We start from the raw sequence: 57,671 nt of genomic DNA, 5'->3' as shown, positions 1-57,671 counted from the left end.
ACACAATAACCACCATAAAGATCATGACCATCACCACGCCAATGGTGATGCCAGAGCGTTGTACCGTCTCAGCAAGGGTTTTCCAGGTCAGACCTTTGTAGAAATAGATCGCCACCGGGATCGCATAGACCACCGCAATACCTGCCGCTTCTGTTGGCGTCATGATCCCGCCATAGATGCCACCTAGAATGATGATCGGCATCATCAGCGCGGGGCCCGCAACACGCCCCTGCGCTTTCAGCGCAGGCATAAACGGATCAGGGCGATCCTTCAACTCGATGTTGTCATATTTGCGCAGCATGAACTGGTTGGTGATGATCAAAAGCGTGATCAAAATCATCGCCGGGATCACAGTTGACAGGAAGCACTTCAACACGTGCTGCTGCGCCACCCAGCCATATAGAATGTGCGAAGAGCTTGGTGGAATCAGCAGGCCAAGCGGGCTCGCGCAAACCAACAGCGCTGCGGATTGACCCGCTGGATAATTGGCCCGCTTCAGATGCGGCATCATGATGCCGCCAATACAAGTCAGCGTCGCATTGGCCGCACCGGAAATCGAACCAAACACACCACACGCAAGAACAGCCGCCGCAGACAATCCACCTTTCAGATGCCCAATGAACAACTCAGCAAGCGCCACCAGAGGGGCAGCAATCCGCCCCTTTTCCATAACGCCACCGGCAATCATGAACAGCGGGATCGCCAGCAGCACCAATGACCGGATACCGGTCGATCCAGTCGGAAGATAACCAGAGATCGACTGATCCCCAACCACGGCAATGAAGGCCAAAACAGCCCCAAATGCAACGAATACACTGACGCCAAGCAGCAGCATGACGCAAACGATGACCAGACTTCCAACAATGATCATTGTACGGCCTCCTCAGAGCTTTCCGACTTCAGAGGCAAGCCAAGGCCTTTGCGGATATGGACGTAGAGATATGCGGCGGAGAACATCGACATAAAGCCGAAGGCGATCATGATCGCAATACGCCAGGAGACAAATGGGATGCGCAACGCAGGCGTGGAGCGGAACCTCGGGAAAGAGAAGTCATCAGCCAGCGAGACATAGCAGGCATAGACAACAAACAATGTCACCGCCAACTCGATCGTCAGGACAACAAACCCTCGCCACCATTGCAGACGGGGGTTGGTAATCACGATTCCCAGAATATCGGCGTTAATATGGAGTTTGCGCTCAGACGCCAGAACCGCCCCTGCAAAAAACCCCACAATACTGGCTGCCAGAAGCCACTCCTCATAAGCAAACAGGTCACCATTAAAACCGTAACGGATGATCACAACCAACCCAAATGTCACGGCCATCAACAGGCCAGAGATGGTAACAATTATCTTCATGAGAACCATGGCCCAACTCAGGGGCACCCCAATGGCCTTTGGCAGTTCCTCAGTAATGTTCATTCTGCGCGCCTCTTTTTCGTGACGGTCTGTAGTCGCTGAATACAGCATGGGCCGGTGATTTCCACCGGCCCACTAAGGCAATTACTTACCTGCAGCAAGCAGGCGATCCATCACGTCTTTGCCAACAGCGCTTTCCATGGTTGGCCAGATGTTGGTACGGACGTGCTCAACCATTGCCGCCTGCTCTTCAGCGTTGAGCTTCAGGATGGTGTAGCCGCTGTCGACCAGCTTCTGCTCAAACACAGAATCGTTCTCACGGTTGTAGGCGAAGAAGTCGTCAGACGCTTTCTTCATAGCAGTTTCGATGACCGCGCGCTGCTCGTCGCTCAGCTTCGCGAGGGAACGCTCAGACGCGTAGTAGAAGGTCTGCTCAGGAATGGTGTTGTACTCGATGAAGTGGCTGCCAACATCAGACTGCGCGAAGATGGAGTAAGTCGCGGTCTTGGTGCAGCAGATTGCGCCGTCCACAATGCCAGACTGCAGCGCTGGGAAGATATCACCCCAAGCCATGGTGGTCGCCTGGAAGCCAAAGCTCTCGATCATCTCTTTCAGAACAGCAGATGACCAAACACGAATGTTCATGCCCTTGTCTTCCAGAGTGTTCCAGTTGGTTGGCTCTTTGGTGGCCACGATGCCCACAAAACCCTCTGGGTTGCCAGCAATCACTTTCACGCCGTATTCGTCAGTGATTTCTTGCAGGATCTTGTTGAATTCGGACTCTGGATTGCGCATCACGCTGTCCATATCGTCCCAGCCGCTCACCAGGAAAGGCATGGACAGGAACTCAAGGCGAGGGTCGGTGTCAGAGTAGATGAATGCGGAGGCAAAATCGATGTTGCCACGCGCAACGTCTTCAAACAGTGCTTCGCCAGAACCCAGCTGGTTGGCCGGGAAAACAGTCATGTTCAGACCAACGCCAGCCGCGTTCACGTCTGCTGCCACCTGCTCCATCATTTTGGTGCCCTGGTGATCAATCGGGAACACACCCGCAAAACGCAGGTCAATATCTGCTGCGAAAGCTGCCGTGCTGCTCAACAGGGCCAGCGCGCCGGCTGCCGCGGTTTTCATCAGAAGTTTCATTATCAACGTCTCCAAGTTGTGAGATTTGTTTTGGCTGCCACCGGCATCCAGTGTTTAGCCGCAAAGGAATGCGCCCCTGCGAAGGCTCTTGGGATCTGAACAGGGAAGAGCGCCGATGCACCTGAGAGCGCGTGCACCCCCAACACCGAAATGTGCAATACCATACACCAGACGCATCCTCCCTACAGCATCTGAAGGGCCTTATAGGCTCATTGTATCCAAAATCCAATAAATATTTGCCGGGCGCTTTTTAGTGCGCATTTTCAGGCTACGTTAGAGTGGGTTTGGCGCGAAAATCTGAACCCATCTACGGCCTCTATCGGCAGAATCTTGGGTGGGCAAAGACGACCTAGCTGCGAATTCGCGGGTCTTTTGACTCGTTTGCCTGCAGAATTCAACCGTCCCGTTGCAGGTTAAAAACCAGCGTTCGCCTGAACTTTTTCAGTCCTGATATGCGAACGCAGCAAATACAAAACCTGCCAGACACCCCACAGCGCGCAGCCATGCCCTAAGTATTAGAAATGCTTAATAGTCTCCACACCAACTTCGCCTTGAACGGCATGCGTAAAACCGAAAGAACCTTCGATTTTACGTCCATGCCCTCCACTGGCGAGGCTCAATTCAAGACCACCTAAGCATGTGAGAAGTCCGGCACACCTCATAAAATAAGGCGCATCAGCCGCGAATCTGCCCACCCCCCATCAGCTTGCAGCCAACCTTCCCAAGAAAAGCAACAAAAACGTACTTTTGGGGCTTGTGCCCCAAATGCCGTACAAATATACGGGTCAGCGGAGACGTGGCCGAGTGGTCGAAGGCGCTCCCCTGCTAAGGGAGTATACCGGAAACGGTATCGAGGGTTCGAATCCCTTCGTCTCCGCCACCATAAATTTTTCCTCTTTGTTATCAGTGTGTTACCTGGGGTCGTGGCGAACCCAATTTGGGGGTTCGCCTCGTAGAGCTGCTGCTATACGTCCTTCTTTTTCCGAGTCATCTTCAGCATCGCAGTGTCTGCCATCTTAGACCGATTTGCGGCCTCTGTGTACTTTTGAACCTCACTCAGTGTTTTGTGACCGGTTACGGCCATGATCTGGTGGGGGGACGCACCAGCCTCCGCCAGGCGGCGAGCGATGGCTTTTCTTAGGCCGTGTGAAGTGCATCCTGGTAGCCCTGCATCGATGCACCATTTGCGCATATCTTTCCCCAACCCCTTTTCGGATCGCTGTTGGCCATCTTTGGTTTGAAGAAAGGTCTTTTGCTTTGCTGGGATTCCCTTGAGCACCGCAGCGAGAGATGGGTGAATAGGCATACTGATTACCATGCCGTTGCTGGAACGTGTTTTCTGCCGTACATACTCCAGCCTTCCGTCTGAAACATTCGACCATCCCAGCTTCACAACATCCACACGTGCGGCACCCGTATACAGCATCAGCATCATTGCGGTGTGAGGCATCGTTCCATGTTCGTGGAACGCCAAATACTTTTCGATCTCGCCTTCAGTCCAAGTATGGAATCCAGTCGTTTTGACCTTCATGGGCTTTACGACTTGCGCTGGATTGTTTTCTATCCATTCCATTTCAATCGCCAAGTCGAGCAGCACAATGAGGCGGTGACGTAGTTTGTTGGCGGCGACAGGCGTAGCTGCCTTATCCTCGAGGATTTTCTTGATGTGACGCCTTTGGAGGCTTTTGATACCAAAGCCTCCATACTTCTCACGAAGTCTCTCCAGGATATTGCGGTAGACCTGCTTTGTGCTGGGCTCCAACCCGATGAAGCCCGCCGTCCCATAGTACCGCATGATCAATGAGTTCAAAGTTCTGCTGGAGGCGCACTCTTTAACTGCTCTGGTTTTTTGGCCAGAGACTGCTGCCTTGTATCGTTCTTCGAACTCGGGTGAACCGTAGTCCGTGCCGAGTTGAGCGTCGTTTCCAAACTTATCACGGTAACGATATCGAGCTTTTCCATGTCGATCTATCTGACGAGAAACCCCAGGATACTTGTTTGCCTTTTTCATGTTCACTCGAGACCCAAGGCTGCATCCCATTCATTTTGCGGTTCCAGGGTATCTTGATCGCCTATGAAGATCTTCATCCCTGCCTTTGGCGTGAACTCGATTCTGGCGACCGAAAAACCTGCTTCCCGAGTCGCTTTTAGGGCGCGGGTAATTTCAGCTTGCGTAATTTGGGCTTTGCGATTGGCCATACAGCACTCCTTGTCGTGCTTTTCCAAGCGCCAAGCCGTTCCACGAAGGATGGCTGGAAGCGCCTGCAAAAGCAATTTCAGTTCTCGAACCGCTGAATTGCGGACGAGGGACAAGGGGCTGTTGCGTCAAAGGTTGAGCAGCAGCTCTGCGAATAGAATTAGTCACCAAGTTCCGAGCCGTAAAGGGCGCGTAGTCAGTTTTTTCGTTCTCTGTCAGTATATTGGCTGAAAGAAAAATTCCGAAGAGGCTTAGCGATCTTTTTTTGCAGTCGTCATCAAGTACGCCTATCAAAGATTGCTTTACGAGCTGGGGTAAAGCTTGGCGGTGCCTACTGTCAGAGGCATTTTGTAACGCCCTTGGTCAGAGTACGATGCCAGGAAAATCTTCTGCATCTGCAGACCACACAAGAAATAAATGAACGGGCTAAACCTCCCCTTGGATGTTCTGCCAGGGTTCGCCAATGAGCAAGAAACCGACGCGAAGTCAATGCGCTCAAAGGCAAGGTTAGCCAGAGCAAGTCTTTGAAAAAGCTTCCTGGTTCGACTTCCTCCGGATCCGCCAGAGGGTATTTTTTATAAATTACTTCAATCGCTTAAATGAAAAAATGGTGAACCAACCTGGAGGTTCGCCGAAGGTGTTTAGCAAGTTTCTTTGTGGCTCGAGCCCGTGATGCCTGTTGCTTCCGTCAAAACTGACTCCAAGCATATTGGAGTGCTGCCTGGATCTTCTTGCCCTGGGTCTTTCTGATGAAACCCAAGACCAAGAAGATGCACAAGCAACAAACCCATCAAACCGAGAGAAAGCAGCCTCTCAGAACGTCAACTCGCGCAAGCCGAAGGAGGAAATTCGACGCCCTTGTAACCCGAGCAATTATGCGAAGGTGCTGCATAGGAAAACGAACATGTTCGACCTAATTCATGATCCGCTCAAGGACCTCAGAGAATTCTTCCATGACCAATCAGAGGCGCTTCAAAATACTGCTGTGCTGCTGGGTGGCCAGCCCGCGCTTCGCTGCGTTCATGCGCTGATGGATGATCTGGCAACTCAACCGAGTATCACGCGCCGAATGAAGAGCAATTTCGTCAGACTGCAGGCCATGCTTACCCTGAACGAAGTTCATGACATGGACCGCATCGAGGCTGCGCTGTTTGCCGCGATCGATCCAGCTTCGCCCATCGTGGAAGAGATCTGCCTGTTGTCGGATCAACTCGACGAGTTACTCCAGCCAACTCTGTCAGAAGGTTATGAGGTAAACTCGGCTGTGCTGGTATGAATTTCCAAAGCTGGGGTGCTCCTGCCCGTCCCGGCTTCTTGAGAGGCATTGTGACCTCAAATTCCAGATACGCCAAAGCAAAGGAGATTTCGCATGGCGCAAGATATCAATGAGCAGCTCGAGCAGGCAGTACTGTCATCTATCAAACAGGGCCGATGGTTGGCGGAAGAGTGGGAAGAAGTCGGCATATATCCGGGCAAACAGTTGCAAGTCCTTTTGCCACAGTTGTTGCAGCGACTGAAGGATGGCGAACCGTTGGCCGTCAATGATGAGAATGCGCTGGGCCTCATGGCCGAGGAAATTGTCGACGCATTGAATGAGCTCAAACCAGAGTATGGAGATTTGGCGATGCGCATAGATACATCGGAGCACCTGATCTTCGATCAGCCAAGAGAGCAGCTAAGGCGACTGGCTGAACGGTGGAAGTCCTTCCAGGGGCTTCGCCGTCATGTTCGAGACCTTCAGGCAGCCATCCGCCAAATCAAGCTGGCCTTGCGCCGAGTATAGGTGGCCGTGAACAGAGCTGTTCATTTTCTCCCTGATTCAGGTGCTAATCTGGATCAGGGAGGAAATTTCCTTTGGGCGTGTGCACTCGTGGCGCGTCCAGGCTGGAGAGCCGGCTTTCAGTTGAAAGTGAATTCATAGACTTGGTGAAACCTCAAGGTTGTATGTCTGAGTGGGTTTGGTAGGCTGGTCATATACTTATGATGTGGTTGAAATGCAGAAACGTTCCCTCTCAGAGCGAGATATTTGCAGTAAATTCATTATGCCGGCGCTGCTTTCAGCCGGATGGGATTTGAACACTCAAATATCAGAAGAAAAGACAATTCTAACGCCAGGTCGAATAATCGTTCGGGGAAAGATGGTTGCACGCGGGCAAAAAAAGCGTGCGGACTACGTCTTGTACATGAAACCGAACTTACCGATTGCTGTAATCGAGGCGAAAGACAACAAGCACAGCATCGGTGATGGGATGCAACAGGCTTTGACCTACGCAGAAATGCTGCGTGTGCCCTTCGCATTTTCTTCGAACGGAGATGGCTTTCTGTTTCATGACCAAACGGGGCAATCAGCTTCAATGGAACGGCAGATTGGGCTTGATGATTTCCCCTCTCCGGATGAACTCGTGAAAAAGTACAAGGCTTGGAAGGGGCTGACGGACAGCCAGGCCGAAACTGCATTCCATCCATACTATGACGACGGGAAAACACCCCGATACTACCAGATGAACGCGATCAATGCGTCCTTGGAGGCCATTGCAAGGGAGCAGCAGCGCCTGCTGCTGGTCATGGCAACGGGCACAGGTAAGACCTTTACTGCATTCCAAATTATCTGGAGACTTTGGAAGTCAGGTGTCAAGAAGCGCGTTTTGTTTCTCGCTGATCGTAATGTCTTGATAGATCAGACCATGGTCAATGATTTTCGGCCCTTCATTGGGGATATGGCCAAGCTTTCAGCACGATCGAAAACCATCGAACGTGCTGACGGAAGCAAAGAAGAACTCACGCTGGCTGTTGACAAGAAGCGACGCATCAACACAGCCTACCAGATTTACCTTGGACTATACCAAGCTCTTACAGGTCCGAAGGAAAGCCAGAAAATCTACAAGGAGCTGTCGCCGGATTTTTTCGACCTCATCATCATCGACGAGTGCCATAGGGGCAGCGCGGCCGAGGATTCAGCGTGGCGTGAGATCCTGGAACATTTTTCCAGCGCTACTCACATAGGCCTGACTGCGACCCCGAAAGAAACTGAATACGCTTCGAACATCGAGTATTTTGGAGACCCTGTATATTCATACACTCTACGGGAAGGGATCTCAGATGGCTTCCTTGCGCCATACAAGGTCATAAAGTCCCATATCGATAGAGATGTGGAAGGGTATAGACCGGAGGCGGGTCAACTCGACCGCGATGGCGTTGAAGTCGAGGACAGGATCTACAACACGAAGGATTTTGATCGGGTTCTTGTGCTTGATGACCGCACCAAGCTGGTCGCAAAACGTGTTACTCAATTCCTGAAAGAGAGTGGAGATAGAATGCAGAAAACGATAGTTTTCTGCGTTGACGAAGAACACGCAGCCAGGATGCGACAAGCTCTCGTGAATGAGAACCAGGATCTGGTTGCAAAAGACCAAAGATATGTCATGCGGATCACCGGCAGTGACAAAGAGGGTATCAATCAACTTGCAAATTTTATCGACCCAGAGGCTCCTTATCCGGTCGTCGTCACAACATCACGCTTGCTGAGTACAGGGGTTGATGCCCAAACATGTCGCCTGATCGCACTTGACCGACAGATCGGATCAATGACCGAGTTCAAGCAGATTGTCGGCCGCGGAACACGCGTTCATGCTGATACTGGGAAGTACTATTTCACCCTGATGGACTTTCGCGGGGCTACCAACCATTTTGCTGATCCAGAGTTTGATGGGGATCCAGTTCAAATCTATCAACCTTCTGACGATGAACCCATGGTTCCGCCCGATAACCTGGATACGCATTCTACTGACGAGGAAGGAGAAGAAGATCAGGATAGTACTGACGTCGAAACAGTGATCGAAGCTGGTACGGACCACGACGCGATTGCCGTGGATGACAACTCAGACGAAGGCCCTAAGCGGAAAATCTATGTTGATGGCGTTGGTGCGACAATTCTAAAAGAGCGGGTCGAATACCTTGATGCGGACGGCAAGCTCATCACCGAGAGCCTGCGAGACTTCACTCGCAAGCATCTCATACGCCGCTATGTTTCGATTGATGACTTTCTTCGTCGCTGGAATTCTGAGGACCGTAAGAAAGCAATCATTGAGGAGCTTGCGGAAGAAGGCTTGGACCTCAATGTGATTGGGGCCGAATTGGGAAAAGACCTCGATCCATTTGACCTCGTCTGCCACATAGCTTTCGATGCGAAACCGCTCACCAGGAAAGAACGGGCGGAAAACGTCAAAAAGAAGGACGTGTTCAATCGATACGGTGAACAAGCGCGTGCTGTGCTGGAAGCTCTGCTCGAGAAGTATTCCGACGAAGGTGTTTTTGACCTTGATGACACCAAGATTCTGCAGATCACCCCATTCTCAAAAATGGGGACGCCGATTGAGCTCATGAAGGTGTTCGGCAAGAAGCCTGACTATCTGCGCGCAGTTCAAGACTTACAAAACGCTCTATACGATGAAACCGCCTAATGAAAACTATTGGAAGCTCGGAACTGTTTCAAATTCCTGAAGAAGGAGGCGTTCCTGTTTCAAGAACTTGCGGAGAAATTAGAAAATCGGAAGCAGTTCAAGTTAAGAACTATTTGGATCTCGCTGACAAGATTGCCGAGATTCAATACCTCAATCCCGAGTACGTTCTGGTTTTCCGCGGTCAATCCAAGGACTACAAGGATAGATCTGGCGCATCATCTATCCCGCCAGGTATTTTCCGGGGAGAAGAGTCACAAGTCAGACGGCACATTTTAGCACCTCGGTTTGACCGGCTTCGAAGGGCTGAACAGGCGCTGATCGAACATTGGCAGCAAGCTCCGATCGACGGAAATATCAAGATCAAAAAATATAGAATTCTGCGTTGGTCAATTCTTCAGCACTACGAGATCTGCGAAACGCCATTGCTCGATGTAACTTATTCCTTGCGTGTTGCGGCGTCTTTCGCCTCTTTGAGTAGGGAGCCTCAAGGGTTCGTTTTCGCCTTGGGGGTACCCCACATTTCTGGAACAATAACAACAGACATGGAGGCAGGTCTTCAAACGGTCCGTCTGTCCAGTGTTTGCCCTCCACAAGCTCGACGGCCTCATATCCAGGAAGGATACTTGTTGGGAGAATACCCTGACATTAGTGTTTACTCTGAGAAGCAGAACTACTCTTCCTTTGAAGTCGACTTCGGACGCAGACTTCTCGCTAAGTTTCAGTTTAATAAGGAAACTTTCTGGAGTCGCAATACATTTCCCCAGATTTCTCGAAAGGCGCTCTACCCTGACGCAGACGATCCCTTTATGGAGGTGGCTAAGCAAATAAAGGCCGAGCTGGGTAGTTAATCGATGTCCATGAGAAACCTCGTAAAATCCATTCAAGATGTTATGCGCAAAGATGTGGGCGTAGATGGTGACGCACAGAGGCTGTCGCAGCTCGTTTGGTTGTTCTTCCTCAAGATCATCGATGACCAGGATGAGGCAATGGAGTTCACGAGGGATGAATACTCGTCCCCAATCCCAGAACACCTCCAGTGGCGCACTTGGGCCGCCGACCCAGAAGGCATCACAGGAAATGAACTCCTCAGCTTCATCAATGACGACCTTTTCCCAACCTTGAAGGAATTGACTTCCAAAACGCCTCGTGCCCGGGTCGTCCGTTCAGTCTTTGAGGACGCATACAACTACATGAAGTCCGGTACACTTGTCCGGCAAGTGGTCAACAAGATCAACGAGGTCGACTTCAACTCGCTTACCGAACGACAGCACTTTGGTGATCTTTACGAACAACTCCTGAATGATCTCCAGAATGCAGGCAATGCCGGTGAGTACTACACACCTCGGGCGGTCACCTCATTTATGGTTCAACAGCTCGACCCGAGACCTGGCCAAGTCCTTCTCGATCCGGCATGCGGAACGGGTGGCTTCCTGACATGTGCGATGCGGCACATGCGTGATAAATACGTCAAACGGCCTGAAGATGAGGAGCTGATGCAGTCCTCCTTGCGAGCTGTAGAAAAAAAGCCGCTGCCGCATATGCTGTGTACGACCAATATGCTGCTCCACAACATTGAGGAGCCGTCTTGGGTCAAGCATGACAACACCCTGGCACGTCCACTCACCAGCTGGACCAAGGACGAACGCGTTGACATCATCCTTTCCAATCCGCCGTTCGGTGGGAAGGAAGAGGATGGGATCGAGAACAATTTTCCGCAGTTCAAAACCCGGGAAACCGCAGATCTTTTCCTGGCCCTTATCATCCGCTTGTTGAAGACGAACGGTCGTGCAGCAGTGGTTCTTCCGGATGGATCCCTTTTCGGCGAAGGTATCAAGACCAGGCTGAAAGAGCATCTGCTGACCGAGTGCAACCTGCACACAATTGTGCGGTTGCCGAATTCAGTTTTCAAACCCTACGCATCCATCGGCACCAATCTATTGTTCTTCGAGAAAGGCTCTCCGACGAACGAGGTCTGGTATTGGGAGCACCGGGTACCAGAAACGCAGAAGGCCTATTCCATGACCAAGCCAATCCGGCTGGAGCATTTGGATGATTGTGCGGCCTGGTGGGGCGGATCCGGGCGTGAAGGTCGCGTCGAAAGCGAACGCGCTTGGAAGGTCTCGATTGATGAGATCAAGGAGCGAGGGTTCAATCTCGACATCAAGAATCCTCACCAGGAAGAAGATGACCTTGGTGACCCGGAAGAGTTGTTGGTTGAACTAAAAGCCGCCGAAGCTTCGGTGGAAAGCTTGCGGGCCGAGCTGAAATCCATCCTCTCCGAGGCACTTCTGCGATGACCCGGATTTCGATTCCTGAAAGCGCCCTGGGTCAACTACGCGCAGCTAAGGCCGCGATGGTGGATGATGCGCAGATCAAAGACATCCTCGAAGCCAAGGATGAAGTCCTGGCGCGCTATAGTCCTGCATTCCAGCCCGGACGCGTAGAAGCCATCGAAGAGGACGTGATCAGATCCTTCCTGCGGTTTGAAAACAACCAGCACTGGACCGGTTTGCATCGCCAGGTGAACCGCATTTGCGCCGACATGGACAAAACGCGCTCAGCCCTCGGAGCCTTGGTGGATGAAACTCGCCCGGTTGCGAACCGGATGCAACCAGTCACCGATGTCAAGGGGATGGGAAAGGGGATTATCACTGCGATCCTGCACGTTGCGTACCCTGACCAATACGGGGTTTGGAACAACACGTCACATGATGGCTTGGCCGAGATTGGCTTGCTTCCCCATGCCCCGCGCGGTGCCAGTTTCGGCACACGCTATGCGGACGTGAATGACGTGCTTGTAGCACTTGCAAAGGCGCTTGATGTGGACCTTTGGACGCTCGATACCATTTGGTGGTACCTGGGTTCTGGCCAGCTCGACGAGGCTGCAGAGCAGCCAGCAACGTCATCCGATGAGGTTACCAGAGCCACAAGCCCAGCCAAGGCAACCCGCTTCGCGCTTGAACGCCATCTGCACGATTACATGTTCGACAACTGGGACGTGCTGGACCTTGCACACGATTGGGACATCTATACGCGAGATGGAGAGCCTGAGGCGGGCTACGAATTCCGCACTCCGATCGGGAGGATTGACCTCCTGGCTCGGCACAAGCGCGAGCCTCGTTGGATGGTCATCGAACTCAAGCGTGAGAAATCCTCGGACGCCGTGGTGGGCCAAGTGCTGCGCTACATGGGCTGGGTTCAGAAACACCTGGCCGAAGGCGAAGAGCAGGTCGAAGGGCTTGTCGTTGCCACGGAAGGTGACCCGCAGCTGCACTATGCACTCGAGGTTGTGCCATCCGTTTCATTCAAATCCTACGAGGTTGAGTTTCGGCTTAAGGATGGCCCTTCTTTCGAGGAGTTTGCCAAACCATGAATGTGGAACGCCTCTTAGAAGTTTATGGACAAATCAGTGAAGCTCCCGATGCCATTGCGCGGCTGCGGCGGTTTGTGCTGGACTTGGCAGTTCGTGGAAAGCTGGTGGAGCAGGATGCGGAGGATGAGCCAGCTTCAGAACTGCTGGTCCGGATCGATCGAGAGCGAAAACGCCTTCACTCGCTGAGTGAAATCAAGAAACCCAAAAAGCTTCCGCCGATTGATATCGCCCCCTTCGACTTACCATCTTCGTGGGTATGGGCGCGGATGCGAGATGTCACGAGTGATCGCGGGCAGGAAATTCCGTCCGCTCAGTTCACATACATCGACGTATCAGCCATAGACAAAGAAGCTGGTGTCGTTTCCGACCCAAAGGTTCTGGAACGTGACGAAGCTCCAAGCCGTGCCCGAAAAATCGCTCGAAAGGGCGATGTCATCTACTCCTGTGTGCGACCATATCTTCTGAACGTCGCCGTTATCACCGAAGACTTTGAACCTTCGCCCATCGCCAGTACTGCCTTCGCAATTCTAAATGGATACAACCTCGTGTTGCCTTGGTATCTCTGGATAGCGCTGCGCAGCCCCTTTATGGTCGAATGCGTTGAACGGGATCAGCGCGGACAAGCTTATCCAGCGATCAACGACAAGGATTTTTCTCTCCTGCCGCTGCCACTCCCCCCGCTGACCGAACAGCACCGTATTGTCGACAGGGTCAATGAGCTCATGGCGCTCTGCGATCGGCTGGAAGAGGCGCGCGTGGCACGGGAAGAGACGCGGAACAAGCTCACCGCCGCCAGCCTCACCCGCCTGACCGCGCCGGAGACCTCGACCGACGAATTCCCCGCCCACGCCCAATTCGCTCTGGATGCGCTACCATCCCTCACATCCCGTCCAGACCAGATCAAGTCTCTCCGCCAAACCATCCTCAACCTCGCCGTCCGCGGCAAGCTGGTGGAGCAAGATCCAAAGGATGAACCGGCTTCCGTGTCCTTGGCAAAGATTGCGGAGGCCAGAGATGCTGATGCGAGCCGAAAATCCAAACGTGCGCGCGGGCTGCCTCCAGCCTCCGATACAGAAGCGTCTGAGTTGCCGATTGGTTGGGCAGGTGTGCGGCTATCAGACATTGCCGTCTCCATGCGCTACGGCACCTCAACCAAGTGTGGGGCGGACACTTCTCTCGTCCCGGTTCTACGAATTCCAAACGTGTCTTTAGGTGAAGTGACTTTGGACGACATGAAGTTCGGCCCCCTGAACGAACGAGAGCAGGCAGACCTTGCTCTGGCAGCAGGCGATCTACTGATGATCCGCTCAAATGGCAGCCTCGATATCGTTGGACGATCGGCCGTGGTCCCAATCGAAGCGGACGGCATGGCTTTTGCCGGGTATCTGGTGAGGTTGCGCACCGACGTCAAGCACGTGAATACCAAGTACGTCTGGATGGCAATGAACTCGCAACTCATCAGGGATCAGATCGAAAAACCGATCAGATCCGCAGTCGGATTGAAGAATGTAAACCTGACTGAGTTCGGAAACCTGTCTTTCTGGTTGCCCCCCCTCGCCGAACAACACCGCATCGTGGCCAAGGTCGACGCTCTCATGACCCTCTGCGACCGGCTGGAGGTCGCCTTGACCACCGTCGGCGCCACCCGCACCCGTTTGCTTGAAGCCCTGCTCCACGAGGCACTGGAGCCGGCAACAGGAGCGCTGGAGGCGGCGGAGTGAACCCGATCCGAACTCGGACCAAGAGCCTGGTCATCTCCTACATCAGCGAGAAATTCCTTTCTTCGTACAGGTTGGGTTCTGGAACCCTCAGCGTCTCTTGGGACGACTTGCTGTGGGCAGCCATCACGATCGGCCGCCCAAATACCGCTTAGGTTTTTTTGACAGTGCGATGCTTCGGCTCACGAGGCGTTGTTCCGGCTCTCACTCGTCAGGATTGCGTTGGAGCAGGCGCCCCGCAATCATCGTCTCCATCGGACAGGTGCATTGAAGGCACTGGGTCCAACAGAAGGGGCAGTCAGCTAATTCCTTGGGATGGCTATCTGCAAACTGTTTGCAAAGGCCTGCAGAAAGCGCAGGATCTGGCGGTGCGGTCGGATGGGGTGATTGAAAGCTTTCGCCCTGCGGTAATGGAGCGTCTGGGTTTCGATCATGTCCAGAATTGTCCTGGTGGGATAGTCAGTCTGGGTCCAACGGAGAGATAAGTAATGGATGATAGAGCGCGGATTTACGAAATTAACAAGATTCTGAAGATGCACGGTATCGATCACGGCAAGCGGGAGGCAGCCTTTGACCTTCTCTGGATCGTATTGCATCCTGAATCAAAATCGACATTAACCAAGACCATGTGTGACGATGGAAACATCCTCAGATCTCAGCGCTGGACACTATCTAACAATGGAAGAGACAGCGAAATGAAGGTCGAGCTCTCGTGACCTGCTGCCCGCGAAATCCCTCACCATGATTTAGAGTCTGCCATCCCAGAAAACCTGATATGCTCAGGGTCGATGCCCTTGTAGCCCTATGCAGTCATCTGAAGACCAGCCTGCAACGCCTGCGCTCGCCTTCTCGAAGAGCTGGACCCAACCTCGCCGTGCTGGAAGCTATCGCATAATCTGACAATCCGTTTTTTGCTCTACCAGGGCTTCAAAAACGCGATACGCCAGGAAGGCTACGGAACGCCTTGCTCGCATCTTCAGCTTTCCCCCAGAAGAACTCGCCACCCAGGCTTTCGAGTTTACAGTTGTCCTTATAAAGTTTCTCTGCATTTTCTGCCGCTTTTCGGTCAGGAAAGCTTGCTTCCATCTCAGGAACCCAGCGAGCCTTTGCCGCCGGTGGAATGCCTGAATTCAACTGAGCCATACGCGCCTTCACATCATTTGAGACGCCAATTTTGAACGCCGCTGGCTGTGGCCCGAATGTTTTGGGTTTTCCTAAGAAAGCGTGGGCATTCCCATCGTATTTCGCCAAGTAGAGGAATGTCTCGCCATCCTGATAACTCGCTTCTCGCTTGCCGCTGGTTCCTGGAAAACCCCTGGTTGGTTTGAACTCTTCTCCAAAGGGACTGTTTGTGAGCGCATCCGATGTCACAGGCGGTTCACCGAAAACACTGGTCTCAGACACTTTGATCTTGAGTGCCTGTTTGATCTCTTCTTCCTGGAGTTCAGCGCCCCAGACGCCAATGGCCTGACCCGCCTCTGGTCTGTAGGTCTTGAAAGCAATGGTGCTGATCATGACCTTTTCATCGACACGCCAAGCGCGCCTGACCGGGATCCCATAGGTCCATTTTTCCTGCCAGCCTCTGCTCTTCTTCCAAGCCAAAGAATCTTCGGATGACTTGTCGACATCCCGAATAGGCGTGGCATCTACCTGTACGAAACCCAGCACATGTGATCTTAGTGTCTTTTCCGTTTCAACGGACCCGGCACCGTAGATCATAATCAGGTCGCCGTCCTGAATGTGTTTCAGAATGTGGTTCCTGCCAGCTTCCTGAGACCAGCCGACGTATCCGTCTCCTTCGGGACCAAAGCCATAGAAAGCACGGATCCACATCTTTTTACCTGCGGGGAGAGCACTACTCATTGAATTATCCTTCACAATCTAAACTGGAATAGCTCGACGCATTGGGATCCGACAGCTCTCATCAACTGTTTCGTTCAACTTTGAGAGCTTGTTCAGGGAAATTGGTCGTTGACCATTCCGTTGCATCCGCCCAGCTGCTTTCCAAGCACATGATCCTGGCCCGTTGAAAACAACCCGCATCGGACCGCCTTTCGGGCGCTGAAGCACGATCAAGTGTTCAGGCTCGTGGCGAATGGCGACGGATCGTCCTTGGGTCAGTTTGATTTCGACGTTTCTTCCGTCGGTCGATTTGGCATCATGACCCTGTGTCGAGCCTGGATTCAGTGTCAGATCGAACACATATGCAGCGACGACTTCTCCGATGCTTCCTACGAGGTGGCCATCGAGAGTGAATTTTCGCCCAGGAAAAAGTTTCTCGAGCCCGTCAGCTGCGGAGTACAACGCGTCGAGGTGGGAGGCTACAGCATCCCAGTCAATTGATCGTCTCAGATCCCCCGAATTCACTTGCCCTGAATTCAAAATGACCTCTACCAAGAACTAAATTACTATCTTTTTGGGTTTGCACAATTGGAGCACAACTTCAAGCTGTAGTGGCTTTTTCGATCCACTCACGGGTCTTGTTTGCGCTTTTCTCGACGAAGTTTCCGGACAGGAGCTCACTGCAGCTTTGAATATGCACTACACTTTTGATTACTTCCTATGAAAGCAAATCGATTGCCTGATTTGCCAGACCTTCACGTCTGGCCTCAGAAGCGTACAATGCTACCATTTCCAGATCACGGTGGCCTGTGACCGCCATGATCTCATGTGGGGAGCAGCCAGCTTCCGCCAATCGGCGAGCAATTGCCTTCCTAAGACCATGGGGGGTGCATTCTGACAAACCAGCCCTGTCGCACCAGATGCGAAAACTCATTCCAAGACCTTTTTCAGAACGCTGCTTTCCATTTGACAGTTGAAGAAACGTTTGGACGTCATCTTCAATGAAAGGTTTGAGGCAAGCGCTGAGCTCCGGATGTAGAGGAATATCAATCTCAACACCTCCACTATTCTTCGTTTTCTGTCGGAAATACTTGAGGCGCCCATTGACCAAATTTTTGGGGCCCAAACGGACTGCGTCAACCCTTGCCGCGCCGGTGTAGAGCATCAAAATCATGGCCGTATGAGCCGCACAGCCGGGTGGATAACACTCCAAGTATTTCTCAATTTCGTCTTCAGTCCAGGTGTGAATTGTACGCCGCGTAGCGGGGAACGGCTTGATCCCGCTGACTGGATTGTCATCCCGCCATTCCAGGTCCAATGAAAGATCCAGCATTGCTTCCAGGAGCAATCTCAGGTCATTCGCAGCCGCAGGCGTTTCGCGCTTTGCTTCGAGAATTTTTCGGATGTGCCGCGGACGAATGGTTTTGGCAGACTTAGACCCGTGTTCAGCGAGGAAGTTCCCAATAATCCGGCTACGTTTTGATTGAGTTGAGGGTGACGTGTTGATGAATTCAGCGGTCTTTCGGTATGCCTTGGCAAGGTTGCTGAAACTGTAACGCGATTGCGTTTTTCCGCCCTGGGCTTTTCCCCCAGCAATCGCGCGCTCGTATCGCTCTCGGAAATTCTCCGACCCAAAGTTGGCCCCAAGCTCAACAGAATTACCACCTCTTCTGTATCGCCAACGACGCTTTCCATGGCGGTCCAAATAGGAGGTCGCTCCAGGAAATTTCTTTTGAGCCTTGCCATTTTTCATTGCGGCATCCCCCTCTTCAGTCGGAAGGCAATGCTTGGTAGGACGGAAAAAGCACTGGCAGATAGGTTAGCCAAGTCGGAAAAAACAGTAAGTGGCAGATAGGGTAGGTTTAGGCAGGTTGGTCGCTCTAAATTATTGATTTTATTATATAGTTCGAATTCCTTCGTCTCCGCCATAAACCCAAAATCACAAACGATTACTGTATGTTAGACCATACATGGGTTTTTGCTGTGTTGATTTGCTACAATTCGCCCTTTTGCCGCGAACGCAAGATAGCCCCGTAATGCAACAACCCATCTGAATTGCACATTAAAACGCGATTCAACCAAAATACGCTACGTGATCGCCTTGGTGGCTGCATCTACCGCCCTTTGCGTCAATGAAAGGTCATAGCATGTAAGGGCCAGGGATGGGTACATCTTGCCCAGACTTTTAAAAACGCCGTTGGCTCTCAATACCGCATTCCAGCGCGCGCAATGCGTCTGATTTGTATGCACGGCGGAGCGGTAATCGGTGCAAGAGGTTTCTGTAAAATAGATGTCAAACAAGGTTTCGTCGCCACAAATCTGATGAGCAATACCCGCCTTTGCCAGCGCCTCAGATTGCATGCGCTGCAACTCTGATCCAAGCTTGCGAAGCCGCTCATATGTCCCCGCCCGCCTCAGCACCTCCATGGTCTTAAGACCTGCCGTGGCAGCCATTGGATTGCCAGAGAGCGTCCCCAATTGCATCAACCACCCCTCATCACCAACCTGACACTTGTCAAAGTGCCGCATAATGTCATGACTGGCGACAATGGCTGCGAGCGGAAATCCCCCTCCAATGATCTTACCCAGAGTGCAAATATCTGGGACAACGCCGTATCGCTCCTGCGCGCCCCCGTAGGCGAGACGAAAACCCGTTACAATCTCGTCAAAAATAAGCAACAGGTTGAAGCGATCGCATAGATCGCGCAGACCTTGCAGGAAACCTGGCGCAGCCGGGATAATGCGTTGCAGTGGCTCAACAATAATCGCCGCGACACTCTTGTGCTCCAGCAAAAGCGCTTCCACCGCCGCCAAATCGTTGAAAGGAGCAATCAGCATCTGGTCGGCGACGCTCTGCGGAATGCCTGCGCTATCTGGAACGGCCTGCGGGAAGTTAACATGTTTCACCGGGGCGAGGCTCATCTGCGCCTCCGCGCTCATACCGTGATAACCTCCCTCAAATTTCAGAATTTTGTCGCGCCCGGTGTAGGCCCGCGCCAGACGCATCGCGTACATGTCCGCTTCGCCGCCTGAGGTCACAAAACGCGCCTGTTCTGCACAAGCCACCGCACCAACAATGGCTTCAGCCAACTCAATGCCTTTCGCGTTGTTGGCAAAAAAGGTCATGCCTTTCGGCAATTGTTCCAACACGGCTTCCAACACCTCTGGATGTCCATGCCCAAGCAGCATCGGCCCAGACCCAATCAAATAGTCCACATATTCATTGCCATCTTCATCCCACACACGGCTACCTTCTCCGCGTGCGATTATGATGCCTGGATCAAAATTTCCGAAGCCCCCCGCTGGCAGAACCTCCCTAGCGCGCGCGATCCAATCGTCTTGAGTACGGATTTTCTGCATGGTTCAGCTCACTTCCAATATGGGGGCTCCAAGAATGTCACGATCCGGCACCACGCCAAGGCCAGTCCCCTCAGGTGGCGCAATGCGCCCATTTGAGCGCTGCGGTGCACAGGGACAAAGCCGCGGCGCGACATAGCTTGAAAGATCACAGGTATTCAGAAGTGATCCACGCGGGGTGGACGCCGCAAAATGCAGCGCAGCAGCCGTCACGATATCAGAGCCCCACGTACATTCAGCGCAAATTTCTGCCCCCAAATGCACAGTGACATCACGCGCGCGCCGCATCGCTGAAAGCCCGCCAAACTTTGAAAGTTTCAACGCCACTGCATCTAAAACGCCCAGTTCGTGCGCGCGCCAGAGACTGGCAATATCGTGAGCGGCTTCGTCGATTTTCATGGGTAACCCTGTGGCCTGGCGTACAGCGGCACAATCCTCAAGCGTCTTGCAGGGCTGTTCGAGCATAATGTCCAAGTGCGATACCGCGCGCCCGACACGCGTGGCGTGCAACTTGCTGGCGCCGCAATTCCAATCACCATACACAAGCGGCCCGCCACCAACGGCTTCGCGCACTTTTGTCAATCGCTCAACATCGGCTTCCCAATTCTGATCCACACCAAGCTTGACCTGAAACTGCCGAATGCCTGTCGCGTAAGCGTCCTCGGCAATCCGCACCATCTCTTCCGGCGCCACACATGTGATCGAATGATAAAGCGGCATGTCTTGTCGCACACGCCCTCCCAGCAATGTGTAAAGCGGCAAGTCAGCGGCTTTCCCATAGAGGTCCCAAAGCGCAATATCGATGGCTGATTTGGCATAGCGGTGCCCGATCAGATGCGCGTCTAAGTCTCGCATCACCGCATCCACACCCAAAGGTGAGACTCCTAAAAGCTTCGGCGCCAACTCCTGCACCGCACTTGGCACACCACCTGCGTAAGCGGGCAGATAATGCGGGATTGGACAAACCTCACCCCAGCCGTGCAAACCTGTGTCTGTTTCCAATCGGACAACGTGCGAAATCACCGTGCCGCAGGTTTTTCCCTCCGCCATGTGGTAGGCTTCATGGCTGGTCAACGTAACAGACCAAAGTGAGAGGCCCGTGATCTTCATGCAGACACCAACACATCCTGTCGCGGCTTCAGACTGTCAGGATCATAGGCAGGTTGCCCCAGAACTTTAGCGACGCGCGGCACGCCATGGATCAGCACCGTCAACTCTGTGCCGGGTTGTGCAGCCTCAGGCTTCAGATAAGCAAACGCCAGAATCTTTCCGACGGTTGGGCCATAAGCAACAGAAGAAGTGGCACCAACGACCTCTCCTCCCAAATAGACCGCTTCGCCGCCATGGCCATCTGATCTGCCATCCGGTTCTATTTCCAGATAAGTGCACACCCAGGGCAAATCGCTGTTGAGCGTCTGCTCCTTACCCAAATACTCTTTGTCTTGGTGAGCAAAGCGCAACACATCCGCCTCTGCCAAGGTGACCTCATTTGTCAGTTCACCTGCGCCTTTGAAGCCCTTCTCCATGCGCATAGCGTTCATCGCGAAGCTGCCATAATTGGTGATACCACGTGCGATACCGGCTCCCCAAAGCGCGTTGTAAACCTCCAAGCACGCCGCATTTGGCATGTGCAACTCCCAGCCCAGCTCGCCTGCGTAGGACATGCGCAACGCCCAGGCAGAATGCCCCGCAATTTCGATTTTCTGCGCAGAGAGCCAACGAAAACCCGCATTAGAAAGATCTGTTTGAGTGCAGTCCATGAGGACCTCACGCGACCGAGGACCATTCAGCGCCAATGCTGACCAGCTTTCAGACAAAGCCGTCACTGTGACGTCGGCCTCGCCCCTGCTCTGGGACAAATGATCTAGCAGACGCTGTTCAAAGAAAGCCGCGCAAACAAGATAGAATTGATCCTGCCCCATCCTAACGATTGTGGTTTCCAGCTCGATACGCCCAAGTCGATTGAGCATATGTGTGAGGGTGATTGCGCCCACTTTCTGCGGCATCCGATTGCCAGTCAGCCGGTCTAACAACTCATATGCATCGGGCCCTTGCACCAGCACTTTGGTGAAAGCTGTGACATCCATGATGCCAACGGCTTCACGCACCGCTTGGACCTCTGCCGCGACAAGATCATCCACCACTGTACGATTGAAGGAATAATGGTCTTTTTGCGCGACGCCACCTTGCGCAAACCAACGGGGGCGCTCAAAACCATAGACCTCCTCATAAACCGCACCTTGCTCTTTCAGAGTTTCATAAAGCGGAGAGGGTTTGATCGGGCGCCCGGCCAAACGATTGAAATGGGGAAAGGGAATTTCGTGGCGCAGGCAGTAGTCCTCTTCCGCTTTGACGACTTGCCAATCCTTGGTGGCATAGCTGCCAAAGCGGCGCGGGTCATATTCGCGCATTGAAATATCTGCCGCGCCGTGCACCATCCAACGTGCCAGTTCACGGGTCAGCCCCGGCCCCCAGCCTATACCAATCTGTGTCCCGCAGCAGCACCAGTAATTTTGCACACCTGGCGCCGGGCCAATCAACGGGTTGCCATCTGGTGGATGACTGATGGCGCCATGGACATCTCTTTGCAAACCCAGGTCGGCAAAAATCGGCATCCGGTTCAGGCTTTCCTCAAGCCACGGCATGACCCGATCGTAATCAGCATCAAACAGCCAGTTTTCGTACTCCCAGGGGCAATGGTCATGCCACACTGAGTTCGGATTGGTCTTCTCATAAATCCCAATCAAACCGCGCTTTTGCTCCATGCGGATGTAGCCAGAGACTTTCTTGTCATCCCGGATTACTGGCAGCTCTCTGTCAAAATCCTGAAACTCCGGCACCGGTTCCGTAACAAAATAGTGGTGCGTCATCGAGGTCATCGGCAATTGCAGCCCAGACCACTCGCCCATTTGTCGCGCATAGGTACCACCGGCGTTCACCACATGCTCGCAGGTAATGGTACCTTGGCTGGTCTCCACCACCCATTCACCGTTGCGCCTCTGTGTGATGTTGGAGGCCTGACAACGGCGGAAAATGCGCACGCCTTTCTGCCGCGCACCAGCGGCCATCGCCATGGTGACATTGGTCGGATCAACATGACCGTCATCTGGTGTATGCAACGCTCCCAAGACCCCACCCAAATTGTAGAAAGGGTGCAGTTCGGCAACGCGTCTTGGCGCCACGAGCTCTATGTTGAAGCCAAGCGCCCGCCCCACAGATAACGTGTGGCGCAGCCAATCCATCTCATCTTCCGTGTAAGCCAAACGAAACGACCCGCACCCGTGCCATGTCACCGGTTGCCCGGTTTCCGCTTCCAATGCGCCTGAATAGAGCCCGATATTGTAGTCCACGCATTTACCCAGCCCGAAACTGGACGTGGAATGGGTGATCTGACCAGCCGCGTGCCAGGTTGAGCCAGAAGTCAACTCGGCCTTCTCCAAGAGAACGGTGTCTGCGCCCCAGCCCTCGTGTCCAAGGTGGTAGGCAAGCCCCACCCCCATGACGCCGCCGCCCACGATGACCACACGTGCAGAAGTTGGAAAATCGGATGCCACTGTATGTCCTCTCGAGTCGCTTTTCCTATCGACAGCGTAAGCAATCGTTTGTACCATCGTCAATTATGAATGGTACAAACATGTCTAATTTGATTTTGGATCGGCTTGCCTCCGATCTGCCTGGCCTCACACCGGAGGCGCGCAAGATCGCCACCTACGTGCTGGAAAACCCGCTAGATGTTGGTGTCTCCACAGTCCGTGAAATCGCCAAAGCAGCGCAAGTTAAGCCAAACACGGTGGTGCGCATGGCGCGCCAGTTTGGCTTTAGTGGATACGAGGATTTTCGCGCGCCCTTCCGCGATGCGATCCGAAATGGCGCGGCTGACTTCCCAGACCGCGCACGCTGGCTACAGGACGTGCGGAAATCAAACGACCTCGGCGGTCTCTACGCTGAGATGGTCCGCGATACACTGCGCAATCTGGAAGAGACATTTGCTGGCATCTCTGCCGAGCAATTGAAAGAGGCAGCCGCCGCAATCTGGAACTCGCGCAATGTCTTCGTGCTTGGCGTGGGCGTGCACAACTCAAATGCGCGCAACTTTACCTATCTGGCCTCAACCGGCATGGTACAAATTCAAGCCATCCCCAAACCCGGATCAACACCGGTGGATGATTTGGCATGGGCTGACGAGCGCGACGTCTTGATCGCGATCACCTGCAAACCTTATCGCACTGAAGTTGTCGAGGCTGTAAAAATAGCCCGCGCCCAGAACATGAAACTTGTGTGCCTTTCCGACAGCCCCGCAAGCCCAATCCTGCGCGAAGCACATCATGGCTTTGTCGTCTCTGTGGACACGCCGCAGTTCTTCCCCTCCTCCACCAGCATCATCGCAGTCTTGGAAACACTTCTTTCCTTTGTGATCGCTGAATCCTCAGAAGAAATCGTCAATCGGGTGGAAACTTTCCACCAGCGCCGCCACCAACTTGGCATGTATTACGAGGAGCACTGATGACCGCCCCGCGACGCTCTCTGGCCGCCCGGTACTACACAGATCCTCAGGTTTTCCGTGCAGAGACCGTAGGATTGTTGTCGAGAACGTGGCAATTTGGATGCCACATATCAGATGTACCCAAAGCCGGCGACTACGCGACGTTCGAAATCGCCGGAGAGAGCCTGTTTGCGATACGCGGTCAGGACGGGAGCATTCGGGTGTTTTACAATGTCTGCCAACACCGCGCGCACCAGTTGGTGACTGGCACAGGCTCAACCCGCGTCGTGGTTTGCCCCTATCACGCCTGGAGCTACGAACTCACCGGCGAACTGCGCGCCGGGCCAAACATAAAGGCCGTGGAAGGCTTTGACCGCAGCTCTATCTGCCTGACAGAAGTCAGAGCAGAAGAGTTTCTTGGGTTTGTTTTTGTCAATCTCGACCTAAATGCAGATCCGATGGACGCGTGGTTTCCCAACGCACGCACAGAGCTCGAGGACTGGGTCCCAAACTGGCAAAGACTAGCTCCGTTGGAATGGATCGAAATCCCAGAGCGTTGCAACTGGAAAGTCTCAGTTGAAAACTACTCTGAATGTTATCACTGCACGCTGAACCATCCGACATTTGCGAACGGGATCATCAAGCCAGAGACCTATGACATCCAACCACAAGGCAAATGTCTGCGCCACACAACTGAATGCCAAAGCTTGGATGCAATGACCTATGACATTCACTCAGGCTTCGCACATCAGCACGAATACTCCAGCTGGTTTCTCTGGCCGATGTTTTCCTTTCAGGTCTACCCTGGCAACGTACTGAACACGTATCATTGGCGCGCCATTGATGCGGATCACGTGGTGGTTTGGCGCGGATGGTATACGCTGAACGGCGAAGAAGATCAGAAGATCCGCCAACTGGCGCAACAAGATCGTGCCACCACTGTCGAAGAAGATATTCATCTCGTGGAGTCTGTTCAGCGCGGCCTGCACTCACGCGGATATGTTCCGGGTCCTCTGGTGGTTGACCCAAACGGGGGAGTCAATTCGGAACACCCAGTGATGCATCTGCAAAATTGGATGAAAAATGCGATTGATGGTCCAAGTTAAACGCGATTGGCAAAACCACATCAAGAGCGCATGATTTGATCGCGGCACGCACGAAGCCGGTACCGGACAGGTTTTCCAAACAATGAATGTGGCTGGAAAAGGTCGCGAGGCGCTTTTGAAAGACCTACAAACCAAGAAACATAGCTATCAAATTGGGGAAGTGACCAAAATGAGCATATTTGACGAAGATCTATTCCTAAAAGGACTGGAACAGCGCAAGGCAACTCTTGGGGCCGAATATGTAGAAAAGAACCTCGCCGCCGCAGACGACTTCACCCGGCCGTTCCAAGAGGCCATGACAAGTTGGTGCTGGGGCTTTGGCTGGGGGGACGAGACCATAGATGCAAAAACACGGTCGATGATGAACCTGTCCATGATCGGTGCGCTGGGAAAAATGACCGAATGGGAAATCCACCTGCGAGGAGCCTTAAAAAACGGCGTCAGCCAAGATGAGATCCGCGCCATTATTCACGTGATTGGGATCTACTGCGGTGTGCCACAGGCATTGGAATGTTTTCGGGTCGCGCACAGAGTTCTGTCGGCGCAGGATCAAGATACATAACCGAAACACCTGCTCAACGATCGGCCCTTCGGTGTCGGGCCGCTTATCCTGCGACCACAGGATCGATCGCCCGACACCTAACCGCTTTTCCTTGAAAGCTCAGGCGCGCATCACGTTAATCTCACTCAGCGCAACTGGGGGACTGAGCACAAGCCGATGCGCAATACCGCAAAAAATTTCTCAAATTCACCTGCCTAGGGCAGAATTCATACAAATTTGTAAGCGCGCGGACAGGCCCTTTCAATTGGCAAGCCTTCTATTGTCTAAGGTCGCCTCAGTCCCCTTCCCCCTTCGGACCTCATGAGGCTCAGTCTCAGGAGCATCCCGTGAAATCCCCAAAGCTCACTATCGTCATTATCAGCTTGAATGAGGAAAAATCTCTGCCGCTGCTGATTAGGGATCTCGCAGCGCAAAGCTGGTCAGATTTCGAAATCATACATGTTGATAGCAACAGTGACGACAACACACTGCACCTCTCTGAAACCGCACGTGTCAATTTCAAAGACTACCGAATTGTCACAATGCAACGACGCGGGGTGAGCTTGGGCCGTAATACCGGCGCACTGCATGCGCGCGGTGAGCGCCTGCTGTTTTTGGACTCCGACACCAGACTGGCAAGCGACTTTCTTGAAAATGCAATGACAGAACTCCAAGACCGCCAGCTCGACGCTGGTATCGTCTGCATGTCGGCAGACGGCCTCGGCATCGCCTATCGCGTCGGCTTCGCGCTGTTCAATGCAGGAATTTGCGCCATGTCTTTCTGGTTTCCGACCGCGGTGGGGGCATGTCTCTTTTCAACACCAGAGCTGCATCACGCCATCGGAGGTTTTGATGAGAAAATTAGCCTGTGCGAGGATTGCAACTATGTGCTCAAAGCACATCACAGCAAATCTCACAAAACCGGCGTGATAAAGTCCAAATTTCGCTTCGACCCAAGACGGCTTAAGCAGGACGGATTTTTACGCACAGGGTTTACCTATTTCCGGGCAAATCTGCGCCGTTTCTTCATCGGAGAACTGCAAAACCAAGAGATCCCGTACCGCTTCGGACACTATGGTTGACCCCCATGACGGAACTCTTCGCCTTTCCGATCGGGCCCATAAGCTACCTATTTCTGGCTCTCATCGCTTATTGTGACACATTGGTTGGTGTCGGTTTTTTTGTCTTTGGCGAAGTGGCATTTGTATCTGCGGGTGCGATGTTCGCAGCAAGCGGACACATTGGTCCCATCGTAGCAGTGATGGCATCCGCTTGGGCCGGGGATCTCACCAGCTTCTGGATCGGTCGGCACTACGGCAGCAAACTCAGTTGCCGGTATCTCCACAGTCTGAAACGGCGGCGCAACTGGCGAAATGTCCAATCTGCCCTTGCGAAACAAGGCGTGGTATATGTGATCGCAGCACGGTTTTTAGGCCCAATCGCTTGGATAACCCCAATGCTTGCGGGCACGATGGGCATGCGCCCCAACCGATTTGCAGCGGCAGCTGCTGTCGGCGTGTTCTTGGGCGCCGGGCAATTCGTCGTGTTGGGGGCCTTTGGATTTCACGTCTCTAACAAAGTCTATCCATTCCTGATCGACCATGCATGGTCCATCGGCCTTCTTATACTGCTGACTGTGCTCGCAGTTACCGTCTTTTTCCAATCAAAGGGCTCTTTTTCTCTCAGGGCCTGCAAATCTATGACCGCTGCCGTTTTGGTGTTTCTCTCCATAAATCTCATGTATTTTTTCGTTTTTGATACGCACACCCGCCCCCCCAGCGCACAGCTCCCAGCGCACGCCATCTGTACCAAAGCTGATAACGCATTGCTCGCTTACCCTGGCGCGACAGATCTGCATCTCCCACAACCCATCAATGTGGTGCTACTGTCAAACGGTGCTGGCTCTGACCTTATGAAGGCGCTCAACTGGCATCAAAACCTCACCTTTTCCAACAACAGCATTGGACTTCTCCGATTTGCCTCCCTGCTCCTCCAAAGCACGCCCCCCGTCTCAGAACTCTTTTGGCGCGGCACAGCCGCAGACAGCGCGTTTCAGCTACCCGGCAACCTCAAGTCTCGCGAACACATCCGGTGGTGGGATCTCGCATCAGGATTGTCAGTTGGCGCAATAAGCAGAGACGACGAGCTGGCCATCAAATACTATCGCCACCTCCCAGTCTTGCTGCATGATATTAACCCCTATGTCGACAAATCACGTGACATGCTGGCAAAACAGATCAAGGAAAACACGACATTTGAGATATTGGGCTACTCTAGGATTGGCACCCCAGTCTTTGAAGCAGCAACAGCAGACTACGAAACCGACGGGCGCATTCTCGTGGTAGCAGAACCGGGTCGTAAAGTCAGCGACGCCGTGATGTCGTGCCTGCGGCTTGCGCGCGATGCGGCTTGAAAATTCGCGTCTGACACAGACTTCAAAACTGACTAATAAATCTCACGCAAAATGATTGTATGGTTGCCAAAACCTGCCACGCGTGGGTCACGTTGCTTGGCCAAACACAACACAGGGAAAGCTCATGCGCTTATTGGTACTTGAGGACGACAAAACCCTTGGCCCTTGGATCGAGCAAGGGCTGCGCGAACTGGGGCACGTTGTCGACCTTTTCCCTGATGGAAAGCTCGCCTTGATCGCAGCCACAACGCAGCCTTATGACGCGCTCATTCTTGATCGAATGGTACCGGGACTGGACGGCCTCTCCGTTCTAAAAGCACTCCGACAAGCCAAGATCTTGGCACCGGCAATCTTCTTAACCGCGCTGGGCGAAATTGAAGATCGGGTGGAGGGCCTGGAAGCAGGCAGTGACGACTATTTGGTCAAACCCTTCGCCTTTAGCGAATTGAGCGCGCGCTTGGACGCGATCACAAGAAGACAGCAGCTGCCAGAAGCAGAAGTGTCTGTGCTTTCCGCTGGCGACATCTCAATTGACCTTCACAAACGGCTCTGTACCCGACAAGGCCATGCGATTGAGCTGAACCCAAAAGAGTTTCTATTGCTTGAGGTGTTTATCAGGTCGAAAGGACGCGTTCAAACGCGCACTATGTTGTTGGAACGCGTATGGAACCTGAACTTCGACCCCACAACCAGCGTTGTAGAAACCCATATCAGCCGCTTGAGAGCCAAAATTGAAAAACCGTTTGGCGACACTCTCATTCGAACAATTCGTGGATCTGGCTATGTCTTCGAACCGGTTTAAACGGTTTCTGGGGCAGTCCTCGATCCGGCAAGCCGCGGCTTTGCTCACCATTTTTGGAGTCGTGTCAACGCTCACTTGGAGCGTAACCTATTGGATGGTTCGCAATGAAATCGAGCGGCTGGTCGATGCTCGACTGCAAACGCAAACACAATCCGTTGTCGATGCCCTCGAAAACGGAGCGCCTCTGCCTTCACCTGGTTTTGGGCAATCCGTCGCACTTTTGAAGGACGGGCAGATCAGCGCGGGTAACATACCGTTCACCTTTGACACCGAAAGTGCGACAGAAGGCTACTTTGAGTTTGATTTCGGCGAACCGACAGAGCCCGACTACAGGTTTCTAGTAAAAGACACCCCAGTCGGGCGCTTGATTGTTGCTGAAAACATCGAAAGGCAAGACGAACTCTTTGACGTGCTTGCAACGGGGCTGAAGATCGCGTTGCTCAGTTCGCTGAGCGCCGTCGTCTTAACCGGCCTGCTGATTGCACGGCGCAATCAGATCCGTCTTGATGCGATCAATGACGGGCTAACAAAGGTCGCGCAGGGCGATTTGACGGCGAGAATAAATCTACCAGATCGCCATGATGATCTCAGCCTCATGGCCAACTGGACAGACGCCACAACAGCGCGGCTACAAAGATCGATGGAACAGATCCGCGTTCAGTCCGCCAATATCGCCCATGATTTGCGCACGCCTCTGGCCCGGCTGCGCGCTGTTATAGAACATCACCACGCAGCACTCTTAAACGGCGCCACCCCTGTCACACCAGAAGCACTCGAAGACGCGTTGGCGCAGGTGGACCGCATCGTTGCTACATTTGACGCTCTACTGCGCATCTCACGTATCGAAAGCGGTGCACGCCGCGCCTCATTCGCACCCGTCAATTTGCAAAGCCTGGTTCGCTCCTTTGAAGAAATCTTCGAACCTGTGGTGTCTGCAAGCGGGCAAAGTCTAAATGTCAGTGTCACGCACCCCACGGAGATCTTTGGAGACGAGGAACTGCTGCTTCAGCTGATCGCAAACCTGCTGCAAAACGCGCTTCGCTACGGGAAAACAGGGCAAACCATTGCGCTGACCGTGGATGGCACCCGCATCACCATCGCCGATCAAGGCCCCGGCATTCCTGCAGACAAGCGGCAAAAGGTCTTCGATCCATTGTATCAGCTCGAAGCGCACCGCCAGAACGAAGGCTTCGGTCTTGGGCTGCCTCTGGTACAAGCGATCGTCGAACTACACGACGCCCAACTGTCTATGTCTGATGGTCCCAGCGGCGTCGGGCTTAGCATTTCCATCAAATTCCCAAAGCTGACAAATTTGTAATCCCACGCACAGTCTGAGTCTAACGCATCGCGGCAGACTGCTCCTTGTTCACAAGAATGAAGGATGCGTGAGATTTGATGTCGTCAAAATTACAAGGAAAGGCTGTAGCATATGTCGCTGCGGCGACGCTGGTGTGCGCAACACTGTACCCTAGCAATTTGCAGGAACACTACAGCACATCACGCAACGGGCACAAAATACCGTTTGTTCAACATACGGAAGACATTGGCCGGCATATCAACGTCGCACTACCTCTGGCTGTGGCAATCGTGACCCGCGACTGGCGCGGATTGGGGCAGATTGGCGTCACAGCTGTTGGTACGGCCATCGCAACGCATGGTCAAAAGCGGCTGCTAAGTGATGTCGTTGTCGGGGGCACACGACTGGGCCAGAGGCCACTGTCCAACGGGCGAGACCACAACATGCCCTCCGGCCATTCCTCAACGGCAGCAGCGGGTGCATGGTTCACAATGCGACGTTACTCCTTCTGGCTGGGTTTGATCGTCATCCCTGTATTGCTATCCACAATGTACGCCCGCGTGATGCTCGATGCGCACACTATCTCCGCCACCATTGCTGGCGCGGCAACGGGCATCCTTGTGGCGGAACTCGCTGTAAAACGCACCCCGCGCTTCCGCAAACTTGCAAAGCGCTCACTGACCGGGCTTGCCGCTCAGTTTTCAGTCCACAAGCAAAAGCTGATCAAAGCAATGAGCTAACCGGATCTGCGAGCCTGTTCAACATCCTGCCAAACATACAATTTTGTAAAGTTTCGGACAGGCACTTGAGAAACGCGCGCCCCATCTCACTACAAACGATAGCCACCGCAGGAGAACACCTCATGACACGCATCAAATCAATCCTATGTTCGGCATTTGGGATCCTTCTGACCTGTGCGGCCATTGGCTTGTTTGCGACCATCGGATTTACCATTCTAGGTATTTTCGCGGTTGCAGCCCTCGTATGTGTCAACACCGGTCTTTTGCGATTGGCTTATGATCACCTGCGTACACAAGAAAACCGGTTTTTGTTTTCCACATCCCGCGACAGCGCATAAGGAAGACTTGCATGCTCATCAATAGACGCACATTTTTGGCCGGTTCCGCAGCAAGTCTCGGGCTAACAAACCTTGCCATGGCTCAAAGCCCCAAACGCGCTCTGCCAGTCATCCCACTCACGGACCTCACAAATGGCATTGATCGGCGATTGTCTCTCAATCTGCAAAACGCTGCACATGACTTTGGCACAGGTGTTGCAAGCCAAACCTACGGCATAAACAACAGCTACCTTGGCCCTGTTTTGCGCGTCAAACAGGGCCAAACTCTGCCATTCGATATCAGCAACAATATTGGGGATGTCACCACTCTCCATTGGCATGGACTACACATCCCCGGAGCCGTAGATGGCGGCCCACACCAAGAAATTGCCCATGGTGATGTCTGGTCTCCGGACGTACCAATCCGGCAACGCGCGTCGATGAATTGGTTTCATTCACACACCCACGGCAAGACCGCACAGCAAACCCACAAGGGTCTCGCAGGTGTCTTGCTCGTCGAAGATGAAGCCAGCCTAGATGCAGACTTGCCCAAAACATATGGCGTTGATGATTTCACGCTCGTGCTTCAAGACAAAAGTTTCAATTCAAAAGGACAGATGGCCTACAATCTCTCCGGAGAAGTGTTTGAAGACGGATTCCTCGGAGCCACATTTGTCGTAAACGGGGCGATTGCCCCGCTCTCACAAAGCCTGCCACGAGGGCTCGTGCGATTGCGTATTCTCAACGCATGTAACGCCCGCTTCCTCGAGCTGTCCATGCAAACGGGCGCTATGACAGTCATCGCTTCAGATGGTGGTTTCCTGTCCTCTCCCGTTGAGGTCAGCAGCATTCTCATGTCGCCAGGGGAACGGTACGAAGTACTTTTGGATACCAGGGTCGCTGCGACAAACACACTTAACGTGACATCTGAGGACGAGGGTTTTGTCGCCGATCTCTTCGGGCGTGACAAAACCACACCATTGATTGAATTTTCAACCACGTCCACAGAGGGGTTTTCTGGCGCGATACCAACCCATCTCGCCAATCTAGAACCCCCTCGCGCCTCAGACGCGAAGCGAACACGCGACTTCCAGCTGAACATGGACATGGGCGAAGACTTGGCCGCACTGGCGATCGCATGGGATAATTTTTGTGGCGATGCAGGGGCGATGGGCATCAATGGACAGCCCATGAAAATGGATCGTATCGATGAAAAAGTCGCCAAAGGTGTCCCCGAAATCTGGCGCATTTCTGTTGATGATCAACTGCATCCTTTCCATATTCACGGCTGTTCATTCCGCATTCTCAGCCAAAACGGCGCCCCTCCGCCCGCATATGCAGAGGGTTGGAAAGACATGGTCCATGTCGAAGAAGGTTGGTCAGAGGTTTTGGTGAGTTTTGACCATGAGGCACCAGAAGATGCGCCTTATATGTATCATTGTCACATTCTCGAACACGAGGATTGCGGAATGATGGGGCAATTCACGGTAAGTTAAAGCCCTTTCCGACCCCGCAAATGAAGGCTTTGACAAGCTCCGCACGTACGCGGCGTGCCCCCATCAAACAAAAAGCAAAGCCATGATGGCCACGACACCTGAGGTGTGTCAGCCGCATGGCTTTGCCGAGTATCAAGCCTCAAAAGGTCGAGCGGACGTCATTCTGCGCCCGCTCTCAAAACTCATGCGTCGCGTTCCATGATCCATTCAACCTCAGGTGCCGCAACAAAGCGCCACTTGCGCAACGGGCCTGCCATCACGTTAAGGTAGTACATTTCAAACCCATACGGTGCGCCGCAAGGATGGTGGCCACGCGGTACCAAAACCACATCCCCATCACTGACTGCCATTGTTTCATCCATCTGCCCGTCGTCGGTATAGACACGTTGGATCCCAAACCCGTCCGCTGGGTTCAAACGATGATAGTATGTTTCTTCAAGGTAAGTGATCCGAGGGTAGTCGTCTTCATCATGACGATGACTTGGGAACGACGACCAATGACCTGCAGGTGTGAAAACCTCTGTCACCAACAGACTGTCGGCGTAGTCTTCCGCTTCCATCGCAATATTGTTGATATACCGCGTATTGGTACCCTTGCCCCGCTCGGTCAGCTGAATGCCGTCAGGACCAATGCGGCGGGCCTCATGGCCGGATTTCCCCGGTGCGGTGCAAACGGCAATGGTACAGTCGGTTTCCGCGACAGCCTTCCAGTCGGAATCATTTGGCACATAAAGACAATGCGGCGGTGTCTTCTCAAAAACATTCATACGGTCACCCAGAACACCCCAGTCCTGCCCCGCCGCATGAATCGCCGCTTTGCCTTCCACCATCACCAGAATGACCTCACGATCACCGGTGAGTTCTTCAGCCGTTTCGCCAGGGCGTAATTTATAGAGCCCAAACCCAACATATCGCCACCCTGCGCTGGCGGGCGTGATGTCATGAACTTTGCCGTGATCGCCAAACGGCTTGCGTTGAAGATGTGTCATGTCAGGCCCACCTGCGCAGAAATGTCTTTCAGAGTCTTAAGACCCAATGACTGATATTCAAACGGCACACGTACTTCTGGATCTTGTTCTGCTTCGATCACAATCCAGCCTTCGTATGCTTCGCTTTTTAAGGTGCTCAGCAGCGGAGCAAAGTCAATGCCGCCCTCGCTGTCGCCCGGCACCGTAAAGACACCTGCGCGCACACCATCCATGAAAGACAGGCCTTTTTCTCGCACCTCTTTCATCACATCGGGGCGCACGTTTTTGGCGTGGAAGTGGCGCATCCGGCTGGCATGTTTTGCCAGAATTGGCGCTGGGTCCTGTCCGTTGCTGCCAAAATAGGCATGCCCTGCATCAAACAGCAGCTTGGTCGCCGGACCGGTCGCGTCCATGAACGCGTCAATCTCATCAGGCGTTTCAACCACGGTCCCCATATGGTGGTGATACACCAGATCAATGCCTTGATCGGCACAGTATTGGGCAATCTCTTCCACCTTGGCACCAAAGGCTTTCATCTCCTCGGCGCTCAACACCGGCGCGGTGTTGACCGGGACATCCAGCCCTTGAACAGAGTTGGAGGTTTCGCAAACAATCGCTACCTTACAGCCGTTGTGCTTCAGCTTGTCGAGATGTGGCTGGATCGCCGCTTTCTCATCCTCAACCGACTGCACCAGCAGGTTGAGAGAGTGCCAGCCGGACACAAACTTCAAGCCGTAACCGCCAAGCAGCTGTTTGAGCGCTTCCGGATCATCCTGCGGCCAACGATGGCCGTTTTCAATCCCGTCAAATCCGATTTCACCCGCTTCACGCAGGATTTGTTCGGTGGGGATATGCGCGCCTAGGGTCTGGTCGTCGTCATTTGCCCAAGCGATAGGGTTGGTGCCAAAAAGGATCATATGTCTTGCCTCAATTCACAAGGTTTTGGTCTGCCATCGCCGCTTCATACGCGGCGCGCGCCTGTTGCAATTTCTCGCTTTGCGCCACCTCGGGCACAGCCACATCCCACCAGAAACCACCTCCAGCTTCGCCGGGGCCTTGCATCGGGTCGGTGTCAATCACGATCACCGTTGGGATGTCACGAAATTTTGCCTCAACTATCTTGGCTTCCAGATCGGCGATGCTATCCGCTTTGACAGCATGCGCCCCCATGGATGCCGCGTGCGCGACATAGTCAATTTCAGGCTGCACTTCGATATTGCAATCCGCATAAAGGTTGTTGAAACGCTCATTGCCAGTATGCATCTGCAGGCGATTGATACAGCCGTATCCACGGTTGTCTGTCAGCACAACGGTGAATGGGACACGCCGCATCACGGCGGTGGCCAACTCAGAGTTCGCCATCATGTAGGAGCCATCCCCCACAAAGCAAACCACATCCCGTTCAGGCTGCGCCAGTTTCAGGCCCATCGCACCGGCAATTTCATAGCCCATGCAGCTGAAACCATATTCCATGTGATAGCCACCCTGAGAGGGTTGCCAAAGCAGTTTCAACGCACCCGGCATTGTACCTGCGGCACACATGGCAACGGTGCTGGTATCAGAGGTACGCTGCACCGCTCCAATGACTTCCGCATCCAGCGGGCGATACCCTGCCCCACCCTTGCGATCCGCACAGTGGCGATCAACAGCGGCCAGCCAGTCCAAACGGGACTGCGCATCAAAAGCATCCGCCCGATGATTCCCAAGCTTCTCAGAAAGAGCCGTAAGCACGACTTTGGCATCGCCAACAACCGCAACAGCACCATGTTTGTCGGCGTCATAGCCATGCACGTTCACAGAGACCAATTTGCGCGCGGGATTCTGGAACAAGGCCCAGCTCCCGGTGGTGAAATCCTGAAAACGCGTGCCAACGCCAATCACCAGATCTGCGTCAACCGACAGCGCGTTTGCTGCGGCCGATCCATCAACACCGGAGGCGCCGAAATTCATTTCATGAGATTGCGCCAGCGCAGATTTGCCGGCCTGTGTTTCGATCACTGGGATGCCATGCTTGGTGGCAAACGCCGCGAGCGTTTCCTCGGCCCCAGAATAAATCACACCGCCGCCACACAGAAGAACTGGGTTTTTGGCGGCTTTGATCAGATCGGTCACCTCTTGCAACTCACGTGCATCCGGTTCCGGACGACGAATGTGCCAGGTGCGCGGCTCAAAGAACGCGACGGGATAATCATAGGCTTCCGCCTGCACGTCCTGACAGAACGACAGGGTAACAGGCCCACAATTTGCCGGATCCGTCATCGTGCGCAACGCACGCGGCAGGGCCGTCAACAGCTGTTCTGGGCGCGTAATCCGATCAAAGTACCGGCTGACAGGGCGGAAACAGTCGTTGGCAGACACCGTTCCGTCATCAAAATCCTCAATCTGCTGCAACACAGGATCCGGGCGCCGATTGGCGAACACATCTCCGGGAATAAACAGCACGGGCAACCGGTTGACATGCGCCAAAGCGGCAGCTGTGACCATGTTGGTTGCGCCCGGGCCGATCGAACTGGTGACGGCCTGCACACGGCGGCGTTTGTGCGCCTTGGCGTAGGCGATGGCCGTATGCGCCATGGTTTGCTCGTTTTGGCCGCGCCAGGTTGGGAAGTCATCGCCAGCAGCGTGCAGCGCTTCCCCCAGCCCAGCCACGTTTCCATGTCCAAAAATACCCCAGGCGCCTTCAACAAAACGCTCGCCCTCAGGCGTCATCTGCACCGAGAGCCATTTCACCATGGCTTGCGCGGCTGTTAGTCGAACTGTCTGTGTCATTCTGCCTCTCCAATCGCCTCTGCGCGTGCCTGATCCCATACGCCAGCCAAACGGCGGAACTTGGTCGCCATGTCAGAAACCGCATCTGCGTCAGTCATGTCCCCACGCATCCATGCGCGCGCAGCGTCCCCAAAAATGGTTCTGCCCACAGCAAAGCCTTTGACCAGATCATAGCTGGCTGCAAGCCGGAAACTGGCCGCCAACTCTGCCTCAGGGGCGTCGAGCCCCAGAACCACGATGCCACGTGTGTGGGCATCATTGCGGGTGATTGCAGCAACGGCTTTGCCCCAGGCGGCATCAGATGTCAGCGGCTCCAGCTTCCACCAATCCGGGAACACACCAAGGTCATAGAAATGCTGGATCACAGTGGCAGTTGTGTACTCGTCAACCGAGCCCACTTTGGAAGGAATAACTTCCAGCAGAAACTCCAGATTGTTGCGACGCGCCGCTTCATACAGCCGCACAACGGTTGCGTCCTGCTTGGCCCATGTTTCCGCGTCATCATCCGGATGGCAGAAACACAGAACTTTCACCACATTTTCACGCGCCCAGGCTTTCAGCCCGCCATAGTCGCTGCCCAGCTCAGGCTCCAACGTTAGCGGACGAGACCCAGGCCACTCTGTTGGGCGACCAATCCACAATCCAGACCCGCTGGCTTTGTGAAGCGCGGCTTTGCCGATCCGATTGTCACACAAAATGCCGTAACCAGATTGCCCGTTTTGCACGTTCTGCGCCGCCTCTAGGCACAGTTCTTTGAACTTGCCCCCCTTCTCCAGCGTGTACCCAGGCATCTCTTCAAGTTGGATGCGATGATCAAAGGCAAAAACCCGCATGGTTGACCAGTCACCCTTGCGATTGGTCGACCAATGGATCTGCTCAAGGGCTTTGTCGTTGCGCAGATCGGGCTGAACGACACCACGTTTCAGAAAGAACGCCAGTTCTTCTGCGGAAGGATATGCAGGGGTGCAACCATGGCGACTGACCGCCAGCGCACCACAGGCATTGGCATAGGTCAGTGCAGTCGGCCAATCGGCCTCTTCCATCCAACCTTTCAACAGGCCGGACATAAACCCATCACCTGCGCCCAGAACGTTGTAGACTTCGATAGGAAAGCCGGGGCCGGTCTGACCATCATCAAGGCTGTCAGGAATATCGCCTTCAAAGGCGACAGCGCCCATCGGCCCACGCTTGCACACCAATGTCGCGTCAGAAACAGCACGCACAGCCCGCAGGGCCTCAATCGTGTCGGTGGACCCGCCAGCGATGTGGAATTCTTCCTCAGTGCCGACAATCAGGTCAAAATGATGCAGCGTGGCTTGCAACTTAGCCGTGACCGCTGCGCTTTCGACAAAGCGGCTTTCGCCATCGCCATGCCCGGCGACGCCCCAAAGATTAGGACGGTAGTCAATGTCCAGCGCCGTGCGGCCGCCATGTTTTTTGGCCAGCGTCAATGCCTTGAGCACTGCCGCCTCTGTGTTGGTGTGCGACAGATGCGTGCCCGTCGCCACCACAGCACGACTGTCCGCGATCAACGCTTCGTCAATGTCACTTTCAGACAGCGCCATATCGGCACAGTTCTCTCGATAGAAGATAAGCGGGAACTGTTCTTCGTCGCGGATGCCAAGGATCACAAGCGCCGTAAGCCGCTCTGGATCCGTGGCAACACCGCGCACATCCACACCTTCACGGATCAGCTCTTCACGAATGAAGCGCCCCATGTGCTCATCCCCAACCCGGCTGATCAAACCGGATTTCAAGCCAAGACGCGCAGTGCCTGCGGCAATGTTGGTCGGGGATCCGCCAATGTATTTTTCAAAGGATCCCATGTCTTCCAAACGGCCACCGATCTGGCTGCCGTAAAGATCCACACCCGCGCGACCTATGGTGATGATATCGAGAGATTTCTGCATTTTCATGTCCTTAGACGGTACCGCCGAGGCTGCCTTCAAGTGTTGCAAGTTCCTGGCCACCGGCCATCAGATCTTGCAGCTCTTCTTGGGTGATCTCGCCACGCTTGGCGGTGCCAAGTGTCTGGCCACGATTCAATACTGTGAACCGGTCTCCAACTGCCATGGCATGGCGCACATTGTGGGTGATGAACACAACGCCGATCCCTTGCTTGCGCACCTTATCAATGGTGGCCAGAACATTGGCAGTCTGGCGCACACCAAGGGCCGATGTAGGTTCGTCCAGGATCAGAACCTTCGCACCAAAATGCACAGCGCGCGCAATGGCCACGGTCTGACGTTCACCACCTGACAATGTCCCAACCGCCTGATCGGGGCCACGCAGGTTGATGCCCATCTTGCGCATCTCTTCCATCGTGATTTTATTGGCATAGTCGTGATCAAAGAACGGAATGCCCGCAACTTTCTTCACCGGCTCATTACCCATGAAGAAATTCCGACTGACTGACATAAGCGGGATCATGGCCAGATGCTGGTGCACCGTAGCAATGCCTGCTGCAATCGCATCACGCGGATCTTCAAAACTCATCGGGCGCCCTTCAAACAGGATCTCCCCAGAGGTGGGCTTGTGCACCCCAGACATGGTTTTGATAAAGGTCGATTTACCGGCGCCGTTGTCCCCCAACAGGCAATGGCATTCGCCCGGGTAAACATTCACAGACACACCCGCCAGTGCAATCACTGACCCAAAGTGTTTCTGGATGCCTTTCATCTCGATGAGCGGCTTGCTTGGCGCCGGATCACCGTGGTGGAATGTGGTATCTTCAGTCATCTCTATTCCCCCTTAGCGTTCGCCAGTGATCATACGACGGATGTAGGTGTTCAAAATCACTGCAGCCAGCAGGATCAAACCAAGGAACACCCGGAACAGTGAGCTTTCTACACCTGCAAAAAACAGACCCTGCTGCACCACACCAAAAATCAAAGCACCCAGCGCCGCTCCCAGAACGGAGCCATAGCCACCGGTCAGCAAAGCGCCACCAATGACAACAGCGATGATCGCTTCAAATTCTTTCAACAATCCACGGTCAGACCCCGCAGAGCCGAATTCCATCACCTGACAGGTGGCAAAAACCGTCGCGCAGAAAGCTGTGAACATGAACATTGAAATTTTGACCCGGTTCACCGGCACACCTGAGTTGCGCGCAGCTTCCGCATCGCCACCAGCGGCAAAGATCCAGTTGCCAAACTTTGTTTTGGTCAGCAGCACATGGCCAAACACCACAAGCACCAGCGCCCAGACGATCAGCATTGGCACACCGTCCACAACAGGCTGGCCTTCGCGTGACCCACGAGAGAAAGTCTCAATCAGCCCCATGTCTCCCAGCCAGGAGAAGAAGCCAGTCAGAATTTTTCCGCCAAACAAGGCTGCAAGCCAGTCACCCTCCGCAGCGTCCTTGATGCCACCGATGATGGTCTTGCGCTCGATCGTTTGCGGGAAATAGATTGTGAAACCGCGCAGGATGAACAGAAATGCCAGCGTCACAATAAAACTGGGCAGCCCGGTTCTGATCACGATGAACCCGTTGAGCGCCCCGAGGGCCACACAGACAATGAATGTCGTGATGATGGCCATCCAGACCGGCCACCCCAATGTCACTGCAAGAATTGCGATCATCATTCCGGCAAAGCCGATCATTGAGCCGACCGAAAGGTCAAACTCGCCCGCGATCATCAGCAGGCAGGCGCCGACTGCAATGATCATGAACTGGGCGGAAACCTGACTCCAGTTAAGCACCCCTTTCGAGGTGAACATTCCGCTGTCAAAAGCAAACAGCGCAAAGAAGACAAAAACAGCGACTGTTCCGACGATCCCACCCAGCTCTGGGCGGATCAGCGCTTCGCGAAACTTAGAACGGGATTTGATCCGTTCATCCGTCGCGGGTTGTGTTGGTGCATTGGACATGGGGTGCCTCACGGGTCCTTTTCGAGGTTCGTCAGGATTTTAGACAGAAAAAGGGTGGCCAAATTGCTCCGGCCACCCCGTGGGAGGAAACTGTTAGCGATATTCGCCAGCGAATTTTTCAACCATTTCCAGGCCATCCGCAGTTACGAAGCCGGGGCCGGAGTTGATGTTGTTGCCGGGCAGAACGCCAAAACGGTGGTAGTTGGTCATGACAACAACCGGCAGGTACGCCTGCAGGAATGGCTGCTGGTCAATGCCCCACTTGATGGCGCCAGACTTGATGCCTTTGACGATATCTTCGCCAAGGTCAAACGTGCCAAAGTAGATCTCACCGCTCAGGCCGTCTTCTTCCAGCGCCAGCAGTGTTGGATCAGCAGACGTTGGGCCCAGCGTCAGAATGGCATCTGTTTCTGGGTTCGCAGACAGATAAGCCTGAACTTTGTTTTTGATCTCAGAGGGGTCTTGGCCAGAGTCGATCATCTGGTTGCCAAGCTCAACACCCAGACCATCAGCAAAGCCTTGGCAACGCTCAGTGGACGCAGGGTTGGAGATGTAGTGGTTCACGCAAAGGAAAGAACCAATGCCGTCACCCTTGGCACGCAGACCAGCCGCATAACCAGCATCATATTCTGGCTGACCAACATACATCAACGCACCCAGCTCGCGCGCCTGATCAGGGGAGCCGGAGTTCATGATGATCACATCCACACCGGAATCAATCGCCGCCTGGATCGGGCCAGACAGGACATCATAGTCAGCAAGTGTTGTGATGATGCCATTCGGTGCAGACGCCGCAGCTTGCTCGATAATACGTGCCATATCTGCAAGATCACCGGTTGGCGGGTTGCGGTATTCCACCTCAACGTCCATCTGCTCGCCCGCAAGCGCCAGACCGTTTTTGATGGTGTTCCACCAGCTGTCGCTGTCAGGTGCGTGGCTGACAAGAACGTATTTCTCGCCTTCCGCTGCTGCAGGCACAAGTGCGCCAAGCGTGCAAACAGCTGCAGCCGCAACGGTGGTCAAAAGTTTTTTCATGATGTCCTCCCAATGACATTCACAGGCCGTTGGGCCCATGTAGTAAACGCAGCGCGACTCAAGGTCTCTGGCGCCACAAAATGGAACATACATTCCATTTGATTGGGATTTCAATATTTAATTCTAGATCAGGCGTTTTTCTCCGCACCAATCGAAACCGCCAGCGTGATGGCAAGGCTCAGCGTCGCCGACAACGATCTGAAGGCGCCAAAGTCCACCTCTGAAACACACAACGGCAAAACCCCCTTGAGCTGGATCGGGCTAATCAGTGTATCTGTGATCGCAACAACAGGGATGTCCTGCCCGGCACAATGCGACGCCAGCGCAACCGTATCTTCGGAGTAAGGCGCAAATGTAATAGCAATCAACGCATCACCTTTTCGCACAGAATGCCGCTGACTCAGGTTCCCGGTGCCGTCATGCAGCATGGCCGGGATCAGCATTTTCTCAAACGCATAAACCAGATAGGACGCAACAGGATAGGCTCGACGCAGCCCAACAACATGTATCATATTGGCCTTGCTCAGTTGGGCCACTGCAGTGTCTAGGCTGCGAGGATCAACAGAATTTGTAAGGTTTTCAAGGGACATCCGCCCAGCATCCACAAATTCCGCGAGCAGTGCCGATGGGCTTCCCGCACCACTTTCACGCAAAGCAGTCAATCGGCTTTCATAGTCAGGAAACCCGGCTGAAACAGACTCCTTGAAAAGCTTTTGCATCTCTGAATAGCCGCGAAACCCCATGATTTGGCAAAACCGCATCATCGCCGACGGTTGAACCTGTGCAGCCGTCGCCAACTCCGCAACAGTGCAAAAAGCAATGCGGTCAGAGTGCTCCGCCAGATATTCTGCGCACTGTCGCATCCGCTTAGGCAAGTTCTCCGACACATCACGCAAACGCTGATGAAACATGTCGACATTTTGCGGCGCAGCGGGGTTTTGCATATTGGCTCCAGTAGATCTTGACAGAATGGCTCCATCCGACGATAGCGCATATAGAATTTTTATTCCATACAATTGGGAGGAATCACGCATGAGCGAGCAACTTGGCATCGGCCTGATTGGCACAGGGTACATGGGCAAAACACATGCTCTGGCGTACCGCAACGTTCAGGCCGTGATGGGGGGCCTCCCCAGCATCCGCCTGAAGACACTATGCGACACCCCGCGCGCAAAGGCCGAAGAAATGGCCAGCCAATTCGGATTTGAGCAAGGCAGCGACGACTGGCGGAGCCTGCTCACCGATCCAGACATCCACATTGTGTCCGTCACCACACCAAACCAGCTGCACAAAGAAATGGCACTGGAACTGATTGCAGCGGGCAAACATGTCTGGTGCGAAAAACCTATGGCGCTCACACTCGAAGATGCCACCGAAATGGAAGCCGCAGCACGCGCGGCTGGCGTGCACACCCTGACGGGCTACAATTATGTAAAGAACCCCATTTTCAAACTGGCGCAGGATCTTATAGCCGATGGCGCCATTGGCGCGCCGGTGCATTTCCGTGGCTGGGTCGACGAAGACTATCAAGCCGACCCCAACCTGCCCTGGACATGGCGCGCGCGTCTCAAAGATGCCGGCCTTGGCACCTTGGGCGATCTGGGCTGCCATCTTGTCTCAATGGCCTATGGCCTTATGGGCCCCATTGAAAGTCTCATCGGTGACATGCAAACCGTGCACGCTACACGTCCGATGCCCGATGGCTCCGGACATGGGGACGTGGAAAACGAAGACACCGCAAGCGCTCTGGTGCGTTTTGCCAGTGGGGTACAGGGGTCCATTTCCACCTCGCGATCCGCTTGGGGACGCAAAAACAGGCTTGCTTTTGAAGTGCACGGCACAAAGGGTATGATCTGTTTCGATCAGGAGCGCATGAATGAGCTTCAGCTTTATGAAAACAGCGGACCCAAAGCGCAGCAAGGCTTTAAAACCATACTCGCCGGGCCAGAGCACGCCCCCTACGGCAGCTTTTGCCCAGCCGCCGGTCACCAACTTGGCTTCAATGATTTGAAAGTGATCGAAGCTGCGGAACTTCTGAGCGCGATTTCCGAAAACCGCGCCGCCTATCCAGATTTCACCGCAGCACTGGAATTTGAAAAGGTGATCCACGCCATCGCACAAAGCGCGCGCACAGGCACGCGCGTCACCATCGGAGGATAAGTGACCATGACACTACGTATTGCAATTTTGGGAGCCGGGCGGATTGGCCAAGTCCACGCACGTGCGGTTGGCGCAAATCCAAAGGCACAACTTGTCGCCGTGATGGATGTCTTTGAAGAAGCTGCAAAAAAATTGGCAGACACCTACGGCGCAGACATTCGCGACATCGAAACGATTGAGACTGCGACCGATATCGATGCGGTGATCATCTGCACCCCCACAGACACACATGCCGATCTTATTGAGCGGTTTGCCAAAGCTGGGAAAGCCATTTTCTGCGAAAAACCGGTGGATCTGAGCGCTGAACGTGTGCGCGCATGCCTCAAAACGGTGACCGAACAAGACGCCAAATTGATGATTGGTTTCAACCGCCGCTTTGATCCACATTTCGGCGCTCTGAAGGCAACAATCGACGCTGGTGACATTGGCACGGTCGAACAGATCACCATCACATCTCGCGATCCGGGCCTGCCACCGCATGAATACATCGGCGTCTCAGGCGGTATCTTCCGCGATATGACAATCCATGATTTTGACATGGCGCGTTTCTTGCTGGGTGAAGAGGTCGTTCAAGTCTATGCCACCGCAGCGGCTCTCGTGGATCCGAGCATTCGGGAGCTGGACGATTACGACACCGCAACCGTCGTGCTCACAACCGCATCCGGCAAGCAGGCGACCATCCTAAACTCGCGCCGTGCCACCTATGGCTATGATCAACGTATCGAAGTGCACGGTTCAAACGGAATGGTACAAGCGGAAAACCAACGCCCTGTCAGCATCGAGGTTGCCACCGCTGACGGCTACACCCGGCCCACCCTGCATGACTTCTTCATGACTCGCTACATTGATGCCTACGCGGCAGAGTTGAATGCCTTCATGGCGGCACTCAATGATGGCGCGGCAATCTCGCCAAACGGGCAAGACGGGCTCGACGCACTGCGCCTGGCGGATGCTGCACTTGAATCTTTGCGCACAGGCAAAGCGATTTCTCTCTAATCGCACAACGGTATATCGTATGGCCGGGAACGTGTTTCTGGCCATACTGCTCCACCAGTCAATACACCGAGATCTGCGCAATACGCGCGCCCTTTGCAGGTGTGACCACAATCTCAACAGGTTGACGGTCTCCAAAAAACGAAAAATTGCTCAACAACTTGGACGCCCGCATACCAACGGGCACAGCGCTCCTGCGCCCCAGATAGACCTTGGATTTTGATCCATTGTCAAACCGCACCTCCATATTGAAGCTCTGCTTGCCAATATCTTCGGCGACCACTTCTATCCCTGAGACGGACACCCCCTCAGCCGGGCGTACAGTCGTGCTTGAGGCCCCAATCATGACTTGAGCGGGCTTCTCATCCACCTCGTCCCGCCGCAACGCGCCCAACAGTTGCCTGAGAAACGAGGGAGAATTGAAGCTTTCGGTATATGGTATTTCCCAAATCACCAGCGCATGCCGCTTCTGATCCAACGCGCCGGACAACACATAGGCCTCGATCGCGCCGATCGGCCCGCCACCGGAAACGGAAAAATTCTCCACATCACGATCAAACGCAAACGCAAGCGCGTCGGCGACGCGATAGTGGTCCCGTTTGTACCGATTGGAAAAACTGCTCCCAACCAAGGCAATGGAGGGCGCTTGCAGAGATGTGTCCAACAAACCGCCTGCGCGCGACAAGTCAAAGGTGGCAGCGGTCTCCACTTGCACCGACGTGCCGCATGTTGTGCGGACGACGTCAGCAAGGGCGCCCTCTTCCTCAATCTGGCCTGCGATCACCAAATCTTGCTCCGCCAGTTTCCCGTCATTCGGGAACAGACCTGGAACGGCGGCGTTGGTCGCCTGAGCCAAAGCCAACGCACTGATTGCAGCCCCTGTGGTGGTCCAATGTGTATCCCTGCGAAAATAAAACGGATCCTGCCGATTTGTATGCGCAAGCGCTTCCTCAGATAAGTTCGGCACGATCGCACCCGCATTGGCCAACTCGCTGATCAAGGCATCAAAAGAAATCTGCGCCGCGGCCACATCATACTGACGGCCACCCATCGCCGCATCAAGCACCTGCTGCCCTGCAATCACAGGGCGAGGCGGTGCCATCAGGATTGCCAAATGTACATCTCGCTTGCCAAACTCCGCAACAATCGCTTGCACCAATTGGCGCGACGTCGATTTCATATCGTAGCGGTCCTTCAATTGATCCTGTGTGAAAATCCACCCGCTGTCTGCGTCGCTATAAACCGGAGCCACTTTGGCGATTTTCTTTGGCAGCATATCCTTGTCCAACAAGGCTTCGCAGTAGGGCGCCGCCTGCGCCGCACCGGCTGCCAAGAATGACGCCATCAAATAGCATAACTGTTTCATGGAAAATCTCTCCTGGTTGTCAAAAATCTCTCAGGGATCTCCCAAACAACGATGGACGGGAGCGAGGAATACGCCGCGCGGTTCTCAAGGAACGCATCCATCGGAACGAAGGGCCCCTGCCCGACACGGCTCACATTCAGAATATCCAACTGCAGCGCTTGCTTGAGAAACCCCTCAAAGTGAAAGTCTGATCTCGCTGAAAAACTCGTTCCCACCAGCGCAACCGGGATGTTTGCCTCCCCAAACAAGCCGCCCGCGACAGCAACACTGGTCTCGTAGCGCGCGATCATTTCTGGCGACGGTCCAACCACCTCGCGCAACCGGCCTGTCGCCACGAACGTCAACAAGTCCCCCTCAAAGCGGCTCTCCCCAAATGCGACGGTCTGCACATCCACCTGAGGGAGATCCAGTTCGCCCAGCGCCTCCGCAATCGCCTCAGCAGCGCGTTGCGCACCTGCGGGCGACCAATGCGTGTCGGTGCGCATAAAGCTGCCTTCAGAACTCAGAGCAGGGCGCAAATCCACAACAGGCAATCCCAAAGCCGAAATTGTTGTCAGCGCACGCGCATAACGTTGATCAAACCCTTCTGACCGCCCTCGCCGCAAGCGAAAGGCCTGCATTCGGGCTTTGTCAGGCACAACAACAGGAACAAGCGCCATTCCTTCGCGGGCCAAAACATCAGAGACCCGCGCCAACTCCGCCGCGAGGTCGCGCCTCTCAACAGGCTCCTGAAATTCCTCCGCGGTAAAGAGCCAATCCTCCGCACCGGCAACGGCCCCTCCCGCAGGTTCCCGAAAGATCAGCCACTTGGCCGCAGCCCAAAGTGCGATCGCGTTTTCATGGGCAGGAATGGATCGCTCAAACCGGGTTTCAAACCCGCGCTGATAGCTGCCATTTGCCCACCCTTGAGTTGGATCATCAATATCAGTGCGGGAAAATGCCGTCACCGAAAGCACCAGCATCAGCGTCGCAATGCCTATGGTGCAAATTGTGTCTGCTTTCACTTGCATGCCCAAGATCCCTAAAACTGAAAGTAAAGAAAGGGGCTGTCCGTACGCGCCTGCAGAACGACAAAACACAGCATAGACAGCACCGCAGATTTCAGGGCTGGCATAGGTTTCCATCGTGGCAGGCAAAGCGCTGGCGCAATGGAAATGCAGAGCCCGACAGCCAGAAACAGCATTTCACTCGGGGCTGTTAGCGTCACCAGTTCAGGCCGCATCGCAACGCCGTTCACCCCCAGCATGCCAGCATACATCTGAAGCGCCTGCGCAAGTGTTTCTGCGCGAAAGATCACCCAACCAACAATCACAAACACCATGGTCAACGGCCATGCGATGGCCTTGGGCCAGACGCTCTCACGCCGCTTGGCGCCAAGGGCACGCTCAATCGCCATCAGGCCACCATGCCACGCCCCCCAAATCAAAAACGTCCAGTTCGCACCATGCCAAATGCCGCCCAGCAGCATTGTCAGAAGCAGATTTCGATAGGTTTTGAGCGGGCCACAGCGGTTGCCGCCCAGCGGCACATAAAGATAATCACGCAACCAAGTCGACAGGCTGATATGCCAGCGCCGCCAAAACTCCGTCACCGAACGGCTGACATAAGGCGCATTGAAATTCTCTGGAAAATGAAAGCCAATCATCAGGCCAAGCCCAATCGCCATCGCAGAGTAACCCGCAAAATCAAACAAGAGCTGCACGGAATAGGCCACCGCCCCCAGCCAGGCTTCTGCCAATGTTGGATCAGGCAATGCGAACAGCCTGTCCGCCAAAGGCGCCACACTGTCTGCCACCAGCACTTTCATGGCCAGTCCATGCACAAAACGCCTGACTCCACGCAAAAACAGCGCCCGCGAATGGCGCCGCTGCTCAAACTGGTGTGCAAGGTCCTTGTAACGCAGCACCGGCCCCGCAATCAGCTGCGGGAACAAAGAAGAAAACGCCAGAAAATCGGACAGCTTTCTGGCTGGCGGCGTATCGCCTCGCGACACGTCAACGATATAGCTGATTGATTGAAAGGTCAGAAACGACAACCCGATGGGCAAAAGGATCTCTGGCACAATCAGCGCATCGCCCCCCAAGGCGGTGTTGAGATTGCCCAACAAAAATGTCGTGTATTTAAACCAGCCCAAAATCGCGAGATTAAACGCCACCCCAAGACGGACAGCCCAGATCTTTTGACGCACGTATTGGGCTTTCGCTGCCACACGTCCTGCGAAATAGCTGCCGCCTGCAATCGCATAGAGGACGAGCAACGCGTCCGCACGCCACCAGGCGTAAAAGACCGTGGACGCCAAAAGGATCAGCCAGTTTCTGGCGGATCTCGGCACCACATAATAGGTAGCAAGAAAGAGCGGCAGAAAGCCAAAAACAAAAATGGGGGCGGAAAAAACCATATAATCAACCGCCGAGATTTGCGCCAAACTGGTTTTCGATCAGCTCCGCACTCTCAGGTCGCGCCACCAGCGTCACGTTCTGCCCACGCCGCAATTGCAGCTCAAACCGGCCCAGCACCCCGCTCCGCTCAGACCACACGGCAACCGACGCAGTCACAGGATTGACGGCACGGCCCCCTGCCGTGTTGGGCGGCGTGCTTCCAACCACCTCAACATGTTGATCCGGCACGATCAGGCGCACCGGCGACTCTGACAAATTCACAAGCGTCAACAGGACCTTTGATCGGTCCACACGCTTTGGCTCCTCAATGACCACGACTTGGCCCAGCGCATCACGCGCCACCGTGTAATACACACCCGCCCGTGCGCCGTCTGTCTTCGCGGCCGAGACAGGATGAAACACATCCCCCGCCTCCCCAAGCGACCGCACACCCAAGACCTCTGGCGCATGATCCGGCTCAATCCATCGAATGAATGCAGCGTCATCAGGCGGCGGCGCGTCATAAAGCTCATTGTCGGCAGCAAGGGCCGCGCTTGCTGCGAAAATTGCTGTAACTGCGCGAAGGCATACACGTACAGAACGATCCATCAGAAACTCCTCTCGCCCTTTGGGTAACGAGATGCAGTTCTGTTCGGAAAAATCGAAAGTATGTGCTGCGCTCTATAAAGCGCGTGTCGTCTACCATCGGTCAGGGCGCACCAAACGCTCGCCCACGATCTTCACCGGTTTCAGCGCCACGCAATCCTGTATATCCTCCCCAGCAGGCCCAACCGGACGCAGCATCAAGGAATGGATCACATACACAATTCGCCACGCTCCCCCCGCTTCATTGGCTCTGAAATATACCGGGGGTCGTCTTACGGAAAATGGCACCCGCTGAGAATTCCACGTGTCTCAACCGTCATGGATCTTTCAAGGGCCCTTGGCTGGCTCCCGCGGGAGCAATACATCACGTCCCCCCGCGCCAAGCCGCAAGCTCTTACAGCGTGGCACACGCCTGAGTATATCGCCGCATTGCAAGCCGCCGAAAACCAACAGCATGTCACTGCCGAGTCACGCGCCCGGTTTAATCTGGGCACCGTTTCCAATCCCGTTTTCTCAGAAATGTTTCGACGGCCAGCAACCTCCGCAGGTGGATCTATTCTGGCAGGCCACTTGCTGGCGCAATCTGGCGTGGTCTTTAATCCCGGCGGCGGAACGCATCACGGCATGCCGGGACAGGCAAACGGGTTTTGCTATTTGAATGACCCCGTGCTCGCCATGAAAAGCCTGCGTGCCAATGGTGTACAGAGGATCGCCTACATAGACATCGACGCGCACCACCCCGACGGGGTCGCGGTTGGGTTTTCCCACGATCCGGACTGCCTCATGATCTCAGTGCATGAAGAAAACTTATGGCCAAAGACCGGCACGCTTGATGATAACGCCGGCGGAAATGCCATCAATTTACCTGTGCCGCGCGGGTTTCACGATGATGACATGGCTTTGGTGCGAGACTCCCTTCTGTTGCCGCAAGTCACGGCATTTCGCCCTGAGGCAATCGTGTTGCAATGCGGCGCCGACGGTGTCCGTGATGACCCGCTCTCACACCTCTGCCTTTCAAACAATGCGCATTGGCAAATCCTGACAGCGCTGATTGGCATCGCACCAAGGCTTTTGGTTCTCGGAGGGGGCGGCTACAATCCCTGGACTGTTGGCCGCCTGTGGACAGGGCTTTGGGGGATCCTCACAGGTAAGGACATTCCAGCGCGCCTCCCGCCAGACGCCGTACAGATCCTCAGATCTCTGGAATTTCGAAGAAATTCACGTGGGAAAAATCCCCCCGTATCTTGGCTGCAAACGTTGCAAGATCCGCCCAGTCGCGGCGCGCTCTCTGAAACTGTCCGGGCGCGCGTGCGCCATCTGTCACAGCGCCATGCGCGCTGGATCTGACGCATCGCGTCACAGCGTGGGGAGTTCCGGAACATTTTCCGGTGTGAGCACCTGAACCGTCGAAACAGCAGGAGCCACAAAATCTACGCTCAGCCGATGATGTGACAGAAAAACTTTGAACGCATTTCTGATGTCTGACCTCAGATCATGGTGCAACACAAAGCTGAGCCTGCGTGCGCACAGCAAGTCGCGATTTTCACGATCCAGATCATGCGCGACATAGACTTCCGGGTGCAGCCCCTGCGCGCCCAACACGCTCAGAATGGCGCGATTGCCCCCACCCATGGAGTAAACGCCACGCAACGCGCCAAGCTCGCTCAGCCGATCAGCCAACAGCCTGCTTGTGCCAACATCCACACCGCTGCCCCCCTGAAGCGATACGATCTTCAGTTCAGGGCACCGCACCGCAAGGGCCACCTGAAACGCCTCTTCTCGCGCTTCTTCTCCTGAAAAGCCTTCATGACTACGCGTTGCCAGAATTGTGCCTGTGCCGCCCTGAAGCACATGTGCCATCAGATAGGCTGCTGTGCACCCAGCCCCGGCATTATCCACCCCAACATAGGCCTGCCGATCCCCCCCGGTGATGTCTGTCACCAATGTGACAACGGGGATTTCAGTACTGCGCAACAAAGCCAGAGCCTCTCTGATATTTGGCGTGTCGCGCACCTTCAAGACCACCCCGTCACTGCCCCGCTTGGCAATACGCCGCAAAATGGCAACAACATCCTGCGGCTCCATCATCTCCTGCAACGTAAAACGAGGCCGACACACAGCCCCCCCTATCTCGGGCAGCACAGACTCTGTGGCAGCTTTGATTTCCCGACTGAAACGGGCGGGGGCCTCAACAACAAAATCAAAAAACAAGCGTCGCCCGCGCGCCGTAAGCTGCGCCTCCTGCGCTTCCAGCTCTTCAATCGCGGCTTTCACACGCAGTCGAGTCTGCGGGCTCACATGCGCACGATTGTTCAAAACCCGATCAATGGTGGCCGGTCCAAGCCCCGCCTGCCGGGCGATCTCTTTTATGGGAAAACGATGTGTCATTGATGCGTTTTTGATGTGTTTTCGCCCACCACACAAGTACAGCGCCGCCTACCTTGGCTGCAACACGGGAGGAAACAAAATGCCAAGCAGCATCCAAACAGACGCCTACTACGACACTGACGCTTGCAAATTGTCTGAATTTACAGCCTTGATTGCGCAGACGACACATCCAGACGACGTGCCGCATGCCTCATCGGTAGAAAAGAATATTCCAATCTACGACATGCGCGTCTTGCGAACACACCTCGCAAATCCAGAGGCATGTCGCGCTCTGAAATCCGAATGGGCGCACGTCATACGCAACGGCGCCGGTGTCGTCGCGCTAAAACACGCGTACGCAGACACGTCAGCGCTCGATCAGGCAACAACTGTCTACGAAGAAATCATCGCCAGCGAAAAACAAAGCGCTGGCGGGCGGGGTGATCACTTTGCCGCCTCCGGGGCCAATGACCGCGTTTGGAACGCGTTGCAAAAACTATGTGAGGCCGCCCCCTCCGTTTATCTGAATTACTTCTGCAACACGGCGATTGCGGCGGTGTGTGAGGCATGGCTGGGACCGAACTATCAGATGACGGCGCAGGTCAATCTGGTGCACCCCGGTGGCGCCGCCCAACAAGCGCACCGCGACTATCACCTCGGGTTTCAATCCGCAGAGGTCTGCGCCGCTTATCCAGCGCATGTTCACGAGGTTTCCCCAATCTTGACGTTGCAGGGCGCGATCGCCCATTGCGACATGCCTCTGGAAAGCGGCCCAACAAAACTGCTGCCGTTCTCGCAAGCCTACAAACCTGGATACACCGCCTGGCGTCGCCCCGACTTCCGCGCCCTGTTTGAAGAGCGCTATGTGCAATTGCCCCTGTCAAAAGGAGATGCCATGTTCTTCAACCCCGCGCTGTTTCACGCCGCAGGAGAGAACATCACCGATTCCATCCATCGTTTCGCAAACCTATTGCAAGTCTCCTCGGCTTTTGGGCGTGCAATGGAAAGCGTGGACAGGCTGAAAATGTGTAAATTGCTGTACCCCCACCTGCTGCAAGCCCAAGCCACAAACACCCTGACCGACGCAGAACTTGCCGCCACAATTGCCGCAACTGCAGAAGGCTACGCATTCCCGACCAATCTGGACCGCGATCCACCGGTCGGCGGTATGGCCCCGGAAACGCAGGCAGCGTTCATGCTCCGGGCGCTCGCCGAAAGGACCCCAGCGCAGGCTGTGTCAGACCACCTGGATCAAATGGATCACGCACGTCTGGCCTAAGCGCACTGAAGAAATCGAAAACGGGGGCCAAAGGCCCCCGCATTTATTTGAATTTGTTGTCTTTGGGGAACCCATATGGCGGCTTCTTGCCAACCCCAGCGCGCTTGGCCAGCCATTCGGTCAAATCAGGCTCATGACGCGTCTTGCCACTGTTGCCCATCGACCATGTCAGACCGTCTTCCCACTTAAATGTGGTGATATCGGACAAGCCACCATCCAGCTCCAATGTGCCCTGACGGCCACGCGCCATGTTGTATTTCTGCAGGCGCACACCTTTGCCCCTGCCAAGCTCGGGCAGCTCATCCACCGGGAACACAAGGAAGCGTGAGTTCTTTGACACAACAGCCACGTGATCCCCATCCACAGGTTTGCAGATCATCGCCTTCACGTCGTCTTTGACATTCAACACCTGTTTGCCAGTCCGAGTCTGGGCAATCACATCCTTCTCCGGCACCACAAAGCCGTCACCTGCGGTGGATGCCACCATCAGTTTGCGCTCCGGTGCATGGACAAAAATGTCAACGATTTCTGCCTCATTGGGCAGATCCACCATCAGGCGCACAGGTTCCCCCATGCCGCGCCCGCCGGGCAAATTGGCCGCACTCAGGGTGTAAAACCGCCCGTTGCTGCCAAACATCAAAAGTCGATCTGTGGTTTCCGCATGGAAGATAAAACGCGGCCCGTCGCCATCTTTGAATTTCAGCTCACGGGTCAGATCAATATGGCCCGACATCGCCCGGATCCAGCCCATCTGAGAGCACACAATGGTGACCGGCTCACGATCAATCATCGCCTCGATTGGCACTTCCTCGACCTCAGCGGCTTCGGCGAAAACGGTGCGCCGCGCGCCACCCTCATAGCCCTTGCCAAAGGTTTTCTTGGCTTCTTTGAGTTGCTCTGAAATGCGATCCCACTGCAAGTCTTCACTGCCAAGAAGTGCAACGATGCCAGCGCGCTCTTCTTGCAGCGCGTCCCGCTCCCGGATCAGCTCCAGCTCTTCCAAACGGCGCAAGCTGCGCAGGCGCATGTTCAGAATCGCCTCTGCCTGCACCTCGGTCAGCTGGCTCACGCCACTGCCAGGCAGCGGCGACTTATAGTCCTTCTCGCTGGTGGCGCGGGCATGCTCCAGATCCCAGTTCTCCGCCATCAACGCCTGTTTGGGCGCATCATCATAGCGAATGATGTCAATCACCCGGTCCAGATTGAGGAACGCAATGATGAAGCCTTCCAACACTTCCAGACGATGGTCGATTTTCTCCATCCGGTGCGTCGAACGGCGGATCAACACCTCACGGCGGAAATCCAGAAATGCGCGCAGAACCTCTTTCATGGAGCAGACTTTTGGTGTCACCCCATCAATCAAGACGTTCATATTCAGAGAGAATTTGATCTCCAGATCGCTGCTGCGGTAAAGCATGTTCATCAGAACATCGGGCTCTACATTCTTGCTGCGCGGCTCCAAAACCAACCGAATGTCATCGGCGGATTCATCGCGGACATCCGCAAGAATAGGCACTTTCTTGGTCTGGATCAGCTCGGCGAGCTTTTCGATCAGCTTGGATTTTTGCACCTGATAGGGGATCTCGGTGACCACGATCTGCCACTGCCCACGGCCCAGATCTTCCTTCTCCCATTTACAGCGCAACCGGAAAGAACCGCGCCCGGTGCGATAGGCCTGCGCGATATTTTCCGCCGGCTCCACAATCACGCCACCCGTTGGGAAATCCGGCCCTGGCACGTAATTCAGCAACGTATCATCGCGCACATCCGGCGTCTTGATCATATGCAGGCAGGCGTCACACAGCTCGCTGATGTTATGGGGCGGAATGTTGGTCGCCATCCCCACCGCGATGCCGCTGGCCCCATTGGCCAAAAGGTTCGGGAAGGTCGCCGGAAGCACAACGGGCTCGCGCAGGGTACCGTCATAATTCTCCCGAAAATCAACGGCGTCTTCATTAAGGCCCTCCAGCAGCGCCTCCGCCACCGAGGTCATCCGCGCCTCTGTATATCGGCTCGCCGCCGGGTTATCCCCGTCGATGTTGCCAAAGTTGCCCTGCCCGTCCACCAGCGGATAGCGCACGTTGAAGTCCTGCGCCAGACGCGCCATCGCATCATAAATCGCCGCATCGCCATGCGGGTGATAGTTGCCCATCACGTCGCCGGAAATTTTCGCAGACTTGCGGAAGCCACCCGTCGCAGACAGCTTCAGCTCACGCATCGCATAAAGGATTCGGCGGTGTACCGGCTTCAACCCATCGCGCGCATCTGGCAGGGCGCGGTGCATAATCGTGCTCAGCGCATAGGTCAGATAGCGGTCGCCAATCGCGCGCCGCAGCGGCTCGGTCACATTCTGGATGGGGAGCTCGTCGTCATCAATCAGATCAGTCATGCATGGGTGATAGCTTTTGGCGTGCGCACGGTAAAGCACATGCGCAGGGGCCCTCGCCGTTTTTTGCAGGACGTGCTATGATATCCCCAGATTTATTTCTGAAAAAACAATTTGAGCCGCGCAGAAAGCGCAGCCATTTTCTTTCGAAGGTTAACGTTATGAATAAGTTTGTCGTTGTGAGCCTTGGTCTCATGGCATGGTCTTTTTGGGAGCTAAGCGGCGGTGCAGATTTTGTACCTAAGTCCAAACGCGTCGCGCAAAGCCCTGTTTCTAAGGTTGATGAGGTGCTTGCCGTGAAAGACGCGCACCCCGCAGTTACAGAACAGCTGCCCATCGTGAAGGTCACGCAATCCGCATCACTTTCGACCGAGACACAGGTGGTGTCAGCTGCGAATCCCGCACCCAAACCTGCGCCCGAATCAAGCGCGATTTCCTCCACTTCAACACAACCTGTAGTAAACGTCTCCTCGCTTGCCACCGGGCTGACATCATTTGCGACCCCAGGAACACCTGTGTTTGATCTGACCCCCGCCGTGGCGCTGACGGCCATTGAAGACACCGCAATCCCGGCTTCCGCTGAAGTTCAGCCAACTGTGGCGCGCGACCTGAGAGAGGTGCGCGCCACGCGCGTGAACATGCGCGCAGGTCCGGGCACATCCTTTGGTGTGGTCACCGTTCTGGATCGCGGTCGCCCTGTCGAAGTGCTCGATCAGAACAATGGCGGCTGGTTGAAGCTGCGCGATACCGAAACAGGCCAAATTGGCTGGATGGCGGCCCGCATGGTAACAGCCGCCAACTAAACGCCTGAGCACCCCACAGAGCCCTTGCGCATGCAGTCAAACACCCTACCTTGCCCCGCAGAGTAAACGCATCGTGCGGGGCAGATCCATGAGCCAAAAATCCCTTTTGATCACCGGCTGTTCAAGCGGCATTGGTCTGGCTGCAGCACACCGCATGCGCGCCCAAGGCTGGCGTGTTTTTGCAAGCTGCCGCACACAAGAAGACTGCGATCGCCTCACAGCAGAAGGCTTTGAAAGCCCACGCATCGACTATTGTGATGAGGCCTCCATCACAAAAGGCCTTTCTGAAGTTTTGGCCGCCACCGGCGGCACCTTGGAGGCGCTGTTTAACAATGGCGCCCGCGGCCTGCCCGGCGCGGTCGAAGATCTGCCAGCCGCAGGCTTCCGCAAAATCATGGAAAGCAACCTGATTGGCTGGCACGAACTCACCAGACAGGTTCTTCCCATCATGCGCGCGCAGGGGTACGGGCGCATCGTCAACAATTCTTCCGTGCTTGGGTATGTCGGCCTGCGCTATCGCGCCTCTTATGTGGCGTCAAAATTCGCACTCGAAGGCTGGAGCGACTGCCTCCGCATAGAATTGCGCGACACCCCCATCGACGTCATCTTAATAGAACCAGGCCCCATCACCTCCAGTATTCGAACAAACAGTGCCAAGCAATTCTTTGAATGGATTGACTGGGAGAATTCCCCTCACAGCGCAGTCTACCGCAAAGGCCTCGTGCAACGGTTCACTGAAAAGGAACAGAGCCTGGATCGGTTCGAACTGCCAGCCTCCGCGGTCTGCGACAAAGTGATCCATGCACTTGAGGCCCCGCGTCCAAAGGCGCGCTACCGTGTGACCAAACCCGCCCATTTCATGTACGCCTTGCGCCGCCTTCTCCCCACAAAAGCGCTCGACTGGGTGATCGCAAAAGGCTGATCCTGCGTATTTGCGATTATGGTTCTTTTTCGCAGGCAAAGCGTCTACACAGAACCACCTGACAAACGAGGAGCAGTGTCATGGCCAATGATCCCCTATTCTGGGTTGCAGCAATCGCTTGTTTTGGCGTTCTTATCGTCCTGATGGTGGGCGTTGGTGGCTTCGCAAAAGGCGGTGAATTCAATAAAAAATATGCCAACAAGATCATGCGCCTGCGCATCGGAGCCCAATTTGTTGCGGTGCTGCTGATCCTCGCATTTGTTTGGCTGCGTCAAGGGGGATGACGACATGGTAGTGCTCAACAAAATCTACACGCGCACAGGCGACAAAGGCACAACAGCGCTTGGCAATGGCGACCGCGTCGCAAAATACGACGGCCGCGTGTCTGCCTATGGCACATCTGACGAACTCAATGCAGCGCTGGGTGTGGCACGGTTGCACGCCAGCGGCGACATGGATGCCGCCTTGATGCGAATCCAGAATGATCTCTTTGATCTGGGCGCCGATCTCTGCCGCCCGGACATGGAAAAAGATGCCCAAGCCGAGTACCCACCTCTGCGCATGGCCGCCAGTCAGGTAGAGCGGCTGGAACAAGAAATCGACGCGATGAACGCGGCTCTTGAACCTCTGCGCAGCTTTGTGTTGCCCGGTGGCTCCGCACTGGCTGCACATCTTCACGTCTGTCGCACGGTTGCCCGCCGTGCAGAACGGTTGACCGTGGAACTGGCCCAACATGAAGACGTGAATGCTGATGCGGTGACATATCTGAACCGGCTCAGCGATTGGTTCTTTGTGGCGTCACGTGTGGCAAACAACAACGGCAAAGACGACGTGCTTTGGGTGCCTGGTGCAAACCGCTGACTGCGGTGCGCGAATCAAACCCGCAGCGGCAGCGCCTGATGCTGCCAGAGCTGCGGTTGACGCAAACTCACCTTACGTAAGTTTTCTGCGACGCAGCAAGAATCCTGCCCGCAACGTCACGTGAAATTGCTGATACGCGACGTCGCAGCGCGACAACGTGACGATTTTGCTCTGTTTCCGGCGCTCTCAAATATATATCAAACCGGAGAGAGCATTCGGATGAGCTGCCTAGGTGGCTTTGACAAACTATGAGGAGTGAAC

Annotated in this window: 51 protein-coding genes and 1 tRNA gene (1 of these 52 running past the window's edge); 27 read left to right on the top strand and 25 right to left on the bottom strand. The window is 54.6% G+C overall.

Annotated elements, in window-relative coordinates; genetic code table 11:
- From PJL69_RS13050 to dctP, 3 genes are all read right to left on the bottom strand, one after another.
- On the bottom strand, positions 1 to 871 hold the 5' portion of the coding sequence (locus tag PJL69_RS13050) for a TRAP transporter large permease (RefSeq protein WP_271310048.1). Its footprint begins 419 nt before the window's first position; only the first 871 of its 1,290 coding nucleotides appear in the window; it begins with the start codon at positions 869 to 871; its stop codon lies beyond the left edge, outside the window.
- Positions 868 to 1,422 carry a TRAP transporter small permease gene (locus tag PJL69_RS13045; RefSeq protein WP_271310047.1) on the bottom strand — a complete coding sequence of 185 codons (555 nt, stop codon included), beginning with the start codon at positions 1,420 to 1,422 and terminating at the stop codon, positions 868 to 870. Before PJL69_RS13045 ends, PJL69_RS13050 begins: the two co-directional genes overlap by 4 nt.
- An 81-nt stretch (positions 1,423 to 1,503) precedes the next feature.
- On the bottom strand, positions 1,504 to 2,502 hold the full coding sequence (gene dctP, locus PJL69_RS13040) for a TRAP transporter substrate-binding protein DctP (protein ID WP_271310046.1): 999 nt from the start codon (positions 2,500 to 2,502) through the stop codon (positions 1,504 to 1,506).
- A gap of 790 nt (positions 2,503 to 3,292) precedes the next feature.
- On the opposite strand from dctP, the gene PJL69_RS13035 reads away from it, so the two are divergent.
- Positions 3,293 to 3,382 (top strand) — tRNA-Ser (locus PJL69_RS13035).
- Between the two features lie 84 nt (positions 3,383 to 3,466).
- Here PJL69_RS13035 and PJL69_RS13030 read toward each other — a convergent pair.
- Positions 3,467 to 4,513 carry a site-specific integrase gene (locus PJL69_RS13030; protein WP_170346235.1) on the bottom strand — a complete coding sequence of 349 codons (1,047 nt, stop codon included), beginning with the start codon at positions 4,511 to 4,513 and terminating at the stop codon, positions 3,467 to 3,469.
- Between the two features lie 2 nt (positions 4,514 to 4,515).
- Positions 4,516 to 4,701 carry a hypothetical protein gene (locus PJL69_RS13025; protein ID WP_170346236.1) on the bottom strand — a complete coding sequence of 62 codons (186 nt, stop codon included), beginning with the start codon at positions 4,699 to 4,701 and terminating at the stop codon, positions 4,516 to 4,518.
- Positions 4,702 to 5,603: 902 nt separating this feature from the next.
- Here PJL69_RS13025 and PJL69_RS13020 point away from each other — a divergent pair.
- From PJL69_RS13020 to PJL69_RS12985, 8 genes are all read left to right on the top strand, one after another.
- Positions 5,604 to 5,975: a hypothetical protein gene (locus PJL69_RS13020; RefSeq protein ID WP_271310045.1), complete on the top strand. Its 372-nt coding sequence runs from the start codon at positions 5,604 to 5,606 to the stop codon at positions 5,973 to 5,975.
- Positions 5,976 to 6,068: 93 nt separating this feature from the next.
- The gene (locus PJL69_RS13015) at positions 6,069 to 6,482 is read left to right on the top strand and encodes a hypothetical protein (protein WP_170346238.1); all 414 of its coding nucleotides are present in this window, start codon (positions 6,069 to 6,071) and stop codon (positions 6,480 to 6,482) included.
- Positions 6,483 to 6,693: 211 nt separating this feature from the next.
- Positions 6,694 to 9,159, top strand: coding sequence for an EcoAI/FtnUII family type I restriction enzme subunit R (hsdR, locus tag PJL69_RS13010; protein ID WP_271310044.1), 2,466 nt, complete (start codon positions 6,694 to 6,696; stop codon positions 9,157 to 9,159).
- Positions 9,159 to 10,007, top strand: coding sequence for an FRG domain-containing protein (locus tag PJL69_RS13005; protein ID WP_271310043.1), 849 nt, complete (start codon positions 9,159 to 9,161; stop codon positions 10,005 to 10,007). Before hsdR ends, PJL69_RS13005 begins: the two co-directional genes overlap by 1 nt.
- A gap of 3 nt (positions 10,008 to 10,010) precedes the next feature.
- The gene (locus PJL69_RS13000) at positions 10,011 to 11,456 is read left to right on the top strand and encodes a class I SAM-dependent DNA methyltransferase (RefSeq protein ID WP_271310042.1); all 1,446 of its coding nucleotides are present in this window, start codon (positions 10,011 to 10,013) and stop codon (positions 11,454 to 11,456) included.
- The gene (locus tag PJL69_RS12995; RefSeq protein ID WP_271310041.1) at positions 11,453 to 12,532 is read left to right on the top strand and encodes an endonuclease NucS domain-containing protein; all 1,080 of its coding nucleotides are present in this window, start codon (positions 11,453 to 11,455) and stop codon (positions 12,530 to 12,532) included. Before PJL69_RS13000 ends, PJL69_RS12995 begins: the two co-directional genes overlap by 4 nt.
- Positions 12,529 to 14,253: a restriction endonuclease subunit S gene (locus tag PJL69_RS12990; protein WP_271310040.1), complete on the top strand. Its 1,725-nt coding sequence runs from the start codon at positions 12,529 to 12,531 to the stop codon at positions 14,251 to 14,253. The genes PJL69_RS12995 and PJL69_RS12990 overlap by 4 nt, the downstream gene beginning before the upstream one ends.
- 485 nt (positions 14,254 to 14,738) lie before the next feature.
- Positions 14,739 to 14,966 (top strand): hypothetical protein, encoded by a 228-nt coding sequence (locus PJL69_RS12985; RefSeq protein ID WP_271310039.1) that lies wholly within the window; start codon positions 14,739 to 14,741, stop codon positions 14,964 to 14,966.
- 211 nt (positions 14,967 to 15,177) lie between these two features.
- Here the strand turns inward: PJL69_RS12985 and PJL69_RS12980 are convergent, their stop codons facing one another.
- The 6 genes from PJL69_RS12980 to PJL69_RS12960 form a co-directional block, all read right to left on the bottom strand.
- On the bottom strand, positions 15,178 to 16,113 hold the full coding sequence (locus tag PJL69_RS12980; protein WP_271310038.1) for a GIY-YIG nuclease family protein: 936 nt from the start codon (positions 16,111 to 16,113) through the stop codon (positions 15,178 to 15,180).
- Positions 16,114 to 16,131: 18 nt separating this feature from the next.
- Positions 16,132 to 16,617 (bottom strand): DUF6998 domain-containing protein, encoded by a 486-nt coding sequence (locus PJL69_RS20380; protein WP_441347498.1) that lies wholly within the window; start codon positions 16,615 to 16,617, stop codon positions 16,132 to 16,134.
- A 193-nt stretch (positions 16,618 to 16,810) separates the two neighbouring features.
- On the bottom strand, positions 16,811 to 17,845 hold the full coding sequence (locus tag PJL69_RS12975) for a tyrosine-type recombinase/integrase (protein WP_271310037.1): 1,035 nt from the start codon (positions 17,843 to 17,845) through the stop codon (positions 16,811 to 16,813).
- 335 nt (positions 17,846 to 18,180) lie between these two features.
- Complete coding sequence (locus PJL69_RS12970) at positions 18,181 to 19,452, bottom strand: aspartate aminotransferase family protein (RefSeq protein ID WP_271310036.1); 1,272 nt, start codon at positions 19,450 to 19,452, stop codon at positions 18,181 to 18,183.
- Positions 19,453 to 19,455: 3 nt separating this feature from the next.
- Positions 19,456 to 20,559, bottom strand: coding sequence for a mandelate racemase/muconate lactonizing enzyme family protein (locus PJL69_RS12965; RefSeq protein ID WP_271310035.1), 1,104 nt, complete (start codon positions 20,557 to 20,559; stop codon positions 19,456 to 19,458).
- On the bottom strand, positions 20,556 to 23,003 hold the full coding sequence (locus tag PJL69_RS12960) for an FAD-dependent oxidoreductase (RefSeq protein WP_271310034.1): 2,448 nt from the start codon (positions 23,001 to 23,003) through the stop codon (positions 20,556 to 20,558). Before PJL69_RS12960 ends, PJL69_RS12965 begins: the two co-directional genes overlap by 4 nt.
- A gap of 65 nt (positions 23,004 to 23,068) precedes the next feature.
- Here PJL69_RS12960 and PJL69_RS12955 point away from each other — a divergent pair, with 65 nt between their 5' ends.
- The 10 genes from PJL69_RS12955 (at position 23,069) to PJL69_RS12910 (ending at position 32,644) form a co-directional block, all read left to right on the top strand.
- Positions 23,069 to 23,953, top strand: coding sequence for a MurR/RpiR family transcriptional regulator (locus PJL69_RS12955; RefSeq protein ID WP_271310248.1), 885 nt, complete (start codon positions 23,069 to 23,071; stop codon positions 23,951 to 23,953).
- Entirely contained in the window at positions 23,953 to 25,038 is a 1,086-nt protein-coding gene (locus PJL69_RS12950) for an aromatic ring-hydroxylating oxygenase subunit alpha (RefSeq protein ID WP_271310033.1), read from the top strand. The genes PJL69_RS12955 and PJL69_RS12950 overlap by 1 nt, the downstream gene beginning before the upstream one ends.
- Positions 25,039 to 25,207: 169 nt before the next feature.
- Positions 25,208 to 25,600, top strand: coding sequence for a carboxymuconolactone decarboxylase family protein (locus PJL69_RS12945; protein WP_271310032.1), 393 nt, complete (start codon positions 25,208 to 25,210; stop codon positions 25,598 to 25,600).
- A gap of 326 nt (positions 25,601 to 25,926) precedes the next feature.
- Positions 25,927 to 26,661: a glycosyltransferase gene (locus PJL69_RS12940; protein WP_271310031.1), complete on the top strand. Its 735-nt coding sequence runs from the start codon at positions 25,927 to 25,929 to the stop codon at positions 26,659 to 26,661.
- A gap of 5 nt (positions 26,662 to 26,666) precedes the next feature.
- Positions 26,667 to 27,992, top strand: coding sequence for an LssY C-terminal domain-containing protein (locus tag PJL69_RS12935; protein WP_271310030.1), 1,326 nt, complete (start codon positions 26,667 to 26,669; stop codon positions 27,990 to 27,992).
- Positions 27,993 to 28,116: 124 nt separating this feature from the next.
- A complete protein-coding gene (locus tag PJL69_RS12930) occupies positions 28,117 to 28,794 on the top strand; it encodes a winged helix-turn-helix domain-containing protein (protein ID WP_271310029.1) in 678 nt (225 codons plus the stop codon).
- Positions 28,775 to 30,112, top strand: a complete 1,338-nt coding sequence (locus tag PJL69_RS12925; RefSeq protein WP_271310028.1) for a sensor histidine kinase — start codon at positions 28,775 to 28,777, stop codon at positions 30,110 to 30,112. Before PJL69_RS12930 ends, PJL69_RS12925 begins: the two co-directional genes overlap by 20 nt.
- A 77-nt stretch (positions 30,113 to 30,189) precedes the next feature.
- Positions 30,190 to 30,831 (top strand): phosphatase PAP2 family protein, encoded by a 642-nt coding sequence (locus tag PJL69_RS12920; protein ID WP_271310027.1) that lies wholly within the window; start codon positions 30,190 to 30,192, stop codon positions 30,829 to 30,831.
- Positions 30,832 to 30,953: 122 nt separating this feature from the next.
- A complete protein-coding gene (locus PJL69_RS12915; RefSeq protein WP_271310026.1) occupies positions 30,954 to 31,169 on the top strand; it encodes a hypothetical protein in 216 nt (71 codons plus the stop codon).
- 11 nt (positions 31,170 to 31,180) lie between these two features.
- Complete coding sequence (locus PJL69_RS12910; RefSeq protein WP_271310025.1) at positions 31,181 to 32,644, top strand: multicopper oxidase domain-containing protein; 1,464 nt, start codon at positions 31,181 to 31,183, stop codon at positions 32,642 to 32,644.
- Between the two features lie 182 nt (positions 32,645 to 32,826).
- On the opposite strand, the gene iolB is transcribed toward PJL69_RS12910, so the two are convergent.
- The 8 genes from iolB to PJL69_RS12870 form a co-directional block, all read right to left on the bottom strand.
- Positions 32,827 to 33,633 carry a 5-deoxy-glucuronate isomerase gene (iolB, locus tag PJL69_RS12905; protein WP_271310024.1) on the bottom strand — a complete coding sequence of 269 codons (807 nt, stop codon included), beginning with the start codon at positions 33,631 to 33,633 and terminating at the stop codon, positions 32,827 to 32,829.
- Entirely contained in the window at positions 33,630 to 34,529 is a 900-nt protein-coding gene (iolE, locus tag PJL69_RS12900) for a myo-inosose-2 dehydratase (RefSeq protein WP_271310023.1), read from the bottom strand. The genes iolB and iolE overlap by 4 nt, the downstream gene beginning before the upstream one ends.
- Positions 34,530 to 34,539: 10 nt before the next feature.
- On the bottom strand, positions 34,540 to 36,381 hold the full coding sequence (gene iolD, locus PJL69_RS12895) for a 3D-(3,5/4)-trihydroxycyclohexane-1,2-dione acylhydrolase (decyclizing) (protein ID WP_271310022.1): 1,842 nt from the start codon (positions 36,379 to 36,381) through the stop codon (positions 34,540 to 34,542).
- Complete coding sequence (locus PJL69_RS12890) at positions 36,378 to 38,291, bottom strand: bifunctional 5-dehydro-2-deoxygluconokinase/5-dehydro-2-deoxyphosphogluconate aldolase (RefSeq protein WP_271310021.1); 1,914 nt, start codon at positions 38,289 to 38,291, stop codon at positions 36,378 to 36,380. The genes iolD and PJL69_RS12890 overlap by 4 nt, the downstream gene beginning before the upstream one ends.
- 10 nt (positions 38,292 to 38,301) lie before the next feature.
- The gene (locus tag PJL69_RS12885) at positions 38,302 to 39,120 is read right to left on the bottom strand and encodes an ATP-binding cassette domain-containing protein (protein WP_209101439.1); all 819 of its coding nucleotides are present in this window, start codon (positions 39,118 to 39,120) and stop codon (positions 38,302 to 38,304) included.
- 12 nt (positions 39,121 to 39,132) lie between these two features.
- Positions 39,133 to 40,254: an ABC transporter permease gene (locus tag PJL69_RS12880; RefSeq protein ID WP_271310020.1), complete on the bottom strand. Its 1,122-nt coding sequence runs from the start codon at positions 40,252 to 40,254 to the stop codon at positions 39,133 to 39,135.
- A gap of 93 nt (positions 40,255 to 40,347) precedes the next feature.
- Positions 40,348 to 41,289: a sugar ABC transporter substrate-binding protein gene (locus tag PJL69_RS12875; RefSeq protein ID WP_271310019.1), complete on the bottom strand. Its 942-nt coding sequence runs from the start codon at positions 41,287 to 41,289 to the stop codon at positions 40,348 to 40,350.
- 128 nt (positions 41,290 to 41,417) lie between these two features.
- Positions 41,418 to 42,233, bottom strand: a complete 816-nt coding sequence (locus PJL69_RS12870) for a MurR/RpiR family transcriptional regulator (RefSeq protein WP_271310018.1) — start codon at positions 42,231 to 42,233, stop codon at positions 41,418 to 41,420.
- Positions 42,234 to 42,321: 88 nt separating this feature from the next.
- Here PJL69_RS12870 and PJL69_RS12865 point away from each other — a divergent pair, with 88 nt between their 5' ends.
- Together PJL69_RS12865 and iolG are read left to right on the top strand one after the other, a co-directional pair.
- Positions 42,322 to 43,449 (top strand): Gfo/Idh/MocA family protein, encoded by a 1,128-nt coding sequence (locus tag PJL69_RS12865; protein ID WP_271310017.1) that lies wholly within the window; start codon positions 42,322 to 42,324, stop codon positions 43,447 to 43,449.
- Positions 43,450 to 43,455: 6 nt separating this feature from the next.
- Positions 43,456 to 44,445, top strand: a complete 990-nt coding sequence (gene iolG, locus PJL69_RS12860) for an inositol 2-dehydrogenase (RefSeq protein WP_271310016.1) — start codon at positions 43,456 to 43,458, stop codon at positions 44,443 to 44,445.
- Between the two features lie 58 nt (positions 44,446 to 44,503).
- Here the strand turns inward: iolG and PJL69_RS12855 are convergent, their stop codons facing one another.
- Genes PJL69_RS12855 through PJL69_RS12840 form a run of 4 tightly spaced genes read right to left on the bottom strand, consistent with a single transcriptional unit; the run spans position 44,504 to position 48,795 of the window.
- Positions 44,504 to 45,808: an alginate O-acetyltransferase AlgX-related protein gene (locus PJL69_RS12855; protein ID WP_271310015.1), complete on the bottom strand. Its 1,305-nt coding sequence runs from the start codon at positions 45,806 to 45,808 to the stop codon at positions 44,504 to 44,506.
- Entirely contained in the window at positions 45,805 to 46,818 is a 1,014-nt protein-coding gene (locus PJL69_RS12850) for an alginate O-acetyltransferase AlgX-related protein (RefSeq protein WP_271310014.1), read from the bottom strand. The genes PJL69_RS12855 and PJL69_RS12850 overlap by 4 nt, the downstream gene beginning before the upstream one ends.
- A gap of 11 nt (positions 46,819 to 46,829) precedes the next feature.
- Positions 46,830 to 48,206: an MBOAT family O-acyltransferase gene (locus PJL69_RS12845; RefSeq protein WP_271310013.1), complete on the bottom strand. Its 1,377-nt coding sequence runs from the start codon at positions 48,204 to 48,206 to the stop codon at positions 46,830 to 46,832.
- Between the two features lie 4 nt (positions 48,207 to 48,210).
- The gene (locus PJL69_RS12840) at positions 48,211 to 48,795 is read right to left on the bottom strand and encodes an alginate O-acetyltransferase AlgF (protein WP_271310012.1); all 585 of its coding nucleotides are present in this window, start codon (positions 48,793 to 48,795) and stop codon (positions 48,211 to 48,213) included.
- 201 nt (positions 48,796 to 48,996) lie between these two features.
- On the opposite strand from PJL69_RS12840, the gene PJL69_RS12835 reads away from it, so the two are divergent.
- Positions 48,997 to 50,139: an acetoin utilization protein AcuC gene (locus PJL69_RS12835; RefSeq protein ID WP_271310011.1), complete on the top strand. Its 1,143-nt coding sequence runs from the start codon at positions 48,997 to 48,999 to the stop codon at positions 50,137 to 50,139.
- 9 nt (positions 50,140 to 50,148) lie between these two features.
- Here the strand turns inward: PJL69_RS12835 and PJL69_RS12830 are convergent, their stop codons facing one another.
- Positions 50,149 to 51,180 (bottom strand): LacI family DNA-binding transcriptional regulator, encoded by a 1,032-nt coding sequence (locus PJL69_RS12830; RefSeq protein ID WP_271310010.1) that lies wholly within the window; start codon positions 51,178 to 51,180, stop codon positions 50,149 to 50,151.
- Positions 51,181 to 51,259: 79 nt separating this feature from the next.
- Between PJL69_RS12830 and PJL69_RS12825 the strand changes: the two genes are divergently transcribed.
- Positions 51,260 to 52,438 carry a phytanoyl-CoA dioxygenase family protein gene (locus tag PJL69_RS12825; RefSeq protein WP_271310009.1) on the top strand — a complete coding sequence of 393 codons (1,179 nt, stop codon included), beginning with the start codon at positions 51,260 to 51,262 and terminating at the stop codon, positions 52,436 to 52,438.
- Positions 52,439 to 52,481: 43 nt separating this feature from the next.
- Here PJL69_RS12825 and PJL69_RS12820 read toward each other — a convergent pair whose 3' ends face one another.
- A complete protein-coding gene (locus tag PJL69_RS12820) occupies positions 52,482 to 54,827 on the bottom strand; it encodes a DNA topoisomerase IV subunit A (protein ID WP_271310008.1) in 2,346 nt (781 codons plus the stop codon).
- 158 nt (positions 54,828 to 54,985) lie between these two features.
- Here PJL69_RS12820 and PJL69_RS12815 point away from each other — a divergent pair, with 158 nt between their 5' ends.
- The 4 genes from PJL69_RS12815 to PJL69_RS12800 all read left to right on the top strand — a co-directional run bounded on the left by PJL69_RS12815 (position 54,986) and on the right by PJL69_RS12800 (position 57,410).
- The gene (locus PJL69_RS12815) at positions 54,986 to 55,627 is read left to right on the top strand and encodes an SH3 domain-containing protein (protein WP_271310007.1); all 642 of its coding nucleotides are present in this window, start codon (positions 54,986 to 54,988) and stop codon (positions 55,625 to 55,627) included.
- A gap of 88 nt (positions 55,628 to 55,715) precedes the next feature.
- Entirely contained in the window at positions 55,716 to 56,549 is an 834-nt protein-coding gene (locus tag PJL69_RS12810) for an SDR family NAD(P)-dependent oxidoreductase (RefSeq protein ID WP_271310006.1), read from the top strand.
- 80 nt (positions 56,550 to 56,629) lie between these two features.
- Positions 56,630 to 56,833 (top strand): twin transmembrane helix small protein, encoded by a 204-nt coding sequence (locus PJL69_RS12805; RefSeq protein WP_209101479.1) that lies wholly within the window; start codon positions 56,630 to 56,632, stop codon positions 56,831 to 56,833.
- Between the two features lie 4 nt (positions 56,834 to 56,837).
- Positions 56,838 to 57,410, top strand: a complete 573-nt coding sequence (locus tag PJL69_RS12800) for a cob(I)yrinic acid a,c-diamide adenosyltransferase (RefSeq protein WP_271310005.1) — start codon at positions 56,838 to 56,840, stop codon at positions 57,408 to 57,410.
- The last annotated feature ends 261 nt before the right edge of the window (positions 57,411 to 57,671 follow it).

Source organism: Shimia sp. MMG029 (assembly GCF_027947445.1).
GTDB lineage: Bacteria > Pseudomonadota > Alphaproteobacteria > Rhodobacterales > Rhodobacteraceae > Shimia.
This window is presented reverse-complemented; position numbering and strand designations above follow the sequence as displayed.

Excerpts from the sequence above, each read along its gene's own strand:
- iolB (WP_271310024.1), bottom strand. The coding sequence starts at position 33,633 with ATGACACATCTTCAACGCAAGCCGTTTGGCGATCACGGCAAAGTTCAT.
- PJL69_RS12800 (WP_271310005.1), top strand. The coding sequence starts at position 56,838 with ATGGTAGTGCTCAACAAAATCTACACGCGCACAGGCGACAAAGGCACA.
- PJL69_RS13000 (WP_271310042.1), top strand. The coding sequence starts at position 10,011 with ATGTCCATGAGAAACCTCGTAAAATCCATTCAAGATGTTATGCGCAAA.
- PJL69_RS12815 (WP_271310007.1), top strand. The coding sequence starts at position 54,986 with ATGAATAAGTTTGTCGTTGTGAGCCTTGGTCTCATGGCATGGTCTTTT.
- dctP (WP_271310046.1), bottom strand. The coding sequence starts at position 2,502 with ATGAAACTTCTGATGAAAACCGCGGCAGCCGGCGCGCTGGCCCTGTTG.
- PJL69_RS12935 (WP_271310030.1), top strand. The coding sequence starts at position 26,667 with ATGACGGAACTCTTCGCCTTTCCGATCGGGCCCATAAGCTACCTATTT.
- PJL69_RS12825 (WP_271310009.1), top strand. The coding sequence starts at position 51,260 with ATGCCAAGCAGCATCCAAACAGACGCCTACTACGACACTGACGCTTGC.
- PJL69_RS12850 (WP_271310014.1), bottom strand. The coding sequence starts at position 46,818 with ATGCAAGTGAAAGCAGACACAATTTGCACCATAGGCATTGCGACGCTG.
- PJL69_RS12865 (WP_271310017.1), top strand. The coding sequence starts at position 42,322 with ATGAGCGAGCAACTTGGCATCGGCCTGATTGGCACAGGGTACATGGGC.
- PJL69_RS12845 (WP_271310013.1), bottom strand. The coding sequence starts at position 48,206 with ATGGTTTTTTCCGCCCCCATTTTTGTTTTTGGCTTTCTGCCGCTCTTT.
- PJL69_RS12835 (WP_271310011.1), top strand. The coding sequence starts at position 48,997 with ATGGATCACATACACAATTCGCCACGCTCCCCCCGCTTCATTGGCTCT.
- PJL69_RS12810 (WP_271310006.1), top strand. The coding sequence starts at position 55,716 with ATGAGCCAAAAATCCCTTTTGATCACCGGCTGTTCAAGCGGCATTGGT.
- PJL69_RS12840 (WP_271310012.1), bottom strand. The coding sequence starts at position 48,795 with ATGGATCGTTCTGTACGTGTATGCCTTCGCGCAGTTACAGCAATTTTC.
- PJL69_RS13025 (WP_170346236.1), bottom strand. The coding sequence starts at position 4,701 with ATGGCCAATCGCAAAGCCCAAATTACGCAAGCTGAAATTACCCGCGCC.
- PJL69_RS12975 (WP_271310037.1), bottom strand. The coding sequence starts at position 17,845 with ATGAAAAATGGCAAGGCTCAAAAGAAATTTCCTGGAGCGACCTCCTAT.
- PJL69_RS12945 (WP_271310032.1), top strand. The coding sequence starts at position 25,208 with ATGAGCATATTTGACGAAGATCTATTCCTAAAAGGACTGGAACAGCGC.
- iolD (WP_271310022.1), bottom strand. The coding sequence starts at position 36,381 with ATGACACAGACAGTTCGACTAACAGCCGCGCAAGCCATGGTGAAATGG.
- PJL69_RS12820 (WP_271310008.1), bottom strand. The coding sequence starts at position 54,827 with ATGACTGATCTGATTGATGACGACGAGCTCCCCATCCAGAATGTGACC.
- PJL69_RS12950 (WP_271310033.1), top strand. The coding sequence starts at position 23,953 with ATGACCGCCCCGCGACGCTCTCTGGCCGCCCGGTACTACACAGATCCT.
- PJL69_RS12990 (WP_271310040.1), top strand. The coding sequence starts at position 12,529 with ATGAATGTGGAACGCCTCTTAGAAGTTTATGGACAAATCAGTGAAGCT.
- PJL69_RS13020 (WP_271310045.1), top strand. The coding sequence starts at position 5,604 with ATGTTCGACCTAATTCATGATCCGCTCAAGGACCTCAGAGAATTCTTC.
- PJL69_RS12830 (WP_271310010.1), bottom strand. The coding sequence starts at position 51,180 with ATGACACATCGTTTTCCCATAAAAGAGATCGCCCGGCAGGCGGGGCTT.
- PJL69_RS12855 (WP_271310015.1), bottom strand. The coding sequence starts at position 45,808 with ATGAAACAGTTATGCTATTTGATGGCGTCATTCTTGGCAGCCGGTGCG.
- PJL69_RS12805 (WP_209101479.1), top strand. The coding sequence starts at position 56,630 with ATGGCCAATGATCCCCTATTCTGGGTTGCAGCAATCGCTTGTTTTGGC.
- PJL69_RS12875 (WP_271310019.1), bottom strand. The coding sequence starts at position 41,289 with ATGAAAAAACTTTTGACCACCGTTGCGGCTGCAGCTGTTTGCACGCTT.
- PJL69_RS12880 (WP_271310020.1), bottom strand. The coding sequence starts at position 40,254 with ATGTCCAATGCACCAACACAACCCGCGACGGATGAACGGATCAAATCC.
- PJL69_RS12920 (WP_271310027.1), top strand. The coding sequence starts at position 30,190 with ATGTCGTCAAAATTACAAGGAAAGGCTGTAGCATATGTCGCTGCGGCG.
- PJL69_RS12970 (WP_271310036.1), bottom strand. The coding sequence starts at position 19,452 with ATGCAGAAAATCCGTACTCAAGACGATTGGATCGCGCGCGCTAGGGAG.
- PJL69_RS13030 (WP_170346235.1), bottom strand. The coding sequence starts at position 4,513 with ATGAAAAAGGCAAACAAGTATCCTGGGGTTTCTCGTCAGATAGATCGA.
- PJL69_RS12915 (WP_271310026.1), top strand. The coding sequence starts at position 30,954 with ATGACACGCATCAAATCAATCCTATGTTCGGCATTTGGGATCCTTCTG.
- PJL69_RS13015 (WP_170346238.1), top strand. The coding sequence starts at position 6,069 with ATGGCGCAAGATATCAATGAGCAGCTCGAGCAGGCAGTACTGTCATCT.
- PJL69_RS12870 (WP_271310018.1), bottom strand. The coding sequence starts at position 42,233 with ATGCAAAACCCCGCTGCGCCGCAAAATGTCGACATGTTTCATCAGCGT.
- PJL69_RS13005 (WP_271310043.1), top strand. The coding sequence starts at position 9,159 with ATGAAAACTATTGGAAGCTCGGAACTGTTTCAAATTCCTGAAGAAGGA.
- PJL69_RS12910 (WP_271310025.1), top strand. The coding sequence starts at position 31,181 with ATGCTCATCAATAGACGCACATTTTTGGCCGGTTCCGCAGCAAGTCTC.
- iolG (WP_271310016.1), top strand. The coding sequence starts at position 43,456 with ATGACACTACGTATTGCAATTTTGGGAGCCGGGCGGATTGGCCAAGTC.
- PJL69_RS13045 (WP_271310047.1), bottom strand. The coding sequence starts at position 1,422 with ATGAACATTACTGAGGAACTGCCAAAGGCCATTGGGGTGCCCCTGAGT.
- PJL69_RS12985 (WP_271310039.1), top strand. The coding sequence starts at position 14,739 with ATGGATGATAGAGCGCGGATTTACGAAATTAACAAGATTCTGAAGATG.
- iolE (WP_271310023.1), bottom strand. The coding sequence starts at position 34,529 with ATGATCCTTTTTGGCACCAACCCTATCGCTTGGGCAAATGACGACGAC.
- PJL69_RS12955 (WP_271310248.1), top strand. The coding sequence starts at position 23,069 with ATGAATGGTACAAACATGTCTAATTTGATTTTGGATCGGCTTGCCTCC.
- PJL69_RS12980 (WP_271310038.1), bottom strand. The coding sequence starts at position 16,113 with ATGAGTAGTGCTCTCCCCGCAGGTAAAAAGATGTGGATCCGTGCTTTC.
- PJL69_RS12925 (WP_271310028.1), top strand. The coding sequence starts at position 28,775 with ATGTCTTCGAACCGGTTTAAACGGTTTCTGGGGCAGTCCTCGATCCGG.
- PJL69_RS12930 (WP_271310029.1), top strand. The coding sequence starts at position 28,117 with ATGCGCTTATTGGTACTTGAGGACGACAAAACCCTTGGCCCTTGGATC.
- PJL69_RS12890 (WP_271310021.1), bottom strand. The coding sequence starts at position 38,291 with ATGCAGAAATCTCTCGATATCATCACCATAGGTCGCGCGGGTGTGGAT.
- hsdR (WP_271310044.1), top strand. The coding sequence starts at position 6,694 with ATGCAGAAACGTTCCCTCTCAGAGCGAGATATTTGCAGTAAATTCATT.
- PJL69_RS12965 (WP_271310035.1), bottom strand. The coding sequence starts at position 20,559 with ATGAAGATCACGGGCCTCTCACTTTGGTCTGTTACGTTGACCAGCCAT.
- PJL69_RS12995 (WP_271310041.1), top strand. The coding sequence starts at position 11,453 with ATGACCCGGATTTCGATTCCTGAAAGCGCCCTGGGTCAACTACGCGCA.
- PJL69_RS12885 (WP_209101439.1), bottom strand. The coding sequence starts at position 39,120 with ATGACTGAAGATACCACATTCCACCACGGTGATCCGGCGCCAAGCAAG.